Source organism: Blastococcus sp. SYSU D01042 (assembly GCF_054050515.1).
In genome coordinates this window covers 281,136-336,924 of record NZ_JBJGZM010000002.1, presented here as the reverse complement: position 1 = coordinate 336,924, position 55,789 = coordinate 281,136, and the positions used below count along the sequence as shown (strand labels likewise).

The window sequence follows — 55,789 nt, the reverse complement described above, 5'->3', positions numbered from 1 at the left end:
CCAGGCCCTCGTAGCGGGAGAAGTCCAGCGGCTCCCCGAAGCGCACCGTGACCCGCATGATCTTCCGCCCGAACGGCAGCTTCACGTGCGAGTAGCACATGGCCACCGGGACGACCGGGACACCGGTCTGCAGCGCCATGCGGGCGACGCCGATCTTGCCGCGGAACAGCCGGCCGTCCGGGGAGCGGGTGCCCTCGGGGTAGATGCCGAGCATCTGCCCACCGCGCAGGATGCGCAGGCCGGTCTGGATGGCGTCCTCGGCGGCCGAGGCGCTGGTGCGGTCGATGGGCACCTGGCCGGCGCCGGAGAAGAAGGCCCGCTGCAGGAACCCCTTCACGCCGGAGCCGGTGAAGTACTCCGCCTTCGCGAGGAAGGTGACCCGGCGCTTGATCACCAGCGGCATGAAGATCCAGTCGGCCGCCGACAGGTGGTTGCTCGCCAGGATGGCCGCGCCGCGGGCGGGGACGTGCTCCGTTCCCTCGGCACGCGGACGGAAGAGCACCCGAACCACGGGGCCGATGCCGACGAACTTGAGGAACCAGTAGAACAACACGCCTCCTTCGCGGACTGCCAGACTAGGGAGGATCGGCGCCCGAGGACAATCGGCCCGTCCGTGCGAGAGATCACTCGCCCGCCCGTCGGCTCCGCCGCCGCACCGCCAGGAGTAGCCCGTGCCCGGAACGAACGCGCCGACACCCGAGGTGATGCCGGGCGCCGAGCCCTTCGACCTGCCGGGCTCGGGTGCGGACGCGCGCACGGGTGTGCTGCTGGTGCACGGCTTCACCGGCAACCCGATGAGCATGCGGCCGTGGGGTGAGGCGCTGGCCGCCGAGGGCTTCACGGTCCGCTGCCCGCTGCTGCCGGGCCACGGCACGAGCTGGCAGGACTGCAACACCAGCACCTCGGAGCACTGGACCGCCGCGGTGGAGCGCGCCTTCGACGAGCTGGCCGCGACCTGCGACCGCGTCTTCGTGGCCGGGTTGTCGATGGGCGGCACGCTGGCCACCCGGCTGGCCGAGGTCCGTCCCGGCGACGTCGCCGGCCTGCTGCTGGTGAACCCGGCGCTGTTCACCCAGCGGCTGGACGCCAAGCTGCTGCCGCTGATCGCCCGGCTCACCCCGAGCTGGGCGCCGATCGCGAGCGACATCAAGAAGCCGGGGGTCACCGAGCTGGCCTACGACCGGCTGCCCACGCGGGCGATGATGCAGCTGCGCCGCCTGTGGGCGCTGACCCGCGCCGACCTGCAGCGGGTCACCGCGCCGGTGATCGTGTTCCACAGCGTCGAGGACCACGTGGTGGAGCCCGCCAACAGCGAGGCGCTGCTGTCCTCCGTGTCCAGCGCCGACACCACCGAGGTCGTCCTGCGCGACAGCTACCACGTGGCCACGCTGGACAACGACGCCCCGGAGATCTTCGCCCGCTCGGCCGCCTGGATCCGCGAGCGCACGCCCGCCCTGGACCCCGGGACGGCGACGCCGTGACCGGCCGCCGGGGACGGCGGGACAACGGCCTGCCGGCGACCTCGTGGAGCCCGCTGCGCGACGTCGACCCCCGGGTGGGCGAGCACCTGCTCGACGTGCTGGAGGCCGCGGGCATCGCCGCCTACCTCGACCCCTCGGCCGACGTCGGGCCCTACACCCGCGAGGTGTCGCTGCCCAGCCCGCCGTCGGACCGGCTCTTCGTCGACCGCAGCCGGCAGGCCGAGGCCCGGGGGCTGGTCGAGGAGCACGTGGACGAGCACCCGCGCCGGCCGGTCGCGCCCGCGCCGGTGCGCGAGGACCTCGACGAGGACGCCGAGTGGTCGCGGATCGTGGCCGCCTACGAGGCCGAGCACGGCGCCGCGGCGGTCGACGAGCGGCCCTCCGACGCCCCGCCGCCCGCGCCGCACGAGGTGTCGGTGCTCGACCTGCCCGAGGAGCACTACGAGCCCCCGGCGCCACCGCCGGTGCCGGTCCCGGCACCCCACGCGCTGTACGCCGGGCTGCTCGTCCTGCTGGGCCTGGTGCTCATCGCCACCCCCGGCACGCTGCGCCTGTCCGCCGACCTCGGGCTGGTGCTCGGCGTCGCCGCCATCGCCGGCGGCGCGGCCATGCTGGTCTCCCGGATGCGCGACCGCTCCGAGCACGACGGCGACGACGGCGCGGTCGTCTAGACCCGGCCTTCGGTGACCTCGTGCCGCACGAGGTCGGCGGCACCGACGAGCCCGGCCTGCGCGCCCAGCTCGGCGGCGACGACGCGGGGGCCGGGACGGAAGCCGCGGCCGGGCAGCGCCCGGTCCAGCCGCTCCCGGGCCGGCCCCAGGACCATCTCGCCCAGCACGCTCACGCCGCCGCCGATCACGACGACCTCGGGGTCCAGCACCGCGGCGAGGTCGGCGATCCCCTGGCCCAGCCACAGGCCCACCTCGGTGACCAGCTCCAGGGCCAGCGGGTCGCCGTCGTAGGCCGCGCGGGCGACGTCCTCCCCGGTCAGCCGGGACGCCTCGCCGTCGACCCGCTCCAGGAGCAGCGCCGCGGCGGCCGGTGACGTCGTCGCCACCTCCCGCGCGGTCTGCCCCAGCGCGGTGCCGCTGGCGTACTGCTCCCAGCAGCCGCGGTTGCCGCAGGCGCACAGCCGCCCGTCGGGGACGACGCGCATGTGCCCCCACTCCCCCGCGACGCCGTGCGCGCCGCGCTGGAGCCGGCCGTCCACGACGATCCCGCCGCCGATGCCCGTGCCCAGCGTGACCATGAGCGCGAGGTCGGCGCCCCGGGCCGCGCCGTAGCGGTACTCCGCCCAGGCGGCGGCGTCGGCGTCGTTGCCCACCCAGAGCGGCCGGCGCAGGCGGGCCGTGAGGTCCCGGCGCAGGGACGCGTGCCGCCAGGCCAGGTGCGGGCTGAACAGCACGGTGTCACCGGTCCGGTCGAACCACCCGGCCGCGCCGATGCCCACGCCCACCAGCTCGCCGTCGTGGCCGGCGGCCAGCTCCTCGGCCACCGCGGCGATGGCGTCCTCGGTCTCGGACACCGAGCTGCCGGGGGTCGCCCGCCGGGCGGTGGCCAGCACCGTGCCGTCGGGTGCGACGACCCCGCCGGCGACCTTGGTGCCACCGATGTCGATGCCGAGGGCCGCGAGGGTCCCGGGATCCGGTCCGGTCACGCGATGTCGATCCGCTGGACCGGCCCCGGCCCGGCGTCGTCGTCCGGCGTCCCCGGGGACGCGGCGGGCGGGCTCGGTGGGCGGCCGGGCTCGCCGGCCAGCTCGCGCAGCACCGACGCCGTCGTCGCCAGCACGTCGGCCAGGGCCGCGGACACCTCGGGCCGCTCGCCGCGCAGCACCGCCGCGGTCTGGCAGACCGGGCACCAGCGGCAGTCCGAGCCGTGCGCCGGGTGCTCACCGCCGCTCCCGGATGCCTCCGCGCCGGCGGGCGGGCGGAACGCGTCGAGCAGCCTGCGGGCGGAGTCGACCCAGTCGGCACCGCTGGTCATGGGGTTCTCCTCACCGCGGCCAGCAGGTCGGCCGGCCAGAGCTGGGGGTCGGGTCGGAAGGAGACCACGAGACGGGCGTCCGCGCTCCCGGGGTCCACCATCCGGCCGCCGGTGACCTCGCAGCGGCGCAGCAGCGGGTCCAGCCGCAGCGACCGCCGCGCGCCGGCGGCGGTGACCACCAGGTCGTCCTCCCAGCGGGTCACGCCCACGGCGCCGCGCCGGGCGAAGGGCAGCGGGACGGCGAGCTCCCAGCTGCCCTCGAGCCGTTCGGTCGCCGGCGCCAGCAGCGCACTGCCGCCCGCGGGCAGGTCCACGCCGTCGAGCAGCGCGGTCACGGCGGCGACGTCCGCCGGCGCCGACGCCGTCTCGGGGACGCGGTGCACCGGGGCCAGCTCGGCCAGCGCCGCCAGCTCGGCGTCCTGCTCGGCCCTCCGGGCGCGTCCCCACTCCCCCGGGAGGTCGACCGGCAGCACGCGGGCCAGGACCGCGCCGGCACGCAGGCCGTGCACGCCCAGCGCCGTGGCCGGCTCGCGCAGCGATGCGGCGGTGCCGGCGCGCGGGAGGGCGGCCAGGCAGACGGCGGTGCCCGAGGCGTCGGAGAGCCGGTCGCCGGCCAGCAGCGCGTCCAGCTCCGGGAGCACCGCCAGGGCGGCGTCGACCGGACCGCGCCGCGCGGCGCCGGAGCCCACGGCGGCCGAGCGGAGGGCGCCCAGCGCCCGCGCGCCCGGGGGGAGCAGCCGGTCCAGCCACCAGCGCAGGGTGCCGGGCAGGGCCAGCAGCGCGGCGGCGGCGGCCGGCGGGCCCGCGTCGACGACGACGAGGTCGGCCCGGGCCCGCCCGAGCTCGGCCAGGAGGGCGAGGTCGGCGGCACCGGGCAGCGGCGCCACCGACGACGCCGGGGGCAGCGCGACGTGCGGCAGGGACGCGAGCGCGGGCGCCACGGTCCCGGCCCAGAACGCCTCGACCGCCGCCCCGGCGTCGACGGTGCGCAGCTCAAGGCGGGGCACGTCGGCGAGACCGTCGACGGCGACCGGCTGACGGGTCAGCAGGACCGTGGAGCGACCGGAGCGGGCCGCCTGCACCGCGGCGGCCGCGGCCAGCGTGGTGGCACCGGCCCCGCCGGGGCCGGTGAGGACGAGGGTGTGCACGCCGGCGTCAGCCCTCGACGCGCTTCTTGAGCTCCTTGAGAGCCGTGTCCAGGATGACCTTCTCGGCCTTGCGCTTGATCATGCCGAGCATCGGGATCGAGAGGTCGATGGTGATCGAGTAGGTGACCTCGGTGCGCCCGTCCCGCTCGACGAGGGTGTACGAGCCGTCCTGGCGCTTCTGCATCTGGCCCTTGACGAGGGTCCAGGTGACCCGCCGGTCGCCCTCCCACGTGTAGTCGAGGACGTAGTCGTCCTTGACCGCCCCGGCGTCGAGCACGAAGTGCACCCGCCGGGCCCGCCCGTCGGGGCCCTGCTCGAGCACCTCGACCGTCTTGGCGGCGGCGACCCAGCGCGGGTACTCGGGGAAGTCGGCGATGACCGCCATGACGTCGGCGGCGGGCGCCTCGACGACGATCGACTGCGTGGACTGGTCGGCCATGGGCAGCAGGCTAACCGGTGGGGGTGGTCCGGGGAGCGCTTCCCTCCCGTTCCGTTACTCACCGGTAGGAGGTGCCCGGTAGATTGACCGGGACGATCCTGGCCAGCGACCCCTGGGCGACGGTGCCCCCGCGGCGGCCGGGGAGGAGAGGACCAGGCGTGCGCGAGTTCAGCGTTCCGGTGACCAGTGAGGTACCGCCCGACGCGGCCCTGACCGACATGCTCGTCCAGAACGTCGCCCAGCACGGCGGCGAGGTGGGCCTGCGGCGGCGCGTCGACGGCCAGTGGCGCGACGTCACGTGGGCGGAGTTCGGCGAGGAGGTGCGCGGCGTCGCCAAGGGGCTCATCGCCTCCGGTGTCGCCGCCGGCGACCGCGTCGCCCTGCAGGCCAAGACGCGCTACGAGTGGACCGTCCTCGACTACGCCATCTGGACCGCCGGCGGCGTCGTCGTGCCGGTCTACGAGACCTCCAGCGCCGACCAGGTCGCGTGGATCCTGTCCGACTCGGGCGCCACCGCCATCGTGGTGGAGAGCAGCGAGCACGCCGCGGCGGTCGAGTCGGTGCGCGCGCAGGCGCCGGCGCTCGCGTCGGTGCACGTCATCGACGACGGCGCCCTGGGCACCCTGACCGCGGCCGGCCGCGACGTCCCCGACGCCGAGCTCGACGCCCGCCGGGCCACTCTCTCCGCCGACAGCCTGGCGACGCTGATCTACACCAGCGGCACCACCGGCCGGCCGAAGGGCTGCGAGCTCACCCACGGCAACTTCCTGTTCGAGATCGACAACGGCATCACGCTGCTCGACCGGTTCATGAGCGTGCAGGGCTCGCTGCTGCTGTTCATCCCGCTGGCCCACGTGCTGGCCCGCGTGCTGCAGGTCGGCGCCATCAAGAACCGCACGGTCATCGGCCACACGCCCGACGTCAAGAACCTGCTGGAGGACCTCGGCGAGTTCAAGCCGACGTTCGTGCTGGCCGTGCCGCGCGTCTTCGAGAAGGTCTTCAACTCGGCCAAGGCCAAGGCGGAGGGCGACGGCAAGGGCAAGATCTTCGACCGGGCGGCCCAGGTGGCCATCGACTGGTCGCGTGCCCAGGACACCGGCGGCCCCGGCCTCGGCCTCAAGGTGCAGCACGCCTTGTTCGACAAGCTGGTCTACGGCAAGCTGCGCGCCGCGCTGGGTGGCCGCTGCCTCGGTGCCATCTCCGGCGGCGCGCCGCTGGGCGACCGGCTCGGCCACTTCTTCCGGGGCATCGGCGTCACCGTCTTCGAGGGCTACGGCCTGACCGAGACCACCGCCGCCGCGTCGGTCAACCACGACGAGGCGATCCGCATCGGCACCGTCGGGCAGCCGCTGCCGGGCGTGACGTTCCGCATCGCCGAGGACGGCGAGGTGCTCATCAAGGGCGGCATCGTCATGCGCGGCTACTGGAACAACGAGTCCGCCACGGCCGAGGCCATCGACGGCGAGGGCTTCTTCCACACCGGCGACCTCGGCGAGCTCGACGCCGACGGCTTCCTCAAGATCACCGGCCGCAAGAAGGAGATCCTGGTGACCGCGGGCGGCAAGAACGTCGCCCCCGCCGTCCTCGAGGACCGGCTGCGCGCCCACCGCCTGGTCAGCCAGTGCATCGTCGTCGGTGACCAGCGGCCGTTCATCGCCGCGCTGATCACCCTCGACGAGGAGGCGCTGCCGCAGTGGCTGGAGTCCAAGGGCAAGCCGGCCGGCCAGACGGTCGAGCAGGTGCGCGAGGACGCCGACCTCCAGGCGGAGATCGACGCGGCCGTGAAGGACGCCAACAAGGCCGTCTCCCAGGCGGAGGCGATCAAGAAGTTCGCCGTCCTCGGCACCGACTTCACCGAGGACAACGGGATGCTCACCCCGAGCCTGAAGCTCAAGCGCTCCGTCGTCATGAAGGAGTTCGGCGACGAGGTCGAGGCGCTGTACTCGCGCTGATCCCCGTCGCCTCCTGAGCCCCCTCCCCGCACCCGCGGGGAGGGGGCTCAGTGCGTCTCGAGCAGCTCGGTGAAGGTCGTGGCGATGGTGGTCCAGGACCAGCGCTGCTCGACCCACTCCCGGCCGGCGGCGCCCATCGCCCGGGCCCGCGCCGGGTCGTCGAGCAGGTCGGCCAGCGTCGCGGCCACGGCCGTGGGCGACCGCGGGTCGACGACGTGCCCGGTGACGCCTTCCCGCACCGCCTCGGGGGCGCCGCCCGAGGTGCCGGCGACGACGGGCAGCCCGCACGCCGCCGCCTCGAGGAACACCATGCCCAGGCCCTCGACGTCCAGCCCGGCGCGACGCGTGCGGCAGGGCATGGCGAAGACGTCGCCGGCGGCGTAGTGGGCCGGCAGCTCGGCGGCGTCCACCGCCCCGGTGAGGACGACGGAGCCCTCGAGCCCCCGGGCGGCCACCGCGCGCCGCAGGGCCGCCTCGTCGGGCCCGCCGCCCACCAGCAGCAGCCGGGCCGACGGGTGCCGGGCCAGCACCTGCGACCAGCCCTCGACCAGCACGTCCTGCCCCTTGCGGGCCACCAGCCGCGAGACGCAGACGACCACCGGCGCCTCCCCCAGCCCGTGCCGCCGCCGCACCTCCGCACCGTCGACGTCCGGCGTGAACCGCTCGACGTCCACCCCCGGGGAGAGCTGCTCCAGCCGGGTGCGCCCCTCCAGCGCCGGGGCGAGCCGGTCGCGGGTGTACTCCGTGATGTAGGTCAGCACGTCGAGCCCTCCGGCGATGCGCTGCATCAGCTGCCGGCTGCCCGGCAGCGCGACCCACCCGGTCTCGTGCCCGTGCGTGGCGCCGACCAGGTGCCCGATCCCGGCCGCGCGCAGGGTGGGGGCCAGCAGGCCGAGCGGCGCCGCGGCGCCGAAGAAGGCCCGGTCGCAGCCGTACCGCTGGACGAGGTCGACGGCCGCCCGCGCGGTGGCCCGGGTGGGCAGCAGCATGCCGGTGGGCCGGCGGACCACCGGGTAGGGCAGCGCGGCGTCGTGCTCGGCCGACCCCGGGGAGTCCGACGCCAGCACCACGAGGGAGTCCGGCGGGCGCCGCTCCAGCAGGGCGGCGACGAAGGTCTGGATGCCGCCCTGGCGCGGCGGGAAGTCGTTGGTGACCACCAGCGTCCGGCTCACGGCTCGCGCTCCAGCCGGGTCCAGTCCTCGGCCAGCGCGATCCGCTCGGCCACCGTCGGGTGGGAGCCGAACCACCACCGCCAGGCGGCCGGCGGGCTCGGGTCGGACAGGTTGGTGCCGGCCAGCCCCCGCTGCATCGCGACGAAGGCCTCCGGGTCGCGGGTCAGGTCCAGGGCGTGCACGTCGGCCCGGGCCTCGACCTGGCGCGAGACCAGGTTCTGCACCGGGGTGGCCACCAGCGTGCCGACCGCGACCAGCAGCAGGGCCAGCGGCACCACGGCCGGGTCGCCGGGGCCCTGCGCCCCGGCCCGCCGCAGCAGCCGGGGCGAGGTGAGCGCCCAGCCGAGCAGGGCGACCCCGCCCGCGCCGCCGAGGGCACCCAGCAGCGTCCCGGTGAGGACGTCGTCGGTGGCCACGTGCCCGAGCTCGTGGGCGGCGATGGCCTCGATCTGCTCGTCGGGGAGCCGGTCGAGGACCGTGTCGTAGACGACGATGCGCCGGGTCGACCCGAAGCCGGACACGTAGGCGTTGAGCGCCGTCGTCCGGCGGGAGGCGTCGGACACCAGCACGTCCTGCACCGGGGTGCCGTTCTCCTCGGCCAGCGCCAGCAGGTCGGTGCGCAGCTGCCCGGGCGGCATCGGCTCGAAGGAGTTGAACGCGGGCTCGATGAGCACCGGCCACAGGAAGGAGCCGACGACGACCAGCACGGTCGCCCCCGCCGCGGCCAGCGCCCACCACGCGCGTGGCGCCCGGCGGGCGAGCCAGACGAGGACCAGCAGGCCGAGCGCGGTCAGCGCCGCGTCGATCGCCGTCGACACCACGACGTCGCGGGCCCACAGGCCCCAGCTCCGCGTGGACAGCCCGTAGCGGTGGCGCACCACCTCGCCGTAGGCCGACAGCGGCAGCGTGGCCACCCGGCCGACGACCGCGAGGGCAAGGACGCCCAGCAGCACCTGCCCGGCCCAGCGGCCGCCCAGCGGCGCGCCGGCGGTCCGGACCAGCTGTGCCCCCAGCCGGGTGAGCCCCAGCACCGCCGAGACGGCGAGCCCCAGCAGCAGCGAGGCCAGCGAGGCCGGCCGGAGAGCGGCGGCGAAGGCCTCGGCCCGGCTGACCTGCTCGGCGGACAGCCCGGCGGTCGGGTCCGCGGGGGTGGCGCCGCCCGGGGGCTCCGGCAGCACGTCCCACGGCGTGGTGACGGCGACGACCACGGCGAAGGCGGTGAGCAGGACCACCGCGACCAGCAGGGCCGCGCGGCGCGGCGTCACAGGTGCTCCACGCCGCCGATCCTAGGGGCGGGGTCCGGGGCCCCCCGGGGCCGCCGACGGCGAGGGCCGGTGACCTCCGCCCAGGAGGTCACCGGCCCTCGGTCGGTGGGCGGTGCGCGTCAGCCGGCGATGCGGCGGGCGCTGTTGTAGCTGCCCATCGAGTCCACGCTGGCGACCTTGACCGGCTGGCTCGACGTCGACGCGTGCACCATCTGGCCGTTGCCGATGTACATGCCGACGTGGCTGACCGGGCTGTAGAAGAAGATCAGGTCGCCCGGCTGCAGCTCGCCCCGCGAGACCGGCGTGCCCATCTGCGACTGGCTGCGGCTGGAGTGCGGCAGCGAGACGCCGGCGGCGGCGTAGGCGTAGGACGTGAGGCCCGAGCAGTCGAAGGCGTCGGGACCACCGGCGCCCCAGACGTAGCGGTCACCCACCTGCGCGAGGGCGGTGTCGACGGCGATCTGCGCGGCACCGCTGGGCGCGGGGGCACCGCTGGGAGCGGCGGCAGCGGGCGCCGGGGCGGTGCGCTCGGCACGCGAGGCCCGGACCGGCTGCTCGTCCTCCGCGCGCTCGAGGGCAGCCCGCTGGGCGGCGTCGAGGGCGTCGTACTGCCGCTGGTAGTCCGCGATCCTGCCCTCGAGGTCGCGCTGCTGCGCCTCGATGTCCGCGACGCCCCGCTCGGCCCGCTCGCGGGCCTCGCGCGCCTCGGTGCGGGTGTCCTCCGCGCGGGTCGAGGCCTCGGCGACCTCGCTGACCGCGGCGTTGGTGCGCCCGGCGATCGCGTCGAGGGTGCCGAGCTGGGAGACGAACTCGTCGGCCGAGTCGCTGGTCAGCAGCACGTCGAGCTGGGTGAGCGAGCTGCCGCCGCTGGTGTAGGCGGTGCGGGCCAGCTGCCGGATGCGCCCGTCGAGGGCGGCGCGCTGCTGCTGGGCCTCGAAGGCGGCCTGCTCGGCGCCGTCGACGGCGGCCTGCTGGCGCTGGAGCTCGACCTTCGCCTCGTTGAGCTGCTCGCTGACGATCTCCAGCTGCCGGCTGGCGTCGGCGACCATCTGCGCGGCCTCGGCGGTGCTGGTGGCCGTGCCGGGCTCGGCGGAGGCCGTGCCGGGGACCATCGTGAAGGTCAGCGCGGTGGTCGCACCGATCAGCAGGCCGGCCCGGAGGCGGCCCACCCGGCGGACGGGGCCGGCCGGGGTGTCGGGACGGAACGGTGCGAGGGCATGCGGGGGTAGGGCGTGAGGGGTCGCCACGAGCGGCGGCTCTCCGTTTCTTCCTCGTCACCGCCTACCGAGTTAGCTGACGGGTTCGGGCGGGGAAGACTGGCCCTATCCCCTGCTCACCGGCGAACCGGCCCTGCAGGGGAACTCACCCCAGGACTGCGGTGGGTCCCCGGTTCACCTCGGACGTCCCTGCGGACGCCGTGCGGCGATTCGGCGGTGCCCGGCCGAGGCCGTCCCTCGGGGGACGACGACCACCCGGTCGGACGCGACGACCCTACGTTCGTGATGTTGCCGTGACAAACCGGGGCAGCAGGTAAACCTGTGACGAGAATCGCTCCGCGCACCGCGCGCCTCCCGACCATCGGCGCTGCGTAGGGGTAGAAGCACCCTCCGCAGTCATCCCGGCCACGTGACGCGGTCCTCAGCCGGTGCGCCGGCCGGGTGCCCCGCCACCGTCGGCCCCGGGACGGCCGCGGTGCCGCAGCGGGGGCACCAGGCCGTACTCCGCCAGTGCGCGGACCGCCCGGCGCTCGACCTCGTCGAACTCCACCACCACACCCGGTGGCGGCACGACGACGTCCTCGGCCGCGGGGGCGGCCGGACGCGGACGACCGGTCATCGGCACGACGACCGGGTCGACCCCTTCCCAGCCGGGCGGGGCGCCGAGCAGGACGGTGACGACGCAGTCGCCGCAGCCGGTGCCGCGGACGGTGCAGGTGTCGCAGTCGATGAGCATGTCTCTCCTCCGTGAGTCATCCGCACGGTAGGAACGGCCACCGACAATTCCGCGGGCGGCGGTCAGGTGCCGGCGTACTCCCAGTGCCACGGCTCCTCGCGCCCGTTGCCGGGGTCGGCCCACGTGGGGTGCAGGAAACCGAACCGGCCGGCGTTGGCGACCATCCACGCGTACTGCGGCGTCCCGAAGGTCTCGATGCCGCCGCAGAGGTCCACCGCGAGCCCCCACCCGTGGTTGCTCGTGCCCGGGACGGCGGCCAGCGCCGGCTTCTCGCCGTAGAGCTCCACCTGCCCGGCGTAGGTGCGGTAGGAGTCGGTGATGCACAGCGGCCCGCCGAAGGCGGCCGCGTACGCCCCCGACATCGCGCGGTAGGCCGCGGCGGCGTCGCAGCGCAGCGTGTGCCCGCCCGTCCCGAGCGCGCACATGGCGCTGGGCGGGATGAGGCCGTTGGGGTAGCCGCCCCACTGCCGCGCGCCGTCGTAGCTGGGCGGGTAGACGGTGTTGCCGCACTCCACCCGCAGCGCGCCCGCGGCCGGCCCCGGCGCCGCGACCGGCGGGCGCCGGCCGAGGACCGGCCGGCCGACACCGAGCACCTGTTCGGCGGGCAGCGTGCGGACGACGACGGCGCCCGCGCGAGCGTCGGCCGCGAGCATGGTGCGCGCGTCCAGGGCCAGGCCGACGTGGCCGAGCCCCGCCTCCGGCGTCCCCAGGAAGACCAGGTCCCCGGGCAGCACGTCGGCGGGGGCGACCGGCGTCGTGACGGCGAACAGCTCCGCCTGCTCCCCCGGCAGCGGGATGCCGGCCCGCCCGTAGACCGCCTGCACGAGCGAGCCGCACCCCCAGGACTCGGGTCCCGCCGTCCCGGGCGCGTAGGGCAGCCCCAGCGCCTCCATGGCGGCGCTGACCGCCGCCAGCGTCTCCGCGGGCAGCACGAGCAGCGACGAGGGCCGGCCCGGCAGCTGCGCTGCGCCGCGCTGGGCGCCGCCACCGGCCGCCCCCACCGGCACCAGGCGCTCGGGCAGGCCCGCCGCCGGGTCGCCCAGCGCGGCTGCCGGCGGGGCGACCACGCCGGCCGCGGCCAGCTGGTCGACGTAGGCGCGCCAGCTGGCCGCCGTCCGCTCGTTGACCTCGACCTGCTCCTGCTGCAGCTGGGCCAGCTGCCTGTCCACCGCACCGAGGGCGGCGTCCAGCTCCGCGGTGACCTCGGAGGCCGCGGCCTCCAGCTCCGCCATCCGCGCGCCGACCTCGTCGGCGCGGGCCCGCGCCTGCTCGAGCGCCGCGGCGGCCTGCCGCTGCTCCCCGAGAGCGGTCTGCCGCTGCGCCTCCGCGTCGCCGATGACCGAGGCCGCGTGCCGGTCGACGACGTCGAGGAAGCCGAGCGCGGACACCACGTCGCCGGGGTCGCCCCCGGTCAGCAGCAGCGTCAGCGGGGTCACCGCGCCACCGTCCCGGTAGACGGCCGCGGCGTAGCGCGCGACCTCCTCCTGGTGCACCGCCAGCTCGCCCTCGGCCTCGCCCAGCACCGCCTGGGCGCCGGCCACGGCGCGCTCGGCCTCGGCCAGGGCGTCCCGGGCCTCGACCACCGCCCCCTGCTGCTCCTGCAGCCCGCGCTGCACCTCGGAGGCCCGCTGCTGGAGCTCGTCGAGCGCCCGGCTGTCGAGCACCCCGGACGTCCCGCCCGGCTGGTCGCTGGGCGCCGCTCCCGCCGGGGCGGCCGGCACCAGGAGGGCGAGCGCGACCAGCGGCGCGACGAGCAGCCTCGCCGGCGGGCGGCCGCGCGGCGCGCACGGCACCGCCGACCTCGGGGGGCGCGGGTACATCGGGACCACCTCTGCGGAATCCGGGCGGCGTCGCCCACCGCAGGTGATGGTGTCCCGGCCGGCGGCGAACCGCCAGGTGGGAGGCCTGGTACCCCCCGGCCGGGCGACCCGGCCGGCCGCCCCGCGCAGCGACCGCCCCGGCGCGGCGTCCCCGGGACTGTCGGCACCCCGACCTACCGTCCGCCCCGTGAGCTCCTCCCCCGCCCTCCCGCTCTACGTGCAGGGAACGATCGAGGAACTCGGCACGCCGCTGGCCGAGGTCACCTTCGTCGTGGTCGACCTGGAGACCACCGGTGGTTCCCCGAAGGACAGCGCGATCACCGAGATCGGTGCGGTGAAGGTGCGCGGCGGCGTGGTGCTCGGCGAGTTCCAGACCCTCGTGGACCCCGGGACGGCGATCCCGCCCTACATCAGCGTGCTCACCGGGATCACGACGTCGATGGTCGCCGCCGCGCCACGGATCGGGACGGTGCTGCCCTCCTTCCTGGAGTTCGCACGCGGGGCCGTGCTCGTCGCGCACAACGCCCCGTTCGACCTCGGGTTCCTCAAGGCCGCGTGCGCCGAGAACGCGATCCCCTGGCCCGCTGCGGCCTCGGTCGACACGGCGGTGCTCGCCCGCCGGCTGCTCACCCGCGACGAGGTGCCCAACTGCAAGCTGGCCACGCTGGCGCCGTACTTCCGGGCCACCACCTCCCCCACGCACCGCGCGCTGGACGACGCGCGGGCCACCGTCGACGTGCTGCACGGGCTGTTCGAGCGGCTGGGCCCGCTGGGCATCTCCTCGCTCGAGGAGCTCACCGGCCTCACCCGCCAGATCGACCCCGAGCGCCGGCGCAAGCGCCACCTGGCCGACACCGTGCCGCACGGCCCGGGCGTCTACCTCTTCCGCGGCCCGCGCGACGAGCCGCTCTACGTGGGCACGTCGACCGACCTGCGGACGCGGGTGCGCAGCTACTTCACCTCCGGCGAGCAGCGCAGCCGGATCACCGAGATGGTCGCGCTCGCGCACCGGGTCGACGCCATCCCGTGCGCGCACGCCCTGGAGGCGGCGGTCCGCGAGCTGCGCCTCATCGCCGAGCACAAGCCCCGGTACAACCGGCGCTCCCGCTTCCCCGAGCGGGCGCTGTGGGTGCGGCTCACCGACGAGCCCTTCCCCCGGCTGTCCGTGGTGCGCCGCGTCCGCCCTGGCGCCGGGGTCTTCCTCGGCCCCTTCCCCGACCGCCGCGCCGCCGACGCGGCGGTGGCGGCCGTCCACGAGTCGCTTCCCCTGCGGCAGTGCACCGCCCGCATCTCCGCCCGCGCCCCGTCCGGGTCGGCCTGCGCGCTGTTCGACATGGGCCGGTGCGGGGCGCCGTGCACCGGCGCCCAGTCCGTCGCCGAGTACGCCGACGTCGCGGGGGTCCTGCGGGCGGCGGTCGCCTGCGACCCCGTCGCGCTGGTCGCCCCGCTGCTGGAGCGGGTCGAGCGGCTGGCCGCCGAGGAGCGCTACGAGGACGCCGCCGTCCTCCGCGACCGGATCGCCGTGCTGCTGCGGGCCGTGCGCCGCCGGCAGCGGCTGGAGTCGCTGGCCGCCGTCCCGGAGCTGGTCCTCGCGCGCACCGACGGCGCCGGTGGCTGGGAGCTGTCCGTCGTCCGGCGCGGCCGGCTCGTCAGCGCCGGCGTCGCACCCCGGGGGACGTCGGTCCGCGGCACGCTGGCCGGCCTGCTGAGCACCGCGGAGACGGTGCTCGGCCCGGACGGCGAGATCGCCGCCACCGTCGACGAGACCGAACTGGTGCTGCGCTGGATGGAGAAGCCGGGCACCCGCCTGGTCGAGCTGGACGGCACGCTGGCCAGCCCCGCACCGGGCACGGGGGCGTTCAGCCGCTTCCTCGCCATGGCCGACGGCACCGGGGCCCGGCGCGACCCGTTCGCCGACGGGCGGTCGCTCGGCACCCGGGCACGGCCCGACCGGATCACCGCGGGCGTCGGCGACCGCGGGCGGTCCCCGCTAGCATCGCCGGCGTGATCACCGCCATCGTGATGATCGACGCAGCCACCGACTCCATCCCCGAGGTGGCCGCGGCGATCGCCGACCTCGACGGGGTCAGCGAGGTCTACTCCACCGCCGGCGAGGTCGACCTGATCGCCCTGGTCCGCGTGCGCGAGTTCGAGCAGGTCGCCGAGGTCATCGCCGGCCGCATCAACAAGGTGCCCGGCGTGCTCGAGACCGAGACGCACATCGCCTTCCGCGCCTACTCCCGCCACGACCTCGAGGCCGCCTTCTCGATCGGCTTCGAGTCCGCGGACTGAGAGAGGACCCCGGTCCTACTCCCGCGCGTCCCGGCTGACCTCGACCCAGCGGTCGAGCAGCGCCGCGGCGCGGCCGTCGTCCACGGCCGCCGCCGCCCTCTCCAGACCGCCCGCGAGAGCCGCCGCGACGTCGTCCCCGATGCCCTCGAAGGCGGCCAGGGCCGCGGCCGCGTTGAGCAGGACGGCGTCCCGCACCGGTCCGCGCTCGCCGCCGACCACCCGGCGGAAGACGTCGGCGTTGAAGGCCGGGTCCCCGCCGCGGAGCGCGTCGACGGAGGCCGGGGCGATCCCCAGGGCCGCGGGGTCGACCCGGTCGGGGCGGACCCCGCCGTCCCCGACCACCCACACCGTCGACGTCGTCGCGGTCGTCAGCTCGTCCAGGCCGTCGTCGCCCCGGAAGACCAGCGCCCGGGTGCCCCGCTCGGCCAGGACCTGCGCCAGCACGGGCGCCATCCGCCGGTCGGCGCACCCGATGGCCGCGGCCACCGGACGGGCGGGGTTGGCGAGCGGGCCCAGGAAGTTGAAGACCGTCGCGATGCCCATCTCCCGCCGCGGCACCCCGGTGAAGCGGAAGCCGGGGTGGAACACGGGCGCGAAGAAGAAGCCGATGCCGGCGTCGTGCACGCAGCGCGCGACCGCGGCGGCGGACAGGTCGATGACGACGCCGAGGGCCTCCAGCACGTCGGCGGCACCGGAGGACGACGAGGCCGCCCGGTTGCCGTGCTTGGCCACCGGGACCCCGGCAGCCGCGGTGACCACGGAGGCCATCGAGGAGATGTTGACCGTGTGCGCACCGTCGCCGCCGGTCCCGACGATGTCCACGCACTCCACGGCCAGCTCCACCGGTGTGGCGCGGGCGACCATCGTGGTCGACAGGCCGGCGACCTCGGCCGCCGACTCCCCCTTCGCGCGCAGCGCGACGGCGAACGCCGCGATCTGCGCCGGGGTCGCCTCCCCGCCCATGATCTCCGTCATCGCCCAGGCGGTGTCCGCCGCGGCCAGGTCCTGCCCGGCCAGCAACCGGTTGAGCAGGCCGGCCCAGGACGGCCGGGAGGGTGGCGCGGCGGTCACCGGGCGACGGGACGACGTGCGGAGCCGCGCAGCAGGTCCGCCACCAGGCCGGGTGCGGTCAGCGGGTCGACCGGCAGCGGCAGCGTGCCCTCGGCGCGCGACCAGTGCGCCAGCCAGCGGTCGGGCTGGCGGGCGATGAGGACGCAGACCGCCGGGCGGTCGGGCACCTCCTGCTCGAGCTGCCGGGCCAGCGCCAGACCGCCGGTGGGCTGGGCCTCGCCGTCCAGGATGCACAGCGCGACGCCCCCGCCGTCGACCGCGGCGACCACCTCGTCCCCGGTGGCGCACTCGACCCAGGTGAGCGGGCCGACGTCCGGCGCGGGACGCCGCCCGACCGCGGTGCGCACCGCCTCGCGGGTCTCGGCGCGGGAGCTGTAGACCAGCACGGTGGCCGGTGCTTCGGGGTTTCCGGCGGCGCTCACGCGGGCGAGCCTAGTGGTTCCGCGCGCACCGGCCGGGTAGGACCGCGACCGCCCGCACCGGCACCGCCGGCGCACGCCACGCCACGCGCGCACCCGAGGTCGTCAGCGCGGGGGGCCGATGCCATGATGGCCGGGTGACAACGGCCCCCGTGGCGAGCAGCACCTTCGACACCTCGCGGGTGCACTCCCTGACCCGACCGAACATGGTCAGCGTCGGCACGATCGTCTGGCTCTCCAGCGAGCTGATGTTCTTCGCCGGCCTGTTCGCCATGTACTTCACCGCGCGAGCCCGGGCCACCGACGGGTGGCCGCCGGAGCCCACGGAGCTCAACGTCCCGTACGCCCTGGTGATCACGCTGATCCTGGTCAGCTCGTCGGTCACCTGCCAGTTCGGGGTGTTCGCGGCCGAGGCCGGCAACGTGTTCGGGCTCCGCCGGTGGTTCACCCTGACCTTCGTCCTGGGCCTGATCTTCGTCCTGGGCCAGGGCTACGAGTACTACGAGCTCGTCCACCACGGCACGACGATCGCCTCGTCGACGTACGGATCGGTCTTCTTCCTCACGACCGGCTTCCACGGGCTGCACGTCATCGGCGGCCTGGTCGCCTTCGTCTTCGTGCTCATCAGGTCGACCATGGGCCGCTTCACACCGGCCCAGGCGACCTCGGCCATCGTGGTCTCGTACTACTGGCACTTCGTCGACGTCGTCTGGATCGGGCTGTTCGCCACGATCTACTTCATCCGTTAGGAAGCCGGTGTCCTCTCAGAACCCGCAGTCCGAGGCCCACGACGGCGCTGCCGATCGCGCACCTCTCCTCCGGGCACGCGCGCGGCGGCGCAGCAAGCACCGCCGCCGGGTGGCCAACGTCGCCGGCCTGATGGTCGGCCTGGTGCTCACCGGCGCCCTGTACTCGGTGTTCAGCCCCGCGCAGGCGGCCCCGGCCGAGGGCACGGAGACCGCCGCCGAGGCGGCCGGCCGCGAGCTCTACGAGCGCAGCTGCATCACCTGCCACGGCGAGAACCTCGAGGGCGTCCCGAACCGCGGCCCCTCGCTCATCGGTGTCGGCGAGGCCGCCGTGTACTTCCAGGTGCACACCGGGCGCATGCCGCTCGTGCGCCAGGAGGCCGACGCCCCCGACAAGCCGGCCGTGTTCTCCGACGAGGAGATCGACCAGCTGATGGCCTACGTGCAGGCCAACGGCGGCGGCCCGACCCTCCCGTCGGGCGACCTCCGCGACGGCGACGTCGCCGAGGGCGGCGAGCTGTTCCGGCTGAACTGCGCCTCGTGCCACAACTTCGTCGGTGAGGGGGGCGCGCTCTCCTCCGGCAAGGCGGCGCCCAGCCTGCGCGACAGCAACGACCTCGAGATCTACACCGCGATGCTGACCGGGCCGGAGAACATGCCGGTGTTCGGTGACAACCAGCTGACGCCGGAGGAGAAGCGCTCGATCATCAACTACATCCAGACGATCGACCAGCAGGCCGACCCCGGCGGTGCCGGCATCGGCCGGATGGGCCCGGTCGCCGAGGGTCTGGTGATCTGGGTGGTCGGCATCGGCGTCCTGATGTTCGGGATCTTCTGGATGGGGAGCAAGGCGTGACCGCGCAGCACACCCGCCCCGGTTCCACCGGTGGGGCGGACACCCCGGGCCCGCTGCACGGCGGTCCCGACGACGACTACACCCCCGAGCAGCTCGCGGCGATGCCGCGCGAGGAGCTCGACCGGCTCGGTGCGCGCTACGACGGCGTGGAGGTCCTGCACGTCGACCCGGGCCCCGAGCCCGGCTCGCGCATGGAGAAGCGCGCGATCCGCCAGGTCGGCCTGGTCTTCACCCTCTCCGGGCTGGCCGCCTTCGCCTTCGTCGTCGTCTACGTCGGCTCGGGCTGGTTCTTCCCCGACTGGCAGTGGACCTCCGGCGACACCGGGTGGAGCGCCCTCTTCACCCCGCTGCTCGGCGCCACCATGGGCCTGGCCCTCGCGCTGCTCGGTGTCGGGCTGGTGCTCTACACGAAGAAGCTGCTGCCCCACGAGACCGCGGTGCAGGACAAGCACGACGGTTCGCACTTCGACCGGGTCACCACCGGTGCCACCCTCGTCGGCGGCCTGCACAACAGCGGGCTGGCCCGGCGCAAGCTGATCACCCGCTCGCTGGGCTTCATGGGCGGTGGCCTCGGCCTCATGCTGCTCATGCCGCTGGGCGGTCTCATCAAGAACCCGAACACCGGCAACCCGCTGGGCCGCACGTCCTGGGCCGAGGGCGTCCGCCTGGTGCGCAACGACGGCAGCCCGATCCGCCCCGGCGACCAGGAGCCCGGCTCGCTGGAGACGGTCTTCCCGGCCGTGCCCGGCGGCAACCGGCAGTCCGACGCCGCGACGATGCTGATCCGTCTGCGCCCCGCGCAGCTCGAGGCGCTGACCGCCCGCGACGGCCAGGGCGACTTCGGCTACGGCGACTACGTCGCCTACTCCAAGATCTGCACGCACGCCGGCTGCCCGGTGTCGCTGTACGAGCAGGAGACCAGCCGGATCCTGTGCCCGTGCCACCAGTCGCAGTTCGACGTCACGCAGGGCGCCAAGCCGGTCTTCGGCCCCGCGACCCGCTCCCTGCCGCAGCTGCCCCTGGCCGTCGACGACGAGGGCTTCTTCGTCGCCCGCGGCGACTACCCTGAAGCCGTCGGCCCCACATACTGGAACCGGGAGCGCATCTGATGGCAGCTACCGCCACGGCGCCGGGCGCCCCGACCACCCGGCTCGGCAAGGCCGCGACCGAGTTCGACGACCGCCTGATCGTCGCCGGACCCCTGCGTCGCACGCTCAACAAGGTCTTCCCCGACCACTGGTCGTTCCTGCTCGGTGAGATCGCGCTCTACTCGTTCCTCATCGCGCTGCTGTCCGGTACGTACCTGACGTTCTTCTTCGACCCGTCGCTGCGCGAGGTCGTCTACGAGGGCAGCTACGCGCCGCTGCGCGGCGTGGAGATGTCCGCGGCCTACGACTCGGCGCTGAACCTCTCGTTCGACGTCCGCGGCGGCCTGTTCATGCGCCAGGTCCACCACTGGGCCGCGCTCATGTTCGTCGCCTCGATCGTGGCGCACCTGCTGCGCATCTTCTTCACCGGCGCCTTCCGCCGGCCGCGGGAGACGAACTGGATCATCGGCGTGGTCATGCTCGTGCTCGCCCTGCTCATGGGCGTCACCGGCTACACCCTTCCCGACGACCTGCTCTCGGGCACCGGTCTCCGCATCATCAGCGCGATCATCCTGTCGATCCCGGTCATCGGGACCTGGGCGCACTGGGCGGTGTTCGGCGGCGACTTCGTCGGCGAGCTGATCATCGGGCGCTTCTACATCGCGCACGTGCTGATCATCCCGGCGATCCTGCTGGCCCTCATCGCGGTGCACCTGCTGATCCTGGTCAAGCAGAAGCACACCCAGTTCGCCGGCCCGGGCCGCACCGAGCACAACGTGGTCGGCAACCGCCTCTTCCCGACGTTCGCGGCAAAGGCGACCGGTCTGCTGTTCATCGTGTTCGGCGTTATCGCCGCCCTGGGTGGCCTCGTGCAGATCAACCCGGTGTGGCTCTGGGGCCCGTACAACCCGGCCCAGGTCTCGGCCGCGTCGCAGCCCGACTGGTACATCCTGTTCCTGGACGGCTCGACCCGCATCTTCCCGGCCTGGGACATCAACCTCCCCGGCAACTACACGATCCCGGCGCTGTTCTGGCCCACGGTCGTCGTCGCCGGTGCGATGTTCACGGTGCTCGCGCTGTACCCGGTCATCGAGCGGAAGCTCTCCGGCGACACCGCGTCGCACCACATCCTGCAGCGTCCGCGCGACGTCCCCGTCCGCACCTCGCTCGGCATGATGGCGCTGACCTTCTACGGCGTGCTCATGCTGTCCGGCGGGAACGACGTGTTCGCCGACAAGTTCGACGTCAGCCTCAACGCGATGATCTGGTTCGGTCGCCTCGGCGTGATCGTGCTGCCGCCCATCGCGTACGTGCTCACCTACCGGATCTGCCTGGGTCTCCAGAAGCACGACCGCGAGGTGCTCGAGCACGGCATCGAGACCGGCATCATCCGTCGCCTCCCGCACGGTGAGTTCATCGAGGTCCACCAGCCGCTGGGCCCGGTCGACGAGCACGGCCACGGCCAGCTCACCTACGGCGGGGCTCCGGTGCCCAAGAAGATGAATCAGATCGGTGCCGCCCGGCGCGCGATCCGGGGCTTCTTCTCGCCGATCGAGGAGCCGGCCCAGGTCGAGCTCGAGCAGCGCGCCGAGGGCCGCGGCCTCGCCGCCGACGAGAGCCGCGAGCTCACCTCCTCCGGCCGGCCCTCCGAGGGTGGCCGCCCGCAGGAGCCGCGCGACTGACGGTCGAGCAGCGCACGTCCAGCAGGGCCCCGGTGGATCCGTCCACCGGGGCCCTGCTGCATGTCCGGAGCCCTGCTGCACGTCCGGGGCCCGTGCGCCGACCCTCCCCATCCACCGGAGTGGCCACTTCGGCGGGGATGGGTGAGCGCGGGTGATTCGGTCACCGACGGCCGGCTCCCCGGGCGTTCCTCGCGCTCCCGGGTGCAGCGGCACTCAGGGAGCACGAGAAGTCCCCCGGGAAGCGCCTGAGAAAGCCCGTCGGCCGCCGCTCCCACTCGCCCGGCATGTCCCGGCCGCCACCACCGCGGGGGACCGCACGCCGCCGGCGCGCGTCAGTGCTGCTCGGCCCGGCCGGCCGTGCCTCCCCGGAGCCGTCCTCGCGTTCACGGGGTCCTGCGGCACCCGAGGGGCACGGGAGAACGCCCTGGGAGCGCCTACGACGACCGCCGGCCCTGCAACGCACGAGGGCCCCTCCCGCCGCAGCGGGAGGGGCCCTCGGACGGGGGTGGTGCTCAGCTCTGCGTGGCGTTCTGCCCCACGTAGTACTCGAACAGCAGACCGCCGACGGTGCAGAGGATCGCGGCCGCGGCGATGGCGATCAGCCAGAAGTACCAGAAGGCCAGGCCCAGACCCGCCATGGCGACGGAGAGAGCCAGGCCGAAGGGCCAGTAGCTGGCCGGGCTGAAGAAGCCCAGCTCGCCGGCGCCGTCGGCGATCTCGGCGTCCTTGCGGTCCTCGGGACGGGCGTCGATGCGCCGCGACACGAACCAGAAGAAGGCCCCGATCATGCCGGTCAGCCCCGCGGAGAGGACCAGGGCGGTCGTGCCGATCGGCTCCTTCGCCCACACGCCGTAGGTCACGGCCGCGGCGACGCAGAAGATCGCGATGATGTTGAAGATCAGCGCCTCGACCTTCACGGTCGTGCCTCCTCGGACGTGGGAGCGGTGCGGGCCGGCAGCGAGCGGCGGTCAGCCATTGCCGCCCGCCCCCTGCTGGTCGTCCTGCTTGGCCTGGAAGAGCTCGAGCGGCGTCGTGCTCGTCGCAGCGCCGGGCTGGCCGATCTCGTCGAGGGCCTCGTAGGTGTCCAGCCCCTCCTCGCGCGCCGCGAGGTAGGCGTCGTAGTCCTCACCGGACACGGCGCGGACCTCGAAGTTCATGTACGCGTGGTAGGTCCCGCAGAGCTCGGCGCAGCGGCCCACGTAGGCACCCTCCTCGCGGACGGTCACCTCGAAGACGTTGTCGCGGCCGTTCTCGTTGCCGGGGATCACGTCGAGCTTGAAGAGGAACTCCGGCACCCAGAACGAGTGGATGACGTCGGCCGAGGCCACCTCGAAGCGGATCGAGCGGTCGGTCGGCAGCACCAGGACCGGGATCTCGGTGCTGCTGCCGACGGTGTTGACCGCCTCGCCGTCGGGGCCCTCGGTGTCGGGGTAGACGAACTGCCAGTTCCACTTGAAGGCGTTGACCGCGATCGTCTCGTCCGGGTCGTCGCTGCGCTCCTGGACCTCGTTCTGCGTCACGACCGTGAAGAAGAACAGGCCGGCGATGATGAGGAACGGCGCGATCGTGTACGCGATCTCCAGCGGCAGGTTGTAGGCCGTCTGCCGCGGCAGCTCGTCGCTGCGCTTCCGGTGGGCGACCACCGAGTAGAGGATCAGGCCCCACACCAGGAAACCGACGATGAGCGCCGCGATGACCGAACCGGTCCACAGTTCGCGCATCGATTCGGCCTGGTCGGTGACGCCCTCGGGCCAGCCGAACCGCCAGAACTCGTTGTTGGGCATGTCGCACCCGGCGAGGGTGAGCACCCCCAGGAGACCGAGCGCGGCCAGCCGCGCGAGCCTGCTGCCTCGAGCCACTGCTCGTTGCCTCCTCGTCCTCCGCCCGGTACCCCGGACGGTCCTCCCAGCGGGGCCCCCGGCCGGTTTCGGCAGGCGGCGTCCACGCCGTTCACAGTGTGTGCCGAGACTAGCCGACGGCGCTCGGCGGCTGACCACCGGAGACGCGTGACCGGCGGGTCGCACCCGGTGTGGCCGATGCCGCCCCTCAGCCGCGGGGTCCGCGCGGCCCGGCCGGTTAGAGTCGGGGTGTGTGGTCCCGCCTGCTGACCCCCAAGTGGGTGCTCCTGCACCTCGTGGTGGTCGCGCTCTTCGTCGCCACCTGGTTCCTCGGCTGGTGGCAGCTGTCCAAGGCCGAGGACGGCGGCGGCGCGGTCAACTGGAGCTACGCCCTGCAGTGGCCCCTCTACGGGCTGATGGGCGTGTGGTTCTACGTGCGCATGGCGCGCGACGAGCTGCGCCGCGCCCCGGACGCCGACGCCCCGGGGAACGCCGTCGTCCTCTACCAGCGGCCGCGCATCGACACGACCGGCGACCCGGAGCTGGCCGCCTACAACGCCTACCTCGCCGAGCTCAACGAGAAGGCGCTCGGGCAGCGGGCCGGTCATGGCCGCTGAGCGCACGGCCTCGTCGCGGAACTCCGACGAGGCCATCGGTCAGGCGCTGCTGCGCTACCGCGTGATGGCGACCGTCGTCGGCGTCCTGCTGATCGCGCTGATCTTCGTCGCGGTACCGCTCAACCACCTGGCCGACGTCCCGGAGCCCTCGACCGTCCTGGGCACGGCGCACGGCTGGCTCTACGGCCTGTTCTTCCTGTCCGCGGTGGACCTCGCGCTGCGGGCCAGGTGGTCCCTCAAGGGCTTCCTGCTCACGGTGGTCGCCGGCACGGTGCCGGTGCTCTCCTTCGTCGCCGAGCGCCGGGCCACCGCCCGGATGCGCGCCGGCGAGCGGGTCTGACCACCTCGGGCCCCGCCCACCCCCTGCTATCCCGGGAGACCTGCGCCTGATGTGCGGCCTGCTCGCCTACTTCTCCACCGACGCCGACCGCGTCGACGACGCCACCGTCGCGGCAGTCCGCTCGGCCCAGCACTGCCTTCGGCACCGCGGACCGGACGAGACCGAGCAGTGGTGGGACGACCGCGCGGTCTTCGGCTTCAACCGGCTGTCGTTCATCGACATCGAGCACAGCCACCAGCCCATGCCCTACGCCGACGGCCGCTACCGGATCGTCTTCAACGGCGAGATCTACAACTACCTCGAGCTCCGCGAGGAGCTGAAGGCCGCCGGCGCCACCTTCGCCACCGAGGGCGACACCGAGGCCATCGTCGCCGGGTACCACCTGTGGGGCGAGGACGTCGTCGACCGGCTGCGCGGCATGTTCGCCTTCCTCATCTGGGACACCGAGACGCGGACCGTCTTCGGCGCCCGCGACCCCTTCGGCATCAAGCCGCTGTTCGTCACCCGCCTGCACGACGGCGCGCTGGCCTTCTCCTCGGAGAAGAAGGCGCTGCTCGAGATGCTCGGGGGCAGCGCGGCGGCCGGCGGGGTCGACGCCGCCTCGCTGCAGCACTACCTGACCCTGCAGTACGTCCCGGAGCCGGCGACGCTGCACCGCGCCATCCGGCGGATCGAGAGCGGCACCCGGTTCACGGTGACCGACGGCGAGCTGACGACGACGCGGTACTTCCACCCGACCTTCCCGGTCCGGCCCGTGGCGAAGGACGAGCAGCAGGCGCTCTACGACCGCATCGCCGACGTGCTGGACGACTCGGTGCGGGTGCACATGCGCGCCGACGTGACGGTCGGCTCCTTCCTCTCCGGCGGCATCGACTCGACCGCGATCGCCGCGCTGGCCAAGCGCTACAACCCGAAGCTGCTCACCTTCACCACCGGGTTCGAGCGGCAGGGTTTCTCGGAGATCGACGTCGCCGCCGAGTCGGCCGCCGCCATCGGCGTCGAGCACATCACCAAGGTGGTGACGGCCGACGAGTTCGCCGACACCATCCCGCTGGTCGTCTGGTACCTCGACGACCCGGTCGCCGACCCGGCGCTGGTGCCGCTGTACTTCATCGCCCGCGAGGCTCGCAAGCACGTGAAGGTGGTGCTCTCCGGGGAGGGCGCCGACGAGCTGTTCGGCGGCTACAACATCTACCGCGAGCCGCTGTCGCTGGCCGCCTTCGACCGGCTGCCCACCGGTGTCCGCCGGGCGCTGGGTGCGCTCTCGACGCGGCTCCCCGACGGGATGCGCGGCAAGGACCTGCTGCGCCGCGGGTCCATCCCCCTGGAGCAGCGCTACTACGGCAACGCGCGGATCTTCCGCGACGACGAGCTCGGTTTCCTGGAGCGCCGCGACCCCGACCTCTCGCACGTCGCGGTCACCGCCGAGCTCTACGAGCGCACCCGGGCCGCCGGCTACGACGACGTGACCGCCATGCAGTACGTGGACCTGTTCACCTGGCTGCGCGGCGACATCCTGGTCAAGGCCGACAAGATGACGATGGCCAACTCGCTCGAGCTGCGGGTGCCCTTCCTCGACCCGGAGGTGTTCCGGGTCGCGGGCACGCTGCCGGTCGACCAGCGGGTGACCAAGGAGACGACGAAGTACGCCCTGCGCCGGGCGCTGGAGCAGATCGTGCCGGCGCACGTGCTGAACCGGCGCAAGCTCGGCTTCCCCGTCCCGACCCGGCACTGGCTGGCCGAGGACCTGCACGACTGGGCGCGCTCGGTGATCGAGGCCAGCCAGACCGACGAGTGGCTGGACAAGTCGCAGGTGCTGGCGATGCTGGCCGCGCACCGCGCCAACCAGCGCGCCGGCTCACCGGTCGACCACTCGCGGAAGCTCTGGACCCTGCTGGTGTTCATGATCTGGCACGGGATCTTCGTCGAGGAGCGCATCCGCCCGGAGATCCCGCAGACGGTCTACCCCGTCCGGTTGTGAGAAGCAGCAGAGCCCGGCCCCTCCGAGGAGGGACCGGGCTCTGCCGTGCGGCTGGGATCAGCTGAAGCTGTCCCCGCAGGCGCAGGAGCTGCCCGCGTTGGGGTTGTCGATCGTGAAGCCCTGCTTCTCGATGGAGTCGACGAAGTCGATCGTGGCGCCGCCGAGGTACGGGCCGCTCATCCGGTCGACGATGACCTCGACCCCGCCGAACTCGTAGGTCTGGTCGCCGTCGAGGTACCGCTCGTCGAAGAAGAGCTGGTACCGCAGGCCCGAGCAGCCGCCGGGCTGGACGGCGATGCGCAGACGCAGGTCGTCGCGGCCCTCCTGGTCCAGCAGCGCCTTGACCTTGGCGGCCGCGGGGTCGCTGAGCAGCACGCCCGTGGAACCGGCCGCGCCACCGTCGAGGGTCGTGGTGTCCTGCACCGTCATGTCCGTGTCCTCCTGCATCCGAGGTGTCCGCTGCGCACCATCTGCGGCGGACCAACACCGCCGTGGCGGAGCTTCTTCCACTGTACGGCGCCGGAGCACGGATCCGGAGGCCGTGCGCGGGTCCACGTAGACTGCCGAGCTGTGAAGCTCCGCCTGCCCGGCCGCCGGAACGCCGCCGAGACGACCGATCCCGCGCCCTCGGCCGAGCCGGGCGGGCAGTCCGCGCACGTGGTGAAGACGGCGGGCAAGGGCCGGCCGACCCCGCGCCGCAACGAGGCGCAGGGCCGCCGTCCCGGGCCGCCCCCGCCGCCCCCGACGACGCGCAAGGAGGCCTACCGCCGCATGCGCGAGCAGCAGGCCGCCCGGCGCGCCGACGTCCGCAGCGGTGCCGCCCGCGGCGAGGACGCCTACCTCCCCGCCCGCGACCGCGGCCCGGTCCGCAAGACCGTCCGCGACGTCGTCGACGCGCGGCGGAACGTGGGCAGCTGGTTCCTCGCCATCGCCGGTGTCGCGCTGATCGGCACGTTCGTCCCCAGCGCGGCGGTGCGCGGCTACGCCAGCTTCCTGCTGTTCGGCTTCTTCCTGCTGCTCATCGTCGACTCCGTCGTCCTCAACCGGAAGATCAAGCGCACGCTGGCCGAGCGCTTCCCCGCCGGCACCGAGAAGGTCCGCGGCGCCTCCTGGTACGGCATCAGCCGGGCCACGATGATCCGCCGCTGGCGCTTCCCCAAGCCCGAGGTGCCGGTCGGCGCCGACGTCTGAGCCCGGCGACCGGTGCACGTCCGGCTGCTCGGCACCGGTGCGGCCGACGGCTGGCCCAACCCGTGGTGCGCCTGCGGGTCGTGCGCGGACGCCCGCGCACACGGTGTGTCGCGCCGACAGACCTCGGTCCTCGTCGACGGCCGGGTGCTGCTGGACCTCTCCCCTGCGCTGCCGCCCGACGGCGTCTCACTGGCGGACGTGCACACCGTCCTGGTCACCCACGCCCACCCCGACCACTGCGCACCCTTCGCCCTGCTGTGGCGGCACTGGGTGCGGCCCGCGGAGCCGCTGACCATCGCCGGCCCGGCCGCCGTCCTCGAGGAGTGCCGGCCCTGGCTCGCACCGGGCGCCCCCGTCGAGCTGGTCCCGGTGGAGCCGGGGCGGGTGCTGCACCTGCGGGGCTACCAGGTCCGTGTGCTCCCGGCCGACCACGAGGTCCCCGCCGTTCTCTACGACCTCACCGGACCCGACGGCGGGCGGCTGCTCTACGCCACGGACACCGGCCCGCTGCCCGACGCCGCCGTCGAGGCGGTGACCGGCGCGCGGTTCGACGTCGTCCTGCTGGAGGAGACCTTCGGCGACCTGCGCGGGCACGGCACCCGGCACCTGGACCTGGCGACGTTCGGCACCGAGCTCGACCGGCTGCGCGCGGCCGGCGCGGTCACCGGGAGCACCGACGTCGTCGCCGTCCACCTGGGCCACCACAACCCGCCGGCGGCGGAGCTGGGCGAGCGGCTGGCCGCGCTGGGCGCCCGGGTGCTGCCCGACGGCGCGGAACTGCGGACGGGGGCCTACCGTCGGCGTCCGTGGAATTCCGACGCCTCGGCCGCTCCGGCCTGACCATCTCCGAGATCGCCTACGGCAACTGGCTGACGCACGGCAGCCAGGTCGAGGAGGACGCCGCCCACGCCTGCGTGCGCGCCGCCCTCGACGCCGGCATCACGACCTTCGACACCGCCGACGTCTACGCCGGCACCAAGGCCGAGGCCGTCCTCGGCCGGGCCCTGGCCGGGCAGCGCCGCGAGGGGCTGGAGATCTTCACCAAGGTCTACTGGCCCACCGGGCCCGGCCGCAACGACCGCGGGCTGTCCCGCAAGCACATCATGGAGAGCTGCACCGCCTCGTTGAAGCGGCTGCAGACCGACTACCTCGACCTCTACCAGGCGCACCGCTACGACTCCACGGTGCCGCTCGAGGAGACGATGACCGCCTTCGCCGACCTCGTGCGGCAGGGCAAGGTCCTCTACATCGGCGTCTCGGAGTGGAACGCCGAGGAGATCGCCGCCGGCGCGGAGCTCGCGCAGGAGATGGGCATCCAGCTGATCAGCAACCAGCCGCAGTACTCGATGCTCTGGCGGGTCATCGAGGAGGAGGTCGTGCCGACCTCGGAGCAGCACGGGCTCTCCCAGATCGTCTGGTCGCCGCTGGCGCAGGGGATCCTCACCGGCAAGTACCTGCCGGGTCAGCAGCCGCCGTCCGACTCGCGCGGTGGGCACGCCGAGGCCGGCGGCTCGATGCAGCGCTTCCTGCGCAACGAGGAGTTGCTCACGCGCGTGCAGGACCTGAAGCCGATCGCGGCCGACCTCGGGCTGTCCATGGCACAGCTCGCCGTCGCGTGGGTGCTGCAGAACCAGAACGTCGCCGCGGCGATCATCGGCGCGAGCCGCCCCGAGCAGGTGCACGACAACGTGAAGGCCGCCGGCCTCACGCTGGACGCCGACGTCCTCGGCCGCATCGACGAGGTGCTGGGCGACGTCGTCGAGCGGGACCCGGGCAAGGTCTCGCGCGGCGCGTGAGCGAGGGGCCTGGCGGTCAGGGGGCCGCCAGGCCCATCGGGCCGTAGACCTCGCGGTCGTCCTCGAAGAGGGTCACCGTGGCCACCCCGCGCGCCAGCAGGTCGCGCCAGTTCTCTCCCAGCCACGACTCCGCGTCGCCCTGGTTGTCCGCGGGCGGGATCTCCACCCCGACCGACGACGGCTCGACCGCCGCGCCCGCCGGGTCCTCCAGGCGCCAGTGCCAGCTCATGCCCCGCAGGCTAGTGCGCCCGTGTCCGTGACGTGATCATCGTCGTGGTTACCCGACGCCTCCCCACGGGCATGGGTGCTGCGACTGCGTCCGAGCGGAGGATCCATGACCGCAGCTCCACCACCGGCCCCGACCGGCGGCGCCACGCGCGCGGCCGCCGTGCCGGCCGACCCCGCCGACGCCTCCACCGGCCAGCTGGTCACCCAGCTCACCGAGCAGATCAGCCGGCTGGTCCGGGACGAGGCACGGCTGGCCCAGGCCGAGGTCGCGCAGAAGGCCAAGCGCCTGGGCGTCGGCGCCGGGCTGTTCGGCGGCGCCGGGCTGTTCGCCTTCCTGGGCCTGGCCGTGCTCGTCGCCACCGCGGTCCTGGCGCTGGACCTGGCGCTCCCGGCCTGGCTCGCCGCGCTGATCGTGGCCCTTGTCCTGCTCGTCATCGCCGGCGTGCTCGCGCTGGTGGGCAAGAAGGACGTCGAGAAGGCCGTCCCGCCGGTGCCGACGGAGGCCATCGCCGGAGTCCAGGCCGACATCGCCGCCGTCAAGCAGGGGCTGTCCCGGTGACCGCCCCCGACGGCACCAGCGACGTCGACGCGCTGCGGGCCGAGATCGACGCGACCCGCGAGCAGCTCGGCCGGACCGTGGACGAGCTGAGCAATCGGCTCGACGTCCCCGCCCGCGCCCGCGAGCGGGTCGCCCGCACCAAGGACACCGCCGTCGAGACCTACCGGGAGAGCCCGCCGGCCGTCATCGGCGCCGGCGCCGTCCTGGTGGGCCTGGTCGTGGGGCTGATCGTGCTGCGCCGCCGGCGCGCCAACCCGAGGAGGAAGCGTTGAGCAAGCGCAACAAGGGCGAGGCCAAGAAGAACAAGGGCGCCAAGCTCGCCTACCGGCCGATCGGCCTGGTGAGCGGCCTGGTCGCCGGCTCGCTGAGCGGGATCGTGTTCAAGCAGGTGTGGAAGCTCGTCGCCAAGGAGGAGGAGGCGCCCTCGGCGCTGCAGAGCGAGTACCGGATGCGGGAGGTCGTGCTGGCCGCCGCGATCCAGGGCGCCATCTTCGCCGCGACGAAGGCGGCCGTCGACCGCGCCGGCGCCCAGGGCTTCAAGCAGGTCACCGGCGCCTGGCCCGGCGACTGAACGAGGAGCACCCAGATGACCGGCACCAGGCCGCGCGAGAGCGCCGTCGACCGGATCCGCGAGCGGGTCGAGGAGAAGGCCGCCCGGCGGGCCGCGGCCCGCGAGGCAGCCACCCGGCCGCCCGCCGACGACCCGGCGAGGCTCCCGGCCGGCGCCCCCACCCCGGACCAGCTGCCCGGTGTCACCGCGCAGAGCCCCACCCAGATCCCCTGGGCCGGCTGGAAGCAGATCCTCAAGCGTTCCTGGGCCGAGCACAACGCCGACAACATGCCGATCATCGCCGGCGGGGTGGCGTTCTTCGGGTTCCTGGCCATCTTCCCCGCGCTCATCGCGAGCATCTCCATCTACGGCCTGGTGGCCTCGCCGGCGACGGTCACCGAGCAGGTCGAGGGCTTCTCCGAGCAGCTCCCCGACGACGCCGCGCGGCTCATCGGCGACCAGCTGACGGCCATCACCGAGAACAGCGGCGGCGCGCTCACCTTCGGGCTGATCACGTCGATCCTGGCGGCGTTGTGGAGCGCCTCGGGCGGTGTGGGGAACCTGGTCACCGCCGTCAACCTGGCCTACGACGAGGTGGAGGCGCGCGGTTTCGTCAAGCGCAAGCTGCTCTCGCTGGGGCTCACCCTCGGCGCCGTCGTCTTCGTGCTGGTGGCGCTCACCCTGGTCGCCGTCGTCCCGGCGGTCCTCGAGGAGCTCCCGCTGGGCGCGGTGGGCACGGTGCTCGCGCAGGTGGCCCGCTGGGCCCTGCTGTTCGTCGTCTTCGCCGGGTCGCTGGCCGTCCTCTACCGCCTGGCGCCCGACCGCGACGCGCCGCAGATGCGCTGGGTCAGCCTCGGTTCGGTGGTCGTCACCCTGCTCTGGGCAGCGGTGAGCGTCGGCTTCAGCATCTACGTGAACAACTTCGGGTCCTACGACAAGACCTACGGCGCGATCGCCGGCGTCATCGTGCTGATGCTGTGGCTGTACCTGACCTGCTACCTGGTGCTGCTGGGCGCGGAGATCAACGCCGAGACCGAGCACCAGACCGCCGTCGACACCACCGACGGGGACCCCGCGCCGATGGGGACCCGCGGCGCCGTCGTCGCGGACACGCTGCCGGCGAAGGCCGAGCCCGGGAAGGGCGACGCCGACCCGACCCGGAAGAACGCCTCCTGATCAGCGGACGTGCGAGGGCACGAACGGCGGCTTGACCACCTCGACCGCCTGCGGCCGGCCGCGGACGTCGACGGCGAGCTCCGCGCCGGGCTCGATGCCGGCAGCGGTGTCGAGCAGGGCCAGGGCGATCCCGGTCTTGAGCGTCGGGGAGAACGTGCCGCTGGTCGTCTCCCCGACCCGCTCGCCCGCCGCGTCCAGCACCGCCATGCCCGCCCGCGGGATGCCGCGGCCGGTGGCCCGCAGACCCCACAGCGTGCGCGCGGGGCCGGCCGCGCGCTCGGCGAGCAGCGCCTCGCGCCCCCAGAACGCCGGCTTGCCCCACCCGACGGCCCAGCCGGCGCGCGCCTGGAGCGGGGTGATGTCACGCGACAGCTCGTGACCGTGCAGCGGGTAACCCATCTCGGTGCGCAGCGTGTCGCGGGCACCCAGTCCGCACGGGCGGATGCCCAGGTCCTGCCCCGCCTCGAGCAGTGCGTCCCACAGCTCGCCGGCGTGCTCCGCGGCGACCAGGAGCTCGTAGCCGTGCTCCCCGGTGTAGCCGGTCCGGCAGACGGTGACCTCGCCGGCGCCGGCCCCGGTGCCGGTCACGAAGGACATGTAGGACAGCTCGCCGGGCATGCCCAGCAGCTCCAGCACCTGGAGCGAGCGCGGCCCCTGCACCGCCAGGACGGCGACGTCGGCGTGCCGGTCCTCCACGACGACGCCCTCGGGCGCCTCGGCCGCGAGCCGGCCGAGCACCTCGGCGGCGTTGGCGGCGTTGGGCACGAGCAGGACGTCGTCGGGCCCGTTCAGGTAGACGATGAGGTCGTCGACCACCCCGCCGGCGCGCGGGTCGCCGTCGGGCAGGCAGCAGAGCGTGTACTGGGCCTGGCCGGGACCGATGCGGCCGAGGTCGTTGGTGAGGCAGGCGTCGACGAACGCCGCCGCGCCCGGGCCGCGCACCGTGCCGGTGCCCAGGTGCGAGACGTCGAACAGCCCGACGCCCTCCCGGACGGCGGTGTGCTCGGCCAGCACTCCCCCGCCGGCGTACTCGATCGGCATGGACCAGCCGCCGAAGTCGGCGAGCTTGGCACCGGCGGCGACGTGCCGGTCGTGCAGGGGCGAGGTCAGCGGGCTCACGGGGGATCACGCTAACGGTCGCCCTAGAATCGGGACGTGCCGCCGACGATCACCGCCACCGACCAGCCCCTCGAGAAGCTCACCGCCGACGCCGTCGTCGTCGCGGTCGGCAAGGGCCCCGACGGGCCGCTCCCCACACCCGGCGCCGAGGCGGTCGACCGGCTGCTCGGTGGCCGGCTGTTCGCCGCGCTGGCCGACCTCGGCGCCCGCGGCGGCGAGGACGAGGTCACGCGGCTGGCCACCTTCGGCCAGGGCCCGTTCCCGGTCGTCGCCGTCACCGGCCTGGGGGCGCCCGACGCCTCCGGCGGCTACCGCGCCGAGGCCGTCCGCCGCGCGGCCGGGGCCGCCAGCCGGGCGCTGACCGGGCGCCGGTCGCTGGTGAGCCTCCTGGCCGCCGTCGGCGGTGCGCCCGACGCCGAGCGGCTGCACGCCGTCGGCGAGGGGTCGCTGCTGGGCGCCTACGAGTTCACCGCCTACAAGTCCGACCTGCCCGCGAACCGGCCGCTGCCCCCGCAGGAGATCACCGTCGTCGTGCCGGGCACCGGGGAGGCCGAGACGGCGCTGCGCCGGGCCCGCGCCGTCGCCGAGGCCGTCGTCCTCGTGCGGGACCTGGTCAACACCCCGCCCAACGACCTCTTCCCCGCCGAGCTGGCCGCGCGGGGCGCTGCCGCCGGCGAGAAGCTCGGGCTCAGCTCGGAGATCCTCGACGAGGACGCGCTGGCTGCCGGCGGCTACGGCGGCATCCTCGCCGTCGGCGGGGGCTCGGACCGCAAGCCGCGGCTGCTCCGCCTGACCTACCGGGGCGCGGGCGCGCGCAAGAAGATCGCACTGGTCGGCAAGGGCATCACCTTCGACAGCGGCGGCATCTCGATCAAGCCCGCCGCGAAGATGGAGGACATGAAGAGCGACATGGCCGGTGCCGCGGCCGTGATCGCCACCGTGTGCCTCGTCGCCCAGCTCGGGCTGCCGGTCGAGGTCACCGCCACCGTGCCCATGGCCGAGAACCTGCCCAGCGGCACCGCCTACCGCCCGGCCGACGTCGTCACCTTCCGGAACGGCAAGAAGGCCGAGATCACCAACACCGACGCCGAGGGCCGCGTCGTCCTCGCCGACGCCATCGCGCGCGCGGCCGAGGACGGGCCCGACGCCCTGCTGGAGACCTCGACGCTCACCGGCGCGCAGACCGTCGCGCTCGGCGCCCGCACCGCCGGCGTCATGGGCAGTGACGACCTGCGGGACGCCGTCGTGGCGGCGTCGGAGCGCTCCGGCGAGGCGATGTGGCCGATGCCGCTGCCGCCGGAGCTGCGCCGCGGGCTGGACTCGCCGGTGGCCGACTTCGTCAACGCCAACGCCGACCGCCTGGGCGGCATGCTGGTGGGGGGCCACTTCCTCAAGGAGTTCGTGCCGGCCGACCTGCCGTGGGCGCACATCGACATCGCCGGGCCCAGCTACAACACCGGCGGGCCGTGGGGCTACACCACCAAGGGCGGCACCGGCGTCCCGGTGCGCACGCTGCTGGCCACCATCGAGGCCCTCATCGCCGACTGATCCCTGCTTTTCCGCGGAAAGGCGGCCCGCCTCTCCGCGGAAAATCGGAGGTCACAACCCCTTCTGGCGCGACGACCAGTCGCGCATCCGCTGGGGGTAGCCGGTGACCTGGGCGTCGTAGACCGGGATGGACAGGTCACGCGACAGCTTGCGCGCGACGTCGGGACCGTCGATGCGGCGGCGGGTCCACTCTCCGTCGGCGGCGACCAGCACGATCGTCGTCTCGGTGACCGCGGTGCGGGGCTCGACGTAGCCCTCGACGCCGCGGCGCGAGGCCACGAACTGCTCCAGGTGCCGCAGATCGGTGCGCTGCGAGCCGCGGTCCAGGGTGCTCCGCCGCCCGTCGTCCCCCGCCCGGCCGGGACGACGACGCCCCCTGCCGCGCAGCCGGTCGAACAGCCCCATGGCGCCTCTCCCGTCCTCCGCCGCGCGCCCGGCGACCCTGGTGATCATCAGCACGCTCGGCAAGCCAACGGCGGTCCCGGCCGGGTCGTTCCCGGAGTGGCAGGATGGACCCGAGGCCCCGCCCGCTCGAGCGGCGGCCAGACACCGCAGCAGAGGAGCAGCATCCGTGAGCGCACCCACGTCCCCCGCCGACCTGGTCATCCTCGGCGGTGGCTCGGGTGGTTACGCCGCGGCGTTCCGCGCCTCGGAGCTCGGGCTGAACGTCGTCCTGATCGAGAAGGACAAGGTCGGCGGCACCTGCCTGCACCGGGGCTGCATCCCGACCAAGGCGCTGCTGCACGCCGGTGAGGTCGCCGACCTCGCCCGCGAGGGCGAGCAGTTCGGCGTCAAGACGTCGCTGGCCGGCATCGACATGGACGGCGTCAACGCCTACAAGGACGGCGTCATCGCCAAGCTGTACAAGGGTCTGCAGGGCCTGGTGAAGGCCCGCAAGATCACCTACGTCGAGGGCGAGGGCCGCCTGACCTCCCCGACGACGGTCGAGGTGAACGGCCAGAGCTACGAGGGCAAGCACATCCTGCTGGCCACCGGCTCCTACGCCCGCAGCCTGCCCGGCCTGGACATCGACGGCTCGAAGGTCATCACCAGCGACCACGCGCTGAACCTGGACCGCGTCCCGTCCTCGGCGATCATCCTGGGCGGCGGCGTCATCGGCTGCGAGTTCGCCAGCGCCTGGAAGTCCTTCGGCGTGGACGTCACCATCGTGGAGGCGCTCCCCCACCTCGTGCCCCTCGAGGACGAGTCCGCCTCGAAGCTGCTGGAGCGCGCCTTCCGCCGCCGCAAGATCGCCTTCGAGCTGGGCAGCCGCTTCTCCGGCGTCCAGCACACCGACAACGGCGTCAAGGTCTCGCTGGAGAACGGCAAGGAGATCGAGGCCGAGCTGCTGCTCGTGGCCGTCGGCCGCGGCCCGGTCAGCCAGGGCCTGGGCTACGAGGAGGCCGGCGTGCAGATGGACCGCGGCTACGTCCTGGTCGACCAGTACTGCTCGACCAGCGTCCCGACCATCTCCGCCGTCGGCGACCTCATCCCCACCCTGCAGCTGGCGCACGTCGGCTTCGGCGAGGGCATCCTCGTGGCCGAGAAGGTCGCCGGGCTCGACCCGGCGCCGATCGACTACGCCGGCGTCCCGCGGATCACCTACTCCGACCCCGAGGTCGCCTCGGTCGGCCTCACCGAGGCCCAGGCCAAGGAGCGCTACGGCGAGGTGAAGACCCTCACCTACGACCTCGCCGGCAACGGCCGCAGCCAGATCCTCAAGACCACCGGCGCGGTCAAGCTGATCCAGGCGCCCGACGGCCCCGTCGTCGGCATCCACATGGTCGGCAGCCGGGTGGGCGAGCTCATCGCCGAGGCCCAGCTCATCTACAACTGGGAGGCCGAGGCCGACGACGTCGCCAGCCTCATCCACCCGCACCCGACCCAGAGCGAGGCGCTGGGCGAGGCCCACCTGGCCCTGGCCGGCAAGCCGCTGCACGTCCACGGCTGACCCGCACACCCCACCTACCAGCGCCACCGAAGGAGTCCTGCCCCGATGCCGACGTCCGTCACCATGCCCGCCCTGGGCGAGAGCGTCACCGAGGGCACGGTCACCCGATGGCTCAAGCAGGAGGGTGAGCAGGTCGAGGTCGACGAGCCCCTCCTCGAGGTGTCGACCGACAAGGTCGACACCGAGATCCCCTCGCCCGCCGCGGGTGTGCTGACCAAGATCCTGGTCGCCGAGGACGAGACCGTCGACGTCGGTGCCGAGCTCGCCGTCATCGGTGGCGACGGCGACGGTGCCGGTGACGCCGCCCCGCCGGCGTCCGCCGAGGACGCCGAGACGCCGCAGACCCCCGGCCAGCAGGTCGAGGACGCCGCTCCCGAGGCCTCCGAGGAGCAGCCCGCCCCGCAGCAGCAGGAGGAGCCCCCGGCGGCCCCGTCCGGCGGGTCCGGCGGCGGTGGTGGCGGCGAGGGCACGCCGGTGACCATGCCGGCGCTGGGCGAGAGCGTCACCGAGGGCACCGTGACCCGCTGGCTCAAGGCCGTGGGGGACGAGGTCACCGCCGACGAGCCGCTGCTCGAGGTCTCCACCGACAAGGTCGACACCGAGATCCCGGCGCCGGTCAGCGGCACGCTGCTCGAGATCACCGTGAACGAGGACGAGACCGTCGACGTCGGCGCCCAGCTGGCGGTCATCGGCACCGGCGCGGCCGGCGGGTCCGCCCCGGCCCCGGCCGCCCCCGCCCAGCAGGCCCCGCAGCAGCAGGAGGCGCCGAAGCAGGAGGCGCCGGCCGAGGAGGAGCCGCAGGCGGCTCCCGAGGCCAAGCCGGCCGCGACCGCGACCACGCAGCCCGGTGGCGACTACGGCGCCAGCGGCGCCCAGCCGGCCGCCTCCCCCACGTCCGCGCCGCCGCCGCAGGTGGCGCCGCAGGCCCCTGCCGGTCAGCAGTCCTCCGGCGGTGACGGCGGCGGAAGCTACGTGACGCCGCTGGTGCGCCGACTGGCCGCCGAGCGCGGCGTCGACCTCTCGTCGGTGACCGGCAGCGGCGTCGGCGGGCGGATCCGCAAGCAGGACGTCCTCGCCGCGGCCGAGAAGGCGTCCGCGCCGGCTCCGGCGGCCCCGGCCGCGTCCGGAGGCGCGCAGCGCACGCCGTCGCCGGCCGCCACGCCGGACACCTCGCTGCGCGGCCGCACCGAGAAGATGTCGCGGCTGCGCACGGTCATCGCGAAGCGGATGGTCGAGTCGCTGCAGGTCAGCGCCCAGCTCACCACGGTCCTCGAGGCCGACGTCACCCGCATCGCCCAGCTGCGCCAGCAGGCCAAGGGCGACTTCGAGTCCCGCGAGGGCGTCAAGCTGTCGTTCCTGCCCTTCTTCGCCAAGGCGGCCGTCGAGGCGCTCAAGGCCCACCCGTCGGTGAACTCCTCGATCGACCAGGCCGCGGGCACCGTGACCTACCACGACGCGGAGAACCTGGGCATCGCCGTCGACACCGAGCGCGGCCTGCTGGTGCCCGTCATCCACGACGCCGGTGACCTCAGCCTGGGCGGGATCGCCCGGAAGATCGCCGACCTCGCGGAGCGCACCCGCTCCAACAAGATCACCCCCGACGAGCTGGGCGGTGGCACCTTCACGCTGACCAACACCGGCAGCCGGGGCGCGCTGTTCGACACGCCGATCATCAACCAGCCGCAGGTGGCCATCCTCGGCGTCGGGTCGGTCGTGAAGCGTCCCGTCGTCGTGGAGGACGCGGAGCTCGGGGAGGTCATCGCCGTCCGGTCGATGGTCTACCTGGCCCTGACCTACGACCACCGCATCGTCGACGGCGCGGACGCGGCACGCTTCCTCACCACGGTGAAGGAGCGGCTGGAAGCCGGCCAGTTCCACGGCGAGCTCGGTCTCGCCTAGCAGCACCTCGGTCAGGGCCTCGGCGAACGAGCCGGGGCCCTGATCGCGTCCGGGGGGGACCTGAGGAGGTAGCTCGTGAAGATCGCCGTGGCCGGAGCCTCCGGCCTCATCGGGGGCGCGCTCGTGCCCGCCCTGCGCGCCGACGGCCACGAGGTGCGGCAGCTCGTGCGCCGCACCCCGCGGACGGCCGACGAGCACCGCTGGGATCCCCAGCACCGCCGCATCGACCCCGACCTGCTGCGCGACGTCGACGCGGTCGTCAACCTCGCCGGCGCCCCCATCCGGCCCCGGCCGTGGACCCGCCGCTACCGGCAGGAGCTGGTCAGCAGCCGGATCGAGGCCACGGCGACGATCAGCCAGGCGCTGGCCGCCGCCGCGGCCGAGGACCCCTCACGGCCGCGGGTGCTGCTCAACGCCTCCGGCATCGGCTACTACGGCGACACCGGCCCGGCCGAGATCCGCGAGGGCGCCCCCGCCGGCTCGGACTTCCTCGCCCAGCTGTGCGTGCGGTGGGAGGGCGCCACCGCCGCGGCCGCCGACGCCGGGGTGCGGGTGGTGCTGCTGCGCACCGGCCTGGTGCTCGGCCCGGACGCGATGCTGATCAAGGTGCTCGGCCTGGTCTTCCGGCTCGGCCTGGGCGGCCGGCTGGGGTCCGGGAAGCAGTACTGGCCCTGGATCAGCCTGGACGACGAGATCGGCGCCATGCGGCACCTGCTGACCGCCGACGTCTCCGGCCCGGTCAACCTCACCGCGCCCGAGCCGGCCACCAACGCCGAGTTCACCCGCGTCCTGGGTCGCGTGCTGTCCCGCCCGACCCCGCTGCCGGTGCCGGCCTTCGCGGTGTCGGCGGGGCTCGGCGAGTTCGGCCGGGCCAGCGTCATCGGGGGTCAGCGGGCGGTGCCCGCGAAGCTGCAGGAGTCGGGCTACGCCTTCAGCGACACCGACCTGGAGAAGACGCTGCGCTCGGTCCTCGGCCGCGGCTGACCCACCGGGCTCACCCCAGCCGCTCCACCAGCTCGAGCCGCCAGCCCTCGGGCGCGCGGACGAGCACGGCGCGCACCGGGGCGGGAGCCCGGGCGGGCGCGGGCCGCAGGGCGACGCCGGCCGGGTCGGTCGCCCTGACCACCTCGTAGGCCGGCCAGCCGTCGACCAGCCGCAGCTCGGCCCGGTCCGCCCCCAGCCGCAGGACCTCGACCTCGGCCACCGCGGGCGCGAAGCCGCGCAGGCGCTCACCCGCGTCCGCCAGCGCGCGTGCGTGCGCGGCGTCCGCCTCGCCCTGCGGGCTACCGGCCGCCCAGACCCGGGCCAGCGGGTCCGCGGACGCGACGGCGAAGGCCTCGGTCCGCAGCCGGTACAGCTCCTCGACCAGGCCCGACCACTCCTCCGCGGTCACGGGATCGACCGGGCCGGCCGGAGGAGCGGCGTCGTCCTGCGGCGCCTCCACCGCCGGGGACGGGGCCGGCGCGGTGGCCGCGGCCGTCGTCGTCCCCGAGCCCTCGCCGGCCCAGCGCAGCGCCATCCACCCGGTCAGCGCGAGGACGGTGACCACGACCGCGCCCACCGCCGCGGCGCGCAGCGGCACGGCAGGCCGGAGACCGGCCGACCTCTCCCGCCAGCGCGCGACGCGCCCACCGGGCACCACCACGACCGGCGCCGGTCGCGGGCGGCGGCCGGGCACGACGTGGGTCAGCTCGGTCCGTGGCCCGGCGCCCGGCCGCGGCGCGGTCGCGACCGTGAGCCCCACCGGCTCGGGGCGGCAGGCGTGCCGCAGGTCGAGGGCGAAGGCGGCCGCCGATCCCCGCTCGTGCGGGTCGGCCGCCAGGCCCCGGCCGATGACCTCCACCAGCGCGGGCGGGGCGTCGGGCGCGAGCTCGGCGAGGTCCGGCAGCTGACCGTGCGCCGCGACGACGAGGGTGTCGGCCGGCGTCGCGGCGTTCCACGGGGCGATGCCGGTGAGCGCGTGGAACGCGGCCGCCGCCACGCCGAAGACGTCCGAGGCAGGCCCGGGCGCTCCGCCGCGCGCGACCGCCGGGTCGACGTAGGCCGGCGTCACCTCGGCGGCCGCGGTCTCGCCGACGATCCGGCCGACGCCGAGGTCGGTGAGCACCGGGCGCCCCTCGGCGGTGAAGACGACGTTGCCCGGCGAGAGGTCGCCGTGGACCACCCCCTGCGCGTGGACGTGCGCCAGGGCGGCGGCGACCGGCGCGCACACGGTGACCACCTCACCCGCGGTGAGCCGACCGCGGGCCGCCAGCAGCGCCGCGAGGCTGCCGCCCTCGAGCAGGTCGAGCACCAGCGCCACGCGCGCCGCTCCGCCGCGCCGCGGTTGGTGCACCACCTCGACCAGCCGCACCAGGTGCGGGTGGTCCAGCCCGCCGAGCAGCACCGCCTCGCGCGCCTGCCGCTCCGGCTCCCCCTCGGCCAGCACCTTGACCGCCACCGCCGGGCCCCCGCGACGGGGCACCGCCCGCCACACCTCCCCCGACCCGCCGCGCCCCAGGAGCTCCTCGAGCCGGTAGCCGGGGACGACGGGTGGAACGGCATCGGGCATGCGGGGCACCGTAGGCCGATCCGCGGCGGCGCCGTTCCCGTCGTCCACAGGTGGACGACCGCCCGGCTGGCTACGGTGGGGCGGTGACGATGCCGGCCCGTGCTGAGGTCGTCGTGATCGGTGCGGGTCTGGCCGGGTTGTCGGCCGCCACCCGCCTGACCGCGGCCGGGTGCGACGTCCACGTCGTCGACGCGGCCGGGCACGCCGGCGGTCGGCTGGCCACCGAGCGGGTCGACGGCTTCGTCGTCGACCGGGGTTTCCAGGTGCTCAACACCGGCTACCCGCGGGCCGCCGACCTGGACCTCGAGGCCCTCCAGCTCGGCTGGTTCCTCACCGGCGCCCGCGTGTGGGTGGACGGGACGGCGCACCGCGTCGTCGACCCGCGCAGCCGGCCGGGCGCCCTGCCCGCGACGGCCGCCGCGCCGATCGGCTCGCTGCGCGAGAAGGCCGCGCTCGCCGCGTTCTCCCTGCGCGCCGGCTACCTGCCGGTGCACCGGCTCCTGGCCGCTCCGGAGCGGACGGCGGCCGAGGCGCTGCAGCGCGCCGGCCTGGGCGGCGAGCTGCTCGAGCGCTTCCTCCGCCCGTTCCTCTCCGGGGTGCTGCTCGAGGACGAGCTGGCCACCTCCAGCCGCTACCTGGACCTGCTGTGGCGCAGCTTCGTGAGGGGACGCATCGGGCTGCCGGCGCGCGGCATGCAGGCGGTGGGCGAGCAGCTCGCCGATCGGCTGCTCCCCGGGACGCTGCACCTCGGCTGCCGGGTGACCGGGCTGTCGGGCCGGGTGGTCGAGACCGGGGCCGGACGCACGACGGCCGACGCGGTCGTGGTCGCCACCGACCCGGCCACGGCGGCCGGGCTCCTGCCCGGTTTGACCGCCTCGGCGCCCCGCCAGGTCACCACCCACCTGCACGTGCTCCCGGCCTCGCCGTGGGACGAGCCGCTGCTGGTCCTCGGCCGCCCCGGCGACCGGATCGTCAACAGCGCCGTCCTCACCGACGCCCAGCCGCGCTACTCCCCCGACGGCCGCGCACTGGTCGCCAGCTCCACGCTGGCACCCACGGCCGAGGCCGAGGTGCGCGAGGAGGTGGCCCGTGCCCACGGCGTCGCGACCACCGACCTCGAGCACCTGACCAGCGTCACCGTGCCGGGCGCGCAGCCCGCCGCGGTGCCCCCGCTGGAGCTCCGCCGCCCGGTGGACCTCGGCGACGGCGTCTTCGTCTGCGGCGACCACCGCGACACCCCGTCGATCCAGGGTGCGCTGGCCGGCGGGGCCCGGGCCGCGCGCGCGGTGCTGGCCCGGCGGGCGGCCTAGGCTGGGTCCGTGAGCGAGCTGCAGGTGGTGCGGGCCGGCGTCGTCCCCTACGAGCAGGCCTGGGAGATGCAGCGCGAGGTGCACGCGCGCCGCGTGGCCGGAGAGGGCCCGGACACCCTGCTGCTGCTTGAGCACCCGTCGGTCTACACGGCCGGCAAGCGCACCGAGCCGCACGAACGGCCGGTCGACGGCACGCCGGTCGTGGACGTCGACCGAGGCGGCAAGATCACCTGGCACGGGCCCGGCCAGCTCGTGGGCTACCCGATCGTCGCGCTGCCCGACCCGGTCGACGTCGTCGCGTACGTGCGGCGACTGGAAGGTGCGCTCATCGACGTCTGCGCCGCGTTCGGGGTGTCCGCCGGCCGGGTGGAGGGCCGCAGCGGCGTCTGGCTGCCGGCCGACGAGCCCGGACGGGGGTTCCGGCCGGAGCGCAAGGTCGCCGCCATCGGCATCCGGGTGGCCCGCGGTATCACCATGCACGGCTTCGCGCTGAACTGCGATCCCGACCTCGGCGCCTTCGGCGCGATCGTGCCCTGCGGCATCCCCGACGCCGGCGTCACGTCCCTGTCGGCCGAGCTCGGGAGGGACGTGACCGTCGCGGACGCCCTGGAACCGGTCGAGACGGCGATGCGTGCCGTGCTGGCCGGCGCCCCGGCGACCGCCGGCTGACCCTCCGCGTCACGCCGGGCCGTCGCCCGGGGCCAGCCGCCGCGACCAGCTGGAGATCGTGCCGGCGGGCTCGAAGCCCAGGGCCCGGTTGACGGCGACCATCGGGGCGTTGTCCTCGGAGTTGTACGTGCTGATCCGCCGGGTCCGCGGGAACGCCGCCGTGATCTCGCGCAGCGTCGCCGCCTTGATCAGCGCGCCGAGCCGGTGGCCGCGGTGCTCGCGCAGCACCAGCGTCGCCCCCTGGCGGGCGTGCTCGGGGCGCTCCAGCGGCACGTGCAGGTCGGTGAAGGCGACCAGCCGGCCGTCCCGGACCGCACCGGCGGAGAGGATCGTGCGGCCCCGGGCCGCGTTCAGCGCCTCGTGCTCGCGGATGCGCTCACCGTCCCACCGTTCGGCCTCCATCGGCAGGTCGCCGTGCGGGGCGTCGGTGCTCATCCGCTCCTCGAGCAGCGCGCGGTCGTCGAGGAGCGCCTCGGGCGTGCGGTCGCGCCAGGTCACGAGCTCGTAGTCCCGCGCCGCCTGCCGCGCCTCGACCTCCACCGCTGACAGCCGCGCCTCGTCGACCGGGAGCACGAGGTCGCGGCGCGTCTCCAGCAGGTCGCAGCCCCACCCGTGCCGGAGGGCGAACAGGCGTCCGGCGGTGTCGGGACCGGGTTCGTCGACCTCGGCGATCAGGTCGGTGCGGCCCGAGGCGGTCGCCAGCCGTTCGGCCTCGGCGAGCAGTGCGCTGCCGATGCCGCGCCGACGGTGCTCGGGGTGGACGGCGAGGTCGACCATGGCCATGGACGTGTTGTCGCGCAGCGGCATGATCAGCCGGAGCGCCCCGACCACGTCGTCCCCGAGGACCGCGGCCCGGTGGGTACCGGTCCGCGAGCCGCCCGGCTCCAGCATCTGCCGCCCCAGCACGACGTGCTCGTTCGCGGGCTTGACGGCGTCGTCCGGCCGGTCGGCGGCCTCGACGGCGGCCCAGACGTCGCACCACGCCGCGAAGGCGTGGTCGTCAGGGAACACCTCGACCAGGCGGGCAGGAGGAGCGGTCACCCGACCGTTCTACCGCCGCCGGCAACCGCTTTTCAGCCCACCACGAAGTTGACCAGCCGCCCCGGGACGGCGACGACGCGGCGGATCGTGACCCCGTCGAGGTGGCCGGCGACCTTCTCGTCGGCGCGGGCGGCGGCCTCCAGCGCGGCGGCGTCCGCGTCGGCGGGCACCGTGACCTGCGCCCGCACCTTGCCGTTCACCTGGACCGCGACCTGCACGGTGTCCTCGACCAGCCAGCGCGGGTCGGCGACCGGGAACGGCGCCCACGCCACCGAGCCCTCGGCGCCCAGCCGCGACCACAGCTCCTCGCCCAGGTGCGGGGCCAGCGGCGCGACCATCAGCACCAGCGGCTCGACGACCGCCCGCGGCACCGGCGACGAGGCGCCGTAGGCCTGCGTCAGGTGGTTGGTCAGCTCGGTGATCCGGGCGATGGCGATGTTGAACCGCAGCGTCGAGTAGCCGTCGCGGACCCCGTCGATGGTCCGGTGCAGCGCGCGCAGCGTCTCCTCGGCCGGCTCGACGTCGTCCGCAGCCCGCACCGCACCGGTCTGCTCGTCGACGACGACGCGCCAGATGCGCTGCAGCAGCCGCTGGGACCCGACGACGGCCTTGGTCTCCCAGGGCCGCGACTGCTCCAGCGGGCCGGTCGACATCTCGTACACGCGGAAGGTGTCGGCCCCGTAGGCGCCGATCATCTCGTCCGGCGTGACCATGTTCTTGAGGCTCTTGCCGATCTTCCCGTACTCGCGGTTGACCGGCTTGCCCTCGAACAGGAACTGGCCGTCGCGCTCGACCACCTCGGCGGCGGGCACGTAGAAGCCGCGCTCGTCGGTGTAGGCGTAGGCGGAGATGTAGCCCTGGTTCACCAGCCGGCGGAACGGCTCCTCGCTGGACACGTGGCCCAGGTCGTGCAGCACCTTGTGCCAGAAGCGGGCGTACAGCAGGTGCAGCACGGCGTGCTCGACGCCGCCGACGTACAGGTCCACGCCGCCGGTGTCACCGGGCTCGCGCGGGCCCATCCAGTAGCGCTCCAGCTCGGGGTCGACCATCCGCTCGTCGTCGCCCGGGTCCAGGTAGCGCAGGTAGTACCAGCACGACCCTGCCCAGTTGGGCATCGTGTTGGTCTCGCGGCGGTACTTCTTCACGCCGTCGCCCAGGTCCAGCTCGACCGTCGTCCAGTCGCTGGCGCGCGACAGCGGCGGCTCCGGGGAGGAGTCGGCGTCGTCGTCCGCGAAGGTCTTGGGCGAGTAGTCGTCCACCTCGGGCAGCAGCACCGGCAGCATCGACGTGGGGACGGCGACCGGGCGGTCGTCCTCGTCGTACACGATCGGGAACGGCTCACCCCAGTAGCGCTGCCGGCTGAACAGCCAGTCGCGCAGCTTGTAGGTGGTCGTGGCCTCGCCGGCGCCGCGCTCGACCAGCCAGGCGGTGATGCGCTCGATCGCCTCGGTCTTCTCCAGGCCGTCCAGCGAGATCTCGCCGTTCGACGAGTTGATCATCGGGCCGACGCCGGTGAAGGCGCCGCCCTCGAAGTCCGCGGGCGGCTGCACCGTGCGGACGACGGGCAGCCCGAAGCTCTCCGCGAACTCGAAGTCGCGGGTGTCCTCGCCGGGCACCGCCATGATCGCGCCGGTGCCGTAGCCGGTCAGCACGTAGTCGGCGATGAACACCGGCAGCTCCCGGCCGTTGACCGGGTTCACGGCCGTGACGCCCAGCCAGACGCCGGTCTTCTCCCGCCCGGCGTCCTGGCGGTCCAGCTCGGAGCGGCGGGAGGCCTGCCGCTGGTAGTCGCGGACCGCCTCGGCCGGGGTGGCGGCGCCGCCGGTCCAGCGCGGGTCGGTGCCGTCGGGCCACGCGTCCGCGGTCAGCGCGCCGACCAGAGGGTGCTCCGGTGCCAGCACGACGTAGGTGGCACCGAACAGGGTGTCGGGCCGGGTGGTGAAGACCTCGACGGTCTCCCCGGCGGCCGCGAACCGGATCCGGGCACCGGTCGAACGGCCGATCCAGTTGCGCTGCATCAGCTTCAGCGAGTCCGACCAGTCCAGCCGGTCCAGGTCGGCCAGCAGCCGGTCGGCGTAGGCGGTGATCCGCATCATCCACTGCTTGAGCGGACGCCGGAACACCGGGAAGTTGCCCCGCTCGGAGCGGCCGTCGGCGGTGACCTCCTCGTTGGACAGCACCGTGCCCAGCCCGGGGCACCAGTTCACCGGCGCCTCGTGCAGGTAGGCCAGCCGGTGCGCGTCGACGACGACCTTCTTCTCGCGCTCGTCCAGCTCCGCCCACGGCCGGCCCGAGCCGTTGGTGCCCTCGGCCGGCTCGCGGGTGCCGGCGTCCAGCTCCTCCACCAGCTCGGCGATCGGCCGTGCCTTGCCCTGCGCCTCGTCGAACCAGGACCCGAAGATCTGCAGGAAGATCCACTGGGTCCACTTGTAGTAGCCCGGGTCGATGGTGGCGAAGGTGCGCCGCTGGTCGTGGTCGACGCCCAGCCGCCGCAGCTGCGCGCTGATCGCGGCGATGTTGGCCTCGGTGGTGACCCGCGGGTGCTGCCCGGTCTGCACCGCGTACTGCTCGGCGGGCAGGCCGAAGGCGTCGTAGCCCATGGGGTGCAGCACGTTGTCGCCGTCCATGCGGCGGAACCTGCTGGTGACGTCGGTGCCCAGGTACCCCAGCGGGTGGCCGACGTGCAGCCCGGCGCCCGAGGGGTAGGGGAACATGTCCATCGCGAAGAACTTCGGCCGGTCGGCGACCCGCTCGAACCCCTCGCTCAGCCGCCCGCTCGGGTTGGGCGTGTGGAAGGTGCCCTCGGCCTCCCAGCGGTCCTGCCAGGAGAGCTCGATCTGCTGTGCCAGCGCGGGCGTGTAGCGGTGCGGGGGTACGTTCCCCGTCGCCTGCTCGACGCTGGGCTGGTAGGCCGTCTGGCTCATCGTTCGTGCTCCCGAGGACTGGTACCGGCGGCGGACATCAAAAAACCCCTCACGCAGGAGGGGTCGCCGTGCTGACAGGAGGTGGAGCGGTCAGCACGGCCTGGCAAGCAGGAGCCGCCTGGTCACGCGGGCGATGCTACTCCGCGACGTCACCCCCGGACGACGGCACGGCCGCACCGGTCCGCTCGACGGTCCGTGCGGCAGGTCACGACGGCAGGACCGTTTCACGCACCCCCGGCGAGGGCACGTCCCGGAACGGCGGCGTTCAACATGAAGCGCTTCCCCCACCGCCCCATCCGGAGTCCGGAGCACGCGGTGGAGGTTGGACGTCACCGGCCCCGGGCCGCCCTCTCCGCGCGACGGCGATGCCGCGCGTCCCAGGGCGGAGCCGTCGCCTGCCGGCGATACCGGCCTCCTCCAGCGATCCGGCGACGGGGACGGCACGCCCACAGGACGGCACCCACCTCATGCACCCCGCCCCTCTCAGCGACTCGACCCTGGCCCAGCACGCCGGCTGCGTCCGGGTGCCCACCTACGACCGGTCCGCTCTGACGCCGGCCGTGGTGCACCTGAGCGTGGGCGGCTTCAGCCGCGCCCACCAGCTCGTGTACTTCGACGACCTGGCGGAGGCCGGGAGCACCGAGTGGGGCGTCGTCGGCGTCGGCCTGCACTCGGCGAACATGCGCGACGCCCTGGCTCCGCAGGACAACCTGTTCACCGTGGTGGAACGGGACGGCACGGGCGAGACCGCCCGGGTCGTCGCCGCGATGGTCGACTACCTGTACGCCCCGGAGGACCCCGAGCGGGTCCTCGCACTGCTCGCCGACGAGCGCACCCGCCTCGTCACGATGACCGTCACCGGCACCGCCTACCGGATCGATCCGCACACCGGCGAGTTCCGGCCCGACGACGAAGCCCGCGCCGACCTGGAGACCCCCACCGCACCCGGCTCGGTGTTCGGCTTCGTCGTCGAGGCGCTGGACCGGCGCCGTCGGGCCGGCCTGCCGCCGTTCACCGTGCTCTCCTGCGACAACATGCAGTCCAACGGCGAGGCCGCCCGCGCCGCGGTGGTCGGGTTCGCCCGGCTGCGCGACGAGGTCCTCGCCCGCTGGATCACCGACAACGTGTCCTTCCCCAGCAGCATGGTCGACCGCATCACCCCGCACACCTCCCCCGACCAGCGGGACGAGATCGCGGCCACCTTCGGCGTGGACGACCGCTGGCCGGTCATCACCGAGCCGTTCATGCAGTGGATCGTCGAGGACGAGTTCTGCAACGGGCGGCCGCCGCTGGACACCGTCGGGGTCCGGTTCGTCGCCGACGTCGGTGACTTCGAGCTGATGAAGACGCGACTGCTCAACGCCGGCCACTGCGCGATGGGTTTCCTCGGGCAGGTGGCCGGCTTGGAGACGACCGACCAGACCGTGACCGACCCCGTCTTCCACGACTACCTGCACCGGCTGATGCACGCCGAGGTGATCCCGCTCCTCCCCCGTCCCACGGGGGTCGACCTCCCGGAGTACGTGGACACCCTGCTGCAGCGCTTCGCGAACCCCGCCATCTCCGACCGGCTGCAGCGGGTCAGCCGGCGCGGTTCGAGCAAGGTGCCCGACTACCTGCTCCCCTCCCTGCACGAGGCCCGGGCCGGACGCCGACCCCACGACCTCCTGACGCTGGCCGTGGCCGGCTGGCTCCGCTACCTGCAGGGGGTCGACGAGACCGGCGGACCGCTGGAGGTCGAGGACGAGCGGCGCGACGAGCTGCAGGCCGTGGCCCGGAGCTCGCGCACCGACCCGCGCCCGCTGCTCGCCGACCGCTCGGTGTTCGGTGGCCTCGGGACCGACGAGGCCTTCGCCGCGGACGTCGAGCGGCTGCTCGTGCAGTTCGAGGAACGCGGTGTGCGGGCCACCGTGGCCGACCAGGTGCTCCGGGCCGCGCCCGTCCCGTCGGCCGCCGCCCTCGGCGAGCGGTCGCAGCCGGCATGACCGCGACCCTGCCGGCGCAGCTCACCGGGCTGCGGGCCCTGCTGTGCGATGCCGACGACAGCCTCTTCCCGTCCGAGGCACCCGCGTTCGACGCCTCCACGGAGGTGACCAACAGGTTCCTGTCCGCGCACCGCATCGACCGCCGGGTCACCTCGGACGAGCTCCGCCGCGACTTCACCGGCAAGAACTTCCGGACGACGGCCCGCGAGCTCGCCGCGGCCGCCGGTGTGCCGGCGCCGGACCTGGACGGCTGGGTGGCCGAGGAGAAGCAGCTGGTGACCGCACACCTCGCCGCGACGCTGAGGCCGGACGCGGAGGTGCTCGACGTCCTCACCGCCCTGGAGGGCCGGCTCCAGCTGGCGGCGGTGAGCTCCAGTGCGCTGACCCGGCTGGACGGCAGCTTCACCGCCGCCGGCCTCGCGGACCTGCTGCCGCCCGAACGCCGGTTCAGCGCGGAGGACTCCCTCCCCTCGCCGACCAGCAAGCCCGACCCGGCGGTGTACCTGCACGCCTGCCGGGAGCTGGGGATCGGTCCCGCCGAGGGCCTGGCGATCGAGGACTCCGTGTCCGGGGCGACCTCCGCCGTGCGCGCCGGCTGCCCGACCGTGGGCATCGTCGCCTTCGTGCCCGAGGCCGAGCGGGACGACCGCCGACGCGGGCTGGAGGAGGCCGGGGTCCTCGCCGTCGTGACGTCGTGGCCGGAGCTGGGTGGGCTGCTCCGGTCCGTGCTCGCCGCCAGCACCAGCGGCTGAGCCGGCGCCCGTCTCAGCCGAGCTGCGGAGCCACCTCCGACGCCACCAGGTCCAGGTGGTCGAGGTCGGCCAGGTCCAGGACCTGCAGGTAGACCCGCTGCGCGCCCGCCTCGGCGTAGCGGCCGAGGATGTCCACCGCCTCCGCCGGGGTGCCGGCCACGCCGTGCGCCCGCAGCTCGTCGACGTCGCGACCGATGGCTGCCGCGCGGCGCGCGATCTGCGCCTCGTCCTCGCCCACGCACAGCACCAGCGCCGAGCTGTACACCAGCGACGACGGGTCGCGACCGGCCTCGTCGCAGGCCTCCCGCACGCCGGCGAAGAGGCGCGCGTTGTCCTCGGCGGACATGAACGGCACGTTGAACTCCGCGGCGTACCGGGCGGCCAGCCTCGGGGTGCGCTTCTTCCCCCCGCCACCGACCAGGATCGGGATGCCGCCGTCCTGGACCGGCTTGGGCAGCGCCGGCGAACCGGCCACCTGGTAGTGCGTGCCGGCGAAGTCGAACGTCTCCCCCACCGGCGTGCTCCACAGGCCGCTGATGATCGCCAGCTGCTCCTCGTACCGGTCGAACCGCTCCCCCAGCGACGGGAACGGGATGCCGTAGGCGCTGTGCTCGCGCTCGAACCAGCCCGAGCCGATGCCCAGCTCGACCCGGCCGCCGCTCATCTGGTCGACCTGCGCGACGGAGATCGCCAGCGGCCCGGGCAGCCGGAAGGTGCCGGCCGTCATGAGCGTGCCCAGCCGGATGCGGCTGGTCTCGCGTGCCAGGCCGGCGAGGGTCAGCCAGGCATCGGTCGGGCCCGGGAGACCGTCGCCGCCCATGGTCAGGTAGTGGTCGGACCGGAAGAAGGCGTCGAAGCCGGTCTCCTCGGTGCGCCGGGCCACCGCGAGCAGGTCGTCGTAGGTGGCACCCATCTGGGGCTCGGTGAAGATGCGGAGCTGCACGGTGCGACGCTAGCCACAACTGAGCCGGTCCGCTGCTCGCCCCGACGTCTGAGGGTGTGCGCAGCGGCGGGACCGGGCAGGATGATCTCCACGCGATCAACCCGGAGGTGCAGCTCGTGTTCCGCAAGCAGACGCGCGGTCAGGTCATCGGCGCCGAACTGCAGGAGGGTCTGGCCCACCTCGGTGTGGCGGCCTCCGAGGCCGGCCGTCTGGCAGCCGAGCAGGTGAGCCCCCGTGTGGCGGCGGCCCGCGAGGCCGCCGGCCCGGCACTCGAGGCGGCCCGCGAGGCCGTCGTCCCCAAGGTGGCGGCCGCCGCCGCCGTCGCAGCCCCGGCCGTGGCCGGCGCCCGTGGCGCCCTGGCCCCCAAGGTGGAGGCGGCCCGCGACGCACTCGCGCCGCGCCTCGACGCCGCGGCTCCGAAGGCCGCGGCCGCCGTGGCCGCCGCCCAGGCCGCCGCGGCCAAGGCCGCCGCCGACCTCGCCCCCCGGGTCGAGGCCGCGCAGAAGACGCTCAGGGACGACGTCGCCCCCCGTCTGGAGGCCGCGCAGGTCGCAGCCCTGGCCTACGCCACCCCGAAGGTGGTCGCGGCCCGCGACGTCGTGACCCCGGCGCTGGAGAGCGCCCGCGAGACGCTGGTCGCCGGTGTCGACAGCGCCCGCAGCGAGCTCGACGCCCGCCGGGCGGAGCTGGCCGCGGCCGCCGCGACGTCCGGCCGGAAGGCCCGCAAGGCGGCGAAGAAGGCCCGGAAGACCGCAGGCAAGAAGCACCGCGAGTTCGAGAAGGCGGCGCTGGCCACGGCCGCCACGGTCAAGCGGAGGATCGGCGCCGAGCCGGAGCCGCGCCGCCGCTGGCCGTGGGTGTTCCTGGCCTTCGCGCTGGGTACGGCCGTCTTCGTCTTCCTGCGGCGCAAGCAGGACGACGACTGGACCCCCGCGCCCGCCGGCGACGGCCCGGTCCCGAGCTACCGAGAGGACCCCGTGCCCAGTTCCGACAGCTTCTCCGGCAAGACCGTCTCCACCGCCGACACCACCGGCGACTCCGCGCCGAACGAGTCGGACATGGGCGTCCGGGACGCCCAGTTCGTCGAGGGCGACGGCCCCACCACGACCGGTGAGGACATCACGAACACCCCGCAGCCGTTCACCTCGGGTGGCGGGGGTGCCGACGAGGGCCCGACCGCGGGCCCGAAGGGCAACCCCGTCTGACGGCTCGCCCGTGATCCATCCCGCAGCCCCCGTCGCCTCCGCGACGGGGGCTGCGGCGTCCGCCCGGCGTACGGTGGAGATCATGAGCGAGACGGCGCCCCCGGTCCCCGCCCAGGACTCACCGATCGGGCCCGCCGGCCGCAAGATGCTGCGCCTCGAGGTCCGCAACAGCCAGGTCCCGATCGAGCGCAAGCCCGAGTGGATCAAGACCCGGCTCAAGACCGGCCCGGAGTACACCGAGCTGAAGTCGCTCGTTCGGCGCGAGGGGCTGCACACGGTCTGCGAGGAGGCCGGCTGCCCCAACATCTACGAGTGCTGGGAGGACCGGGAGGCCACCTTCCTCATCGGTGGCGACCAGTGCACCCGCCGCTGCGACTTCTGCCAGATCGACACCGGCAAGCCCGCCGACTTCGACGCCGACGAGCCGCGCCGCGTCGGCGAGAGCGTCGCGACCATGGGCCTGCGGTACGCCACCGTCACCGGCGTCGCCCGGGACGACCTGCCCGACGGCGGCGCGTGGCTCTACGCCGAGACCGTCCGCCAGATCCACGCCCAGCTCCCGGGTTGCGGCGTCGAGCTGCTCATCCCCGACTTCAACGCCGACCCCGCGCAGCTGGCCGAGGTCTTCTCCTCCCGTCCCGAGGTGCTGGCGCACAACGTCGAGACCGTGCCGCGCATCTTCAAGCGCATCCGCCCGGGCTTCCGCTTCGAGCGCTCCCTGGCCGTGATCACGGCGGCCCGCGAGGCCGGTCTGGTCACCAAGTCCAACCTCATCCTGGGCATGGGCGAGGAGCCGGAGGAGGTCCGGGAGACCATGCGGGCGCTGCACGACGCCGGCTGCGACCTGCTCACGATCACCCAGTACCTGCGCCCCTCGCCGCGGCACCACCCGGTGGTCCGCTGGGTCAAGCCCGAGGAGTTCGTCCAGTTCCAGGCCGACGCCGAGGAGATCGGCTTCCCCGGCGTCCTGGCCGGTCCGCTGGTGCGCAGCTCCTACCGCGCCGGCCGGCTGTACCAGCAGGCCGTGGAGGCCCGGGGTCTGGCTGCCCAGGCCTGAGCGACGCGCCCCCTATCCTGGGGGCATGGCACGCAGCAAGCCCTCGTCCGGCTCCACCGCCGCCTCGGTCAAGGCGCCGAAGCTGGACAAGAAGGGCAACCCCAAGGTCGGGCGGCTCAAGAAGCTCGGCGCCAACGCCCGCATGATCAAGCAGGCGTACACGCTGACGGCCAAGAACGACCGCAGGCTGCCGTGGCTGCTGTTGATCACCTTCGTGGCCGTCGCGGCCGTCGTCGAGCTGATCGGCATCCTGCTGAACCTGCCGCTGGTGTTCATCCCGCTCGCGCTGCTGTTCGGCCTGCTCGCGGCGCTGATCGTCTTCGGGCGCCGCGCACAGGGCTCGGCCTACCGCCAGGTGGAGGGGCAGCCGGGCGCCGCCGCGTGGGTGCTCGAGGGCATGCGCGGGGACTGGCGGGTGACCTCCGGCGTCGCCGGCACCACCCAGCTCGACGCCGTCCACCGCGTTCTCGGCCGCCCGGGCGTGATCCTGGTGGCCGAGGGCGTCCCCTCCCGGGTGCGCAACCTGCTGGCGCAGGAGAAGAAGAAGGTCGCCCGGGTCGTGGGCGACACCCCGATCTACGACATCCTCGTCGGTGACGAGGAGGGCCAGGTCCCGCTGCGCAAGCTCAGCGCCCACGTCATGAAGCTGCCGCGCAACCTCACCGCGGGCGAGGTGAACGCGCTCGGACGCCGGATGAGCGCCCTGGGCGGGCCGCGGATGCCGGTCCCCGGCGGTCCGCTCCCCGGTGGACGCCAGATGTCGATCAGCCAGCGCCAGGTCCGCCGGCGCTGAGCGCTCAGAGCCGCTCGAAGGGCGCCGCGTAGCGGAAGGTCCCGCCCACGGGCGGGTCGTCGGTCAGCCGACGGGCCTGGAAATGGCTGCGCCACCGCGGATCGGGGGCGGCGACGCCCAGCTCGGCCGCGGGGCGGAACCCGAACCGGCGGTAGTACGCCGGGTCGCCGAGCAGCGCCACCAGCTGCTCCCCCGCCGCCTCGGCGACGGCCAGCAGCGCGTGCACGAGCACGGTGCCGGTGCCGCGGCCGTGCCGCGCGGGCACGACGCCGAGCGGGCCGAGCCCCAGCGCCGGCGTCCCGGCCGGCTCCAGCCGGGCCCGGGTGACGATGCCGTGCCCGACGACGGCGTCGTCGTCCACGGCGACGAGGGAGAGGTGCGGCAGGAAGCCGGCGTCCGCCCGGAGCTCGTCGACCAGCCGTGCCTCGACGACGTCGGCCGGCGCGCGCTGCGCACCCGTCGCGGGGTCGCGGGCGAAGGCCGCCAGGTGCAGGGCCCGCACGGCATCGTGGTCTGCGGGACGCTCGCGGCGGACGATCACGCCGGGAGTCTGCGGCCCGGCGCCGGACCGGTCCAGCCGATTCCGGTCAGTCGCGGACGACGGCGGTGCCGGTCAGCCGGTCGTGCAGCCCGCGCCCGTCGGCGTCGACCAGCAGCGCCGGCACCAGCAGCATGAGCAGCGCCGTCCGGACGACGGCCCGCCACACCGCGAGCCGCGCACCGGGACGGGGGTGGGCCAGCCGCAGGCCCAGCAGCCGCATGCCCGGCGTCTGGCCGGCCACCACCAGCGAGACGACGGTGATCAGCCCGAACGAGACCAGGCTCCAGTTGCCGGGCAGGTCGGGGGCGGTGAACAGCCCCGCCACCAGCGCCGCGGCGAGCGAGTCGACCAGGAACGCCCCGACCCGCGTGCTGAAGGCGGCCAGCGATCCGGCGCCGTCGGCCGGGAGCCCCAGGGAGGCGCCGCGCGGGCGCTCCTGAGAGGGTGGAGGCACGTCCCTGACCATGACCGCCAGCGTAGGACCCGGCCGGCGAGCCGCGTGCCGGCGTACCGGCCGACGCCGGGCCCGACACGCCGGCCGCGCTGTTACCGCCCCGAAACACCCGGGACACCCCGGGGCAACTCCGGGCTCGTAGCTTTCGTTCGGCCGTCCACAATCCCGGAGGATCGATGTTCAACAGTCCCGACGAGGTCGCCAGCTACATCCGCGACAACGGCGTCGAGTTCGTCGACGTGCGCTTCTGCGACCTGCCCGGCGTCATGCAGCACTTCACCATCCCGGCGTCGACGTTCGGCGAGGACACGTTCTCCGAGGGCCTGGGCTTCGACGGCTCCTCGATCCGCGGGTTCCAGGCGATCAACGAGTCGGACATGCTGCTGCTGCCCGACGCGAACAGCGCCTTCGTGGACCCGTTCCGCAAGCACAAGACGCTGAACGTCAACTTCTTCATCCACGACCCGATCACGCGCGAGGCCTACAGCCGCGACCCGCGGAACGTGGCGAAGAAGGCCGAGGCCTACCTCGCCGCCAGCGGCATCGCCGACACCGCCTACTTCGGCCCCGAGGCGGAGTTCTACGTCTTCGACTCGGTCCGGTACGACACCTCGATCAACGAGGGCTACTACCACATCGAGTCGGAGGAGGGCTCCTGGCGCAGCGGCGCCGCCACCGAGCTCGACGGCAGCCCGAACCGCGGCTACAAGGCCCGCCCCAAGGGCGGCTACTTCCCGGTCGAGCCCTACGACCAGCAGAGCGACCTGCGCTCGGACATGATGAAGAACCTCATTGGCGCCGGCCTGGAGCTCGAGCGCGGGCACCACGAGGTGGGCACCGGCGGGCAGGCCGAGATCAACTACAAGTTCGACACCCTGCTGCGCTCGGCCGACAGCCTGATGCTGTTCAAGTACATCATCAAGAACACCGCCTGGGCCGCCGGCAAGACCGCCACCTTCATGCCCAAGCCGCTGTTCGGTGACAACGGCTCCGGCATGCACTGCCACCAGAGCCTCTGGAAGGACGGCCAGCCGCTCTTCCACGCCGAGACCGGCTACGCGGGGCTGTCCGACATGGCCCGCCACTACATCGGCGGCCTGCTCGCCCACGCGCCGTCGCTGCTGGCCTTCACCAACCCGACGGTGAACAGCTACCACCGCCTGGTGCCCGGCTACGAGGCGCCGATCAACCTGGTCTACTCGGCCCGCAACCGCTCGGCCTGCCTGCGCATCCCGATCTCCGGCGACAGCCCCAAGGCCAAGCGCATCGAGTTCCGCGTGCCCGACCCGTCTGCCAACCCCTACCTCGCCTTCTCGGCGATGCTGATGGCCGGCCTCGACGGCGTGAAGAACAAGATCGAGCCGCCGGCCCCGGTCGACAAGGACCTCTACGAGCTGCCGC

55 protein-coding genes and 1 riboswitch (2 of these 56 only partly in view) are annotated in these 55,789 nt (G+C 74.3%); of the genes, 31 read left to right on the top strand and 24 right to left on the bottom strand.

Going from position 1 to position 55,789, the window contains the following annotated elements; genetic code table 11:
- Positions 1-553, bottom strand: partial view of a lysophospholipid acyltransferase family protein gene (locus ACI79H_RS05830; RefSeq protein WP_456553430.1) — the 5' portion only. 206 nt of this gene lie to the left of the window's left edge; 553 of the gene's 759 nt are visible here — the first part of the coding sequence; it begins with the start codon at positions 551-553; its stop codon lies beyond the left edge, outside the window.
- A 118-nt stretch (positions 554-671) separates the two neighbouring features.
- Here ACI79H_RS05830 and ACI79H_RS05825 point away from each other — a divergent pair, with 118 nt between their 5' ends.
- Together ACI79H_RS05825 and ACI79H_RS05820 are read left to right on the top strand one after the other, a co-directional pair.
- Positions 672-1,481, top strand: coding sequence for an alpha/beta hydrolase (locus ACI79H_RS05825; protein ID WP_456553429.1), 810 nt, complete (start codon positions 672-674; stop codon positions 1,479-1,481).
- On the top strand, positions 1,478-2,152 hold the full coding sequence (locus tag ACI79H_RS05820) for a hypothetical protein (protein WP_456553428.1): 675 nt from the start codon (positions 1,478-1,480) through the stop codon (positions 2,150-2,152). The genes ACI79H_RS05825 and ACI79H_RS05820 overlap by 4 nt, the downstream gene beginning before the upstream one ends.
- Here ACI79H_RS05820 and ACI79H_RS05815 read toward each other — a convergent pair.
- The 4 genes from ACI79H_RS05815 to ACI79H_RS05800 are packed head-to-tail and all read right to left on the bottom strand — an operon-like array spanning position 2,149 to position 5,054.
- Positions 2,149-3,138, bottom strand: a complete 990-nt coding sequence (locus ACI79H_RS05815) for an ROK family glucokinase (RefSeq protein ID WP_456553427.1) — start codon at positions 3,136-3,138, stop codon at positions 2,149-2,151. The two genes, ACI79H_RS05820 and ACI79H_RS05815, sit on opposite strands and share 4 nt — an antisense overlap.
- The gene (locus ACI79H_RS05810; protein ID WP_456553426.1) at positions 3,135-3,467 is read right to left on the bottom strand and encodes a hypothetical protein; all 333 of its coding nucleotides are present in this window, start codon (positions 3,465-3,467) and stop codon (positions 3,135-3,137) included. Before ACI79H_RS05810 ends, ACI79H_RS05815 begins: the two co-directional genes overlap by 4 nt.
- Positions 3,464-4,615: an ArsA family ATPase gene (locus tag ACI79H_RS05805; RefSeq protein WP_456553425.1), complete on the bottom strand. Its 1,152-nt coding sequence runs from the start codon at positions 4,613-4,615 to the stop codon at positions 3,464-3,466. Before ACI79H_RS05805 ends, ACI79H_RS05810 begins: the two co-directional genes overlap by 4 nt.
- A 7-nt stretch (positions 4,616-4,622) precedes the next feature.
- The gene (locus tag ACI79H_RS05800) at positions 4,623-5,054 is read right to left on the bottom strand and encodes an SRPBCC family protein (RefSeq protein WP_456553424.1); all 432 of its coding nucleotides are present in this window, start codon (positions 5,052-5,054) and stop codon (positions 4,623-4,625) included.
- 158 nt (positions 5,055-5,212) lie between these two features.
- Between ACI79H_RS05800 and ACI79H_RS05795 the strand changes: the two genes are divergently transcribed.
- Entirely contained in the window at positions 5,213-7,006 is a 1,794-nt protein-coding gene (locus ACI79H_RS05795) for an AMP-dependent synthetase/ligase (RefSeq protein WP_456553423.1), read from the top strand.
- A 47-nt stretch (positions 7,007-7,053) separates the two neighbouring features.
- On the opposite strand, the gene ACI79H_RS05790 is transcribed toward ACI79H_RS05795, so the two are convergent.
- The 5 genes from ACI79H_RS05790 to ACI79H_RS05770 form a co-directional block, all read right to left on the bottom strand.
- A complete protein-coding gene (locus tag ACI79H_RS05790; RefSeq protein WP_456553422.1) occupies positions 7,054-8,178 on the bottom strand; it encodes a glycosyltransferase family 4 protein in 1,125 nt (374 codons plus the stop codon).
- A complete protein-coding gene (locus tag ACI79H_RS05785; RefSeq protein WP_456553421.1) occupies positions 8,175-9,443 on the bottom strand; it encodes a M48 family metallopeptidase in 1,269 nt (422 codons plus the stop codon). Before ACI79H_RS05785 ends, ACI79H_RS05790 begins: the two co-directional genes overlap by 4 nt.
- A gap of 119 nt (positions 9,444-9,562) precedes the next feature.
- Positions 9,563-10,612 (bottom strand): NlpC/P60 family protein, encoded by a 1,050-nt coding sequence (locus tag ACI79H_RS05780; RefSeq protein ID WP_456553420.1) that lies wholly within the window; start codon positions 10,610-10,612, stop codon positions 9,563-9,565.
- A gap of 94 nt (positions 10,613-10,706) precedes the next feature.
- Positions 10,707-10,886: riboswitch (cyclic di-AMP (ydaO/yuaA leader) on the bottom strand.
- Positions 10,887-11,081: 195 nt separating this feature from the next.
- On the bottom strand, positions 11,082-11,396 hold the full coding sequence (locus ACI79H_RS05775) for a hypothetical protein (RefSeq protein ID WP_456553419.1): 315 nt from the start codon (positions 11,394-11,396) through the stop codon (positions 11,082-11,084).
- Between the two features lie 62 nt (positions 11,397-11,458).
- Positions 11,459-13,216 (bottom strand): D-alanyl-D-alanine carboxypeptidase family protein, encoded by a 1,758-nt coding sequence (locus ACI79H_RS05770; protein WP_456553418.1) that lies wholly within the window; start codon positions 13,214-13,216, stop codon positions 11,459-11,461.
- 187 nt (positions 13,217-13,403) lie between these two features.
- Between ACI79H_RS05770 and ACI79H_RS05765 the strand changes: the two genes are divergently transcribed.
- Together ACI79H_RS05765 and ACI79H_RS05760 are read left to right on the top strand one after the other, a co-directional pair.
- Entirely contained in the window at positions 13,404-15,224 is a 1,821-nt protein-coding gene (locus tag ACI79H_RS05765) for a DEDD exonuclease domain-containing protein (RefSeq protein WP_456553417.1), read from the top strand.
- A complete protein-coding gene (locus tag ACI79H_RS05760; RefSeq protein ID WP_456553416.1) occupies positions 15,221-15,508 on the top strand; it encodes an Lrp/AsnC family transcriptional regulator in 288 nt (95 codons plus the stop codon). The genes ACI79H_RS05765 and ACI79H_RS05760 overlap by 4 nt, the downstream gene beginning before the upstream one ends.
- A gap of 15 nt (positions 15,509-15,523) precedes the next feature.
- On the opposite strand, the gene trpD is transcribed toward ACI79H_RS05760, so the two are convergent.
- A complete protein-coding gene (trpD, locus tag ACI79H_RS05755; RefSeq protein WP_456553415.1) occupies positions 15,524-16,579 on the bottom strand; it encodes an anthranilate phosphoribosyltransferase in 1,056 nt (351 codons plus the stop codon).
- Positions 16,576-17,001 carry a hypothetical protein gene (locus tag ACI79H_RS05750; protein WP_456553414.1) on the bottom strand — a complete coding sequence of 142 codons (426 nt, stop codon included), beginning with the start codon at positions 16,999-17,001 and terminating at the stop codon, positions 16,576-16,578. Before ACI79H_RS05750 ends, trpD begins: the two co-directional genes overlap by 4 nt.
- A 134-nt stretch (positions 17,002-17,135) precedes the next feature.
- On the opposite strand from ACI79H_RS05750, the gene ctaE reads away from it, so the two are divergent.
- The 4 genes from ctaE (at position 17,136) to qcrB (ending at position 21,370) form a co-directional block, all read left to right on the top strand.
- The gene (gene ctaE, locus ACI79H_RS05745) at positions 17,136-17,747 is read left to right on the top strand and encodes an aa3-type cytochrome oxidase subunit III (protein ID WP_456553413.1); all 612 of its coding nucleotides are present in this window, start codon (positions 17,136-17,138) and stop codon (positions 17,745-17,747) included.
- A 109-nt stretch (positions 17,748-17,856) separates the two neighbouring features.
- Positions 17,857-18,600 carry a cytochrome bc1 complex diheme cytochrome c subunit gene (gene qcrC, locus ACI79H_RS05740; RefSeq protein ID WP_456553412.1) on the top strand — a complete coding sequence of 248 codons (744 nt, stop codon included), beginning with the start codon at positions 17,857-17,859 and terminating at the stop codon, positions 18,598-18,600.
- Entirely contained in the window at positions 18,597-19,709 is a 1,113-nt protein-coding gene (qcrA, locus tag ACI79H_RS05735) for a cytochrome bc1 complex Rieske iron-sulfur subunit (RefSeq protein WP_456553411.1), read from the top strand. Before qcrC ends, qcrA begins: the two co-directional genes overlap by 4 nt.
- On the top strand, positions 19,709-21,370 hold the full coding sequence (qcrB, locus tag ACI79H_RS05730; RefSeq protein WP_456553410.1) for a cytochrome bc1 complex cytochrome b subunit: 1,662 nt from the start codon (positions 19,709-19,711) through the stop codon (positions 21,368-21,370). The genes qcrA and qcrB overlap by 1 nt, the downstream gene beginning before the upstream one ends.
- A gap of 512 nt (positions 21,371-21,882) precedes the next feature.
- Here qcrB and ACI79H_RS05725 read toward each other — a convergent pair.
- Together ACI79H_RS05725 and ctaC are read right to left on the bottom strand one after the other, a co-directional pair.
- A complete protein-coding gene (locus ACI79H_RS05725; RefSeq protein ID WP_456553409.1) occupies positions 21,883-22,287 on the bottom strand; it encodes a cytochrome c oxidase subunit 4 in 405 nt (134 codons plus the stop codon).
- A gap of 51 nt (positions 22,288-22,338) precedes the next feature.
- Positions 22,339-23,229, bottom strand: coding sequence for an aa3-type cytochrome oxidase subunit II (gene ctaC / locus ACI79H_RS05720; protein ID WP_456553408.1), 891 nt, complete (start codon positions 23,227-23,229; stop codon positions 22,339-22,341).
- Positions 23,230-23,459: 230 nt separating this feature from the next.
- On the opposite strand from ctaC, the gene ACI79H_RS05715 reads away from it, so the two are divergent.
- Genes ACI79H_RS05715 through asnB form a run of 3 tightly spaced genes read left to right on the top strand, consistent with a single transcriptional unit; the run spans position 23,460 to position 26,146 of the window.
- Positions 23,460-23,825: a metalloprotease gene (locus ACI79H_RS05715; protein WP_456553407.1), complete on the top strand. Its 366-nt coding sequence runs from the start codon at positions 23,460-23,462 to the stop codon at positions 23,823-23,825.
- Positions 23,815-24,165, top strand: coding sequence for a DUF3817 domain-containing protein (locus ACI79H_RS05710; protein WP_456553406.1), 351 nt, complete (start codon positions 23,815-23,817; stop codon positions 24,163-24,165). The genes ACI79H_RS05715 and ACI79H_RS05710 overlap by 11 nt, the downstream gene beginning before the upstream one ends.
- A gap of 49 nt (positions 24,166-24,214) precedes the next feature.
- Positions 24,215-26,146 carry an asparagine synthase (glutamine-hydrolyzing) gene (gene asnB, locus ACI79H_RS05705; protein WP_456553405.1) on the top strand — a complete coding sequence of 644 codons (1,932 nt, stop codon included), beginning with the start codon at positions 24,215-24,217 and terminating at the stop codon, positions 26,144-26,146.
- Between the two features lie 57 nt (positions 26,147-26,203).
- Here asnB and ACI79H_RS05700 read toward each other — a convergent pair whose 3' ends face one another.
- Positions 26,204-26,575 carry a HesB/IscA family protein gene (locus ACI79H_RS05700; RefSeq protein WP_200492019.1) on the bottom strand — a complete coding sequence of 124 codons (372 nt, stop codon included), beginning with the start codon at positions 26,573-26,575 and terminating at the stop codon, positions 26,204-26,206.
- Positions 26,576-26,716: 141 nt separating this feature from the next.
- Between ACI79H_RS05700 and ACI79H_RS05695 the strand changes: the two genes are divergently transcribed.
- The 3 genes from ACI79H_RS05695 to ACI79H_RS05685 all read left to right on the top strand — a co-directional run bounded on the left by ACI79H_RS05695 (position 26,717) and on the right by ACI79H_RS05685 (position 29,133).
- Complete coding sequence (locus tag ACI79H_RS05695) at positions 26,717-27,337, top strand: DUF3043 domain-containing protein (protein ID WP_456553404.1); 621 nt, start codon at positions 26,717-26,719, stop codon at positions 27,335-27,337.
- A 105-nt stretch (positions 27,338-27,442) separates the two neighbouring features.
- On the top strand, positions 27,443-28,177 hold the full coding sequence (locus ACI79H_RS05690; RefSeq protein ID WP_456553403.1) for an MBL fold metallo-hydrolase: 735 nt from the start codon (positions 27,443-27,445) through the stop codon (positions 28,175-28,177).
- Positions 28,144-29,133 (top strand): aldo/keto reductase family protein, encoded by a 990-nt coding sequence (locus ACI79H_RS05685; protein WP_456553402.1) that lies wholly within the window; start codon positions 28,144-28,146, stop codon positions 29,131-29,133. Before ACI79H_RS05690 ends, ACI79H_RS05685 begins: the two co-directional genes overlap by 34 nt.
- Before the next feature lie 16 nt (positions 29,134-29,149).
- Here ACI79H_RS05685 and ACI79H_RS05680 read toward each other — a convergent pair whose 3' ends face one another.
- Positions 29,150-29,362, bottom strand: a complete 213-nt coding sequence (locus ACI79H_RS05680; protein WP_456553401.1) for a hypothetical protein — start codon at positions 29,360-29,362, stop codon at positions 29,150-29,152.
- Between the two features lie 105 nt (positions 29,363-29,467).
- Here ACI79H_RS05680 and ACI79H_RS05675 point away from each other — a divergent pair, with 105 nt between their 5' ends.
- The 4 genes from ACI79H_RS05675 to ACI79H_RS05660 are packed head-to-tail and all read left to right on the top strand — an operon-like array spanning position 29,468 to position 31,646.
- Entirely contained in the window at positions 29,468-29,920 is a 453-nt protein-coding gene (locus ACI79H_RS05675) for a phage holin family protein (protein WP_456553400.1), read from the top strand.
- Complete coding sequence (locus tag ACI79H_RS05670) at positions 29,917-30,192, top strand: DUF3618 domain-containing protein (RefSeq protein ID WP_456553399.1); 276 nt, start codon at positions 29,917-29,919, stop codon at positions 30,190-30,192. The genes ACI79H_RS05675 and ACI79H_RS05670 overlap by 4 nt, the downstream gene beginning before the upstream one ends.
- The gene (locus ACI79H_RS05665) at positions 30,189-30,491 is read left to right on the top strand and encodes a DUF4235 domain-containing protein (RefSeq protein ID WP_456553398.1); all 303 of its coding nucleotides are present in this window, start codon (positions 30,189-30,191) and stop codon (positions 30,489-30,491) included. The genes ACI79H_RS05670 and ACI79H_RS05665 overlap by 4 nt, the downstream gene beginning before the upstream one ends.
- A gap of 15 nt (positions 30,492-30,506) precedes the next feature.
- Entirely contained in the window at positions 30,507-31,646 is a 1,140-nt protein-coding gene (locus tag ACI79H_RS05660) for a YihY/virulence factor BrkB family protein (protein ID WP_456553397.1), read from the top strand.
- On the opposite strand, the gene gcvT is transcribed toward ACI79H_RS05660, so the two are convergent.
- Positions 31,647-32,765, bottom strand: coding sequence for a glycine cleavage system aminomethyltransferase GcvT (gene gcvT / locus ACI79H_RS05655; protein ID WP_456553396.1), 1,119 nt, complete (start codon positions 32,763-32,765; stop codon positions 31,647-31,649).
- A 36-nt stretch (positions 32,766-32,801) separates the two neighbouring features.
- Between gcvT and ACI79H_RS05650 the strand changes: the two genes are divergently transcribed.
- The gene (locus tag ACI79H_RS05650; RefSeq protein WP_456553395.1) at positions 32,802-34,313 is read left to right on the top strand and encodes a leucyl aminopeptidase; all 1,512 of its coding nucleotides are present in this window, start codon (positions 32,802-32,804) and stop codon (positions 34,311-34,313) included.
- 51 nt (positions 34,314-34,364) lie between these two features.
- On the opposite strand, the gene ACI79H_RS05645 is transcribed toward ACI79H_RS05650, so the two are convergent.
- The gene (locus ACI79H_RS05645; protein WP_456553394.1) at positions 34,365-34,766 is read right to left on the bottom strand and encodes an oxidoreductase; all 402 of its coding nucleotides are present in this window, start codon (positions 34,764-34,766) and stop codon (positions 34,365-34,367) included.
- A 118-nt stretch (positions 34,767-34,884) separates the two neighbouring features.
- On the opposite strand from ACI79H_RS05645, the gene lpdA reads away from it, so the two are divergent.
- The 3 genes from lpdA (at position 34,885) to ACI79H_RS05630 (ending at position 39,147) form a co-directional block, all read left to right on the top strand.
- Positions 34,885-36,264 carry a dihydrolipoyl dehydrogenase gene (lpdA, locus tag ACI79H_RS05640; protein ID WP_456553393.1) on the top strand — a complete coding sequence of 460 codons (1,380 nt, stop codon included), beginning with the start codon at positions 34,885-34,887 and terminating at the stop codon, positions 36,262-36,264.
- Between the two features lie 45 nt (positions 36,265-36,309).
- A complete protein-coding gene (gene sucB / locus ACI79H_RS05635; RefSeq protein WP_456553392.1) occupies positions 36,310-38,163 on the top strand; it encodes a 2-oxoglutarate dehydrogenase, E2 component, dihydrolipoamide succinyltransferase in 1,854 nt (617 codons plus the stop codon).
- 75 nt (positions 38,164-38,238) lie between these two features.
- On the top strand, positions 38,239-39,147 hold the full coding sequence (locus tag ACI79H_RS05630) for a TIGR01777 family oxidoreductase (RefSeq protein ID WP_456553391.1): 909 nt from the start codon (positions 38,239-38,241) through the stop codon (positions 39,145-39,147).
- Between the two features lie 10 nt (positions 39,148-39,157).
- Here ACI79H_RS05630 and ACI79H_RS05625 read toward each other — a convergent pair whose 3' ends face one another.
- Positions 39,158-40,714 carry a serine/threonine-protein kinase gene (locus tag ACI79H_RS05625; protein ID WP_456553390.1) on the bottom strand — a complete coding sequence of 519 codons (1,557 nt, stop codon included), beginning with the start codon at positions 40,712-40,714 and terminating at the stop codon, positions 39,158-39,160.
- Positions 40,715-40,803: 89 nt separating this feature from the next.
- Between ACI79H_RS05625 and ACI79H_RS05620 the strand changes: the two genes are divergently transcribed.
- Positions 40,804-42,024 carry a protoporphyrinogen/coproporphyrinogen oxidase gene (locus ACI79H_RS05620; protein WP_456553569.1) on the top strand — a complete coding sequence of 407 codons (1,221 nt, stop codon included), beginning with the start codon at positions 40,804-40,806 and terminating at the stop codon, positions 42,022-42,024.
- Positions 42,025-42,033: 9 nt separating this feature from the next.
- Positions 42,034-42,693 carry a lipoyl(octanoyl) transferase LipB gene (gene lipB / locus ACI79H_RS05615; protein WP_456553389.1) on the top strand — a complete coding sequence of 220 codons (660 nt, stop codon included), beginning with the start codon at positions 42,034-42,036 and terminating at the stop codon, positions 42,691-42,693.
- Positions 42,694-42,702: 9 nt separating this feature from the next.
- Here lipB and ACI79H_RS05610 read toward each other — a convergent pair whose 3' ends face one another.
- Positions 42,703-43,734, bottom strand: coding sequence for a GNAT family N-acetyltransferase (locus tag ACI79H_RS05610; RefSeq protein WP_456553388.1), 1,032 nt, complete (start codon positions 43,732-43,734; stop codon positions 42,703-42,705).
- A 32-nt stretch (positions 43,735-43,766) separates the two neighbouring features.
- Positions 43,767-46,658: a leucine--tRNA ligase gene (gene leuS, locus ACI79H_RS05605; RefSeq protein ID WP_456553387.1), complete on the bottom strand. Its 2,892-nt coding sequence runs from the start codon at positions 46,656-46,658 to the stop codon at positions 43,767-43,769.
- A gap of 467 nt (positions 46,659-47,125) precedes the next feature.
- Here leuS and ACI79H_RS05600 point away from each other — a divergent pair, with 467 nt between their 5' ends.
- Together ACI79H_RS05600 and ACI79H_RS05595 are read left to right on the top strand one after the other, a co-directional pair.
- Entirely contained in the window at positions 47,126-48,643 is a 1,518-nt protein-coding gene (locus tag ACI79H_RS05600; protein WP_456553386.1) for a mannitol dehydrogenase family protein, read from the top strand.
- Positions 48,640-49,395 carry an HAD family hydrolase gene (locus ACI79H_RS05595; protein WP_456553385.1) on the top strand — a complete coding sequence of 252 codons (756 nt, stop codon included), beginning with the start codon at positions 48,640-48,642 and terminating at the stop codon, positions 49,393-49,395. The genes ACI79H_RS05600 and ACI79H_RS05595 overlap by 4 nt, the downstream gene beginning before the upstream one ends.
- A gap of 13 nt (positions 49,396-49,408) precedes the next feature.
- On the opposite strand, the gene ACI79H_RS05590 is transcribed toward ACI79H_RS05595, so the two are convergent.
- Positions 49,409-50,338, bottom strand: coding sequence for an LLM class F420-dependent oxidoreductase (locus tag ACI79H_RS05590; RefSeq protein ID WP_456553384.1), 930 nt, complete (start codon positions 50,336-50,338; stop codon positions 49,409-49,411).
- A gap of 116 nt (positions 50,339-50,454) precedes the next feature.
- On the opposite strand from ACI79H_RS05590, the gene ACI79H_RS05585 reads away from it, so the two are divergent.
- The 3 genes from ACI79H_RS05585 to ACI79H_RS05575 all read left to right on the top strand — a co-directional run bounded on the left by ACI79H_RS05585 (position 50,455) and on the right by ACI79H_RS05575 (position 53,393).
- Positions 50,455-51,543, top strand: coding sequence for a hypothetical protein (locus ACI79H_RS05585; RefSeq protein WP_456553383.1), 1,089 nt, complete (start codon positions 50,455-50,457; stop codon positions 51,541-51,543).
- An 82-nt stretch (positions 51,544-51,625) separates the two neighbouring features.
- Positions 51,626-52,600, top strand: a complete 975-nt coding sequence (gene lipA, locus ACI79H_RS05580) for a lipoyl synthase (RefSeq protein ID WP_456553382.1) — start codon at positions 51,626-51,628, stop codon at positions 52,598-52,600.
- Between the two features lie 25 nt (positions 52,601-52,625).
- The gene (locus ACI79H_RS05575; protein WP_456553381.1) at positions 52,626-53,393 is read left to right on the top strand and encodes a DUF4191 domain-containing protein; all 768 of its coding nucleotides are present in this window, start codon (positions 52,626-52,628) and stop codon (positions 53,391-53,393) included.
- Positions 53,394-53,397: 4 nt separating this feature from the next.
- Here ACI79H_RS05575 and ACI79H_RS05570 read toward each other — a convergent pair whose 3' ends face one another.
- Both ACI79H_RS05570 and ACI79H_RS05565 read right to left on the bottom strand, forming a co-directional pair.
- Positions 53,398-53,934 carry a GNAT family N-acetyltransferase gene (locus ACI79H_RS05570; RefSeq protein ID WP_456553380.1) on the bottom strand — a complete coding sequence of 179 codons (537 nt, stop codon included), beginning with the start codon at positions 53,932-53,934 and terminating at the stop codon, positions 53,398-53,400.
- 46 nt (positions 53,935-53,980) lie between these two features.
- On the bottom strand, positions 53,981-54,388 hold the full coding sequence (locus ACI79H_RS05565; protein WP_456553379.1) for an RDD family protein: 408 nt from the start codon (positions 54,386-54,388) through the stop codon (positions 53,981-53,983).
- A 176-nt stretch (positions 54,389-54,564) separates the two neighbouring features.
- Between ACI79H_RS05565 and glnA the strand changes: the two genes are divergently transcribed.
- On the top strand, positions 54,565-55,789 hold the 5' portion of the coding sequence (glnA, locus tag ACI79H_RS05560; RefSeq protein ID WP_456553378.1) for a type I glutamate--ammonia ligase. It continues 209 nt past the right edge of the window; the window shows 1,225 of its 1,434 coding nt (coding positions 1-1,225); its start codon is at positions 54,565-54,567; the stop codon falls past the right edge of the window.

Excerpts from the sequence above, each read along its gene's own strand:
- ACI79H_RS05600 (WP_456553386.1), top strand. The coding sequence starts at position 47,126 with ATGCACCCCGCCCCTCTCAGCGACTCGACCCTGGCCCAGCACGCCGGC.
- ACI79H_RS05675 (WP_456553400.1), top strand. The coding sequence starts at position 29,468 with ATGACCGCAGCTCCACCACCGGCCCCGACCGGCGGCGCCACGCGCGCG.
- ACI79H_RS05775 (WP_456553419.1), bottom strand. The coding sequence starts at position 11,396 with ATGCTCATCGACTGCGACACCTGCACCGTCCGCGGCACCGGCTGCGGC.
- asnB (WP_456553405.1), top strand. The coding sequence starts at position 24,215 with ATGTGCGGCCTGCTCGCCTACTTCTCCACCGACGCCGACCGCGTCGAC.
- ACI79H_RS05800 (WP_456553424.1), bottom strand. The coding sequence starts at position 5,054 with ATGGCCGACCAGTCCACGCAGTCGATCGTCGTCGAGGCGCCCGCCGCC.
- ACI79H_RS05575 (WP_456553381.1), top strand. The coding sequence starts at position 52,626 with ATGGCACGCAGCAAGCCCTCGTCCGGCTCCACCGCCGCCTCGGTCAAG.
- ACI79H_RS05645 (WP_456553394.1), bottom strand. The coding sequence starts at position 34,766 with ATGATCACCAGGGTCGCCGGGCGCGCGGCGGAGGACGGGAGAGGCGCC.
- ACI79H_RS05620 (WP_456553569.1), top strand. The coding sequence starts at position 40,804 with ATGCCGGCCCGTGCTGAGGTCGTCGTGATCGGTGCGGGTCTGGCCGGG.
- ACI79H_RS05595 (WP_456553385.1), top strand. The coding sequence starts at position 48,640 with ATGACCGCGACCCTGCCGGCGCAGCTCACCGGGCTGCGGGCCCTGCTG.
- ACI79H_RS05625 (WP_456553390.1), bottom strand. The coding sequence starts at position 40,714 with ATGCCCGATGCCGTTCCACCCGTCGTCCCCGGCTACCGGCTCGAGGAG.
- ACI79H_RS05680 (WP_456553401.1), bottom strand. The coding sequence starts at position 29,362 with ATGAGCTGGCACTGGCGCCTGGAGGACCCGGCGGGCGCGGCGGTCGAG.
- qcrB (WP_456553410.1), top strand. The coding sequence starts at position 19,709 with ATGGCAGCTACCGCCACGGCGCCGGGCGCCCCGACCACCCGGCTCGGC.
- sucB (WP_456553392.1), top strand. The coding sequence starts at position 36,310 with ATGCCGACGTCCGTCACCATGCCCGCCCTGGGCGAGAGCGTCACCGAG.
- leuS (WP_456553387.1), bottom strand. The coding sequence starts at position 46,658 with ATGAGCCAGACGGCCTACCAGCCCAGCGTCGAGCAGGCGACGGGGAAC.
- ACI79H_RS05660 (WP_456553397.1), top strand. The coding sequence starts at position 30,507 with ATGACCGGCACCAGGCCGCGCGAGAGCGCCGTCGACCGGATCCGCGAG.
- ACI79H_RS05710 (WP_456553406.1), top strand. The coding sequence starts at position 23,815 with ATGGCCGCTGAGCGCACGGCCTCGTCGCGGAACTCCGACGAGGCCATC.
- lipA (WP_456553382.1), top strand. The coding sequence starts at position 51,626 with ATGAGCGAGACGGCGCCCCCGGTCCCCGCCCAGGACTCACCGATCGGG.
- ACI79H_RS05810 (WP_456553426.1), bottom strand. The coding sequence starts at position 3,467 with ATGACCAGCGGTGCCGACTGGGTCGACTCCGCCCGCAGGCTGCTCGAC.
- ACI79H_RS05770 (WP_456553418.1), bottom strand. The coding sequence starts at position 13,216 with ATGTACCCGCGCCCCCCGAGGTCGGCGGTGCCGTGCGCGCCGCGCGGC.
- ACI79H_RS05700 (WP_200492019.1), bottom strand. The coding sequence starts at position 26,575 with ATGACGGTGCAGGACACCACGACCCTCGACGGTGGCGCGGCCGGTTCC.